The sequence below is a fragment of the Roseomonas sp. TF40 genome (genome assembly GCF_057219975.1).
On the sequence record NZ_JBXVVR010000008.1, the window covers coordinates 222,660 to 263,798 of the forward strand.

The window sequence follows — 41,139 nt, forward strand, 5'->3', positions numbered from 1 at the left end:
ACCGCGCCACTCACCCCGGCTGTCCGGCAGCGAGAAGCCGACCGTGCTGGGAGAGACGCCGCAGAGCAGGAAGCCGCGCGCGCGAATCGCTGCCACCGTGTCGGTGGTCGGCTGCGCCATGGCGGGCAGCGCGGAGGCCATGAGTGTGGCCGCGCCAAGCACGGCGCCGAGAAGAGAAGATCGCATTTCCGTATTGGTCCCCCAGACAGGATAACGGGGCCAGATTGGCCGGCCCGCGCGCGAAAGTGTCGCGGGAGGGCTTCTGACGGACAAGTGACAGTGCATTCATCTTTCACCCAGCCGTGATGGCAGCGAAGCGCCTGTTCCGCCGCTATGCTCGCCGCGCAACCGAGGGGGTATTCGCATGCGTGAACGCCTGGTGCACTTCGCCACCAACCGGATCTTCGACGGGCAGAAGGCCGAGTTCGGCTTCACCCCCTGCGATCCGCCGGCCCGGCTGCTCGCCGGCAAGATCACCTGCAAGGTGGCGCTCGACCCGGCGATCGAGGGCATCGCGGGCAAGCCCGTGGTCGCGAAATCCGAGGCCCCGGATGAAGGGCTTGTGGATACGCTCGCCTCCTGGTTGCAGCTTGCCGAGCAGCAACACGGCATCGCGCTGCTCTTCACGCATGGCTTCAACTACAGTTTCACCGAGGCCGCGACGCGCACCGCCGCGCTGTGCGAATGGCTCGAGGCCGGGGGTGCGCCGCCCATCGTGCCGCTCAGCTTCACCTGGCCTTCGAACGGCATGGGCAGCATCGACGCCTATCTCGACGACCAGAAGGATGCCGAACGCTCAGGCGCCGCGCTCGCGCGGCTGATCTCGGCCATCGCGGCGCTCAAGCCGGCGCGCAAGCCGGTCTACCTCGCGCATTCCATGGGGGCGCGGGCGACGCGCTGCGGCATGCAGGCCATCACGCCGCAGCTGCCCTTCTTCACCGAGCCCGTCTTCGGCCAGGCCTTCATCATCGCCGGCGACGATGTATGGGATGTGCTGGATGCGCCCTGGCGCGGCCTCGCGCCCGGAGCCACCGCCGGGGCGTTGCGCCCGCTGGCCACGCTCGCGCGCCATGTGACGATCGGCGTGAACCGCGACGACGGCGTGGTCTGGGCGATCTCGGGCACGATCAACGACGGCAAGCGCCTGGGCACCGGCGGGCCGGCGCATGCGGCGGAACTGCCGGGCAATGTGAAGGTGGTGGACTATTCGATGGTCATCGGCGGCAAGGATGAGAAGCCCGTGCCGGCCAGCGAGACCGAGATGAACTGGATCGGCCACCAGTATCACCGCAACGACAAGCGCGTGCGCGCGGATCTGGTGGCCGCACTGAAGGCCGGCGGCCCGCCCGAAACGGTGCCGGGGCGGCGCTTCGGCAGGGTTGACCCGGCGGTCGCGATCCAGGAGATCGCAAGCCGCCTCTACCCCGCCTGAACGCCGAACAGCGCCGCGTAGCGATCAGGGGCGAAGCCGATCGTCAGCGCCCCGTCGCGCTCCAGCACGGGGCGCTTGATCATCGAGGGCTGCGCCAGCATGAGCGCCACGGCGCGCGCCGCATCCAGCCCCTCGCGCTCCGCCTCGGGCAGCTTGCGGAAGGTGGTGCCCGCGCGGTTCAGCAGCGCCTCCCACCCCACCTGCCCGACCCAGCGCGCGAGCGTCGCGCGCTCAATCCCCTCGGCCTTGTAGTCGTGGAAGCGATAGGCGATGCCCCGCGCCTCCAGCCAGGCGCGGGCCTTCTTCATGGTGTCGCAGTTCTTGATGCCGTGCAGGACGATCATGGGTCTCTCAGGCAAAGAGGGCGTCGTGCAGCGGGTCGAAGCTGCCGGTGACCAGGAAGGAATCGACGCCCGCCGCGCCCTGCACCTTCCATTGCGCGCCGGCGACGAAGCTCACCAGCGCCCCCGCGCCATAGCCTTCGAAGCGGATCACGTCGCCCGCCGCGGCGCCAAGCCCCGCGAAATCCAGGATGCGGTCGCCCTGCGCGTCGTCGAGGCGCAGCACGAAGACGTCGTTGCCGGTGCCGCCCGTCAGCCGGTCCGCCCCGGCACCGCCATCGAGCGTATCGGCGCCGTTGCCGCCATTGAGGAGATTGGCGCCGGCATTGCCGCGCAGCAGGTTGTTGCCGCCATTGCCGGTGCCGTTGATGGCGCTCGTGCCGGTCAGGACCAGCGCCTCGATGCCGGCGGCGAGGCTGTGGCTCTGGCCGCTCTCCACCGTATCCGCCCCGCCGGTATCGACGATCACGTCCAGGCTGTCGGCGCGGTAGAGATCATTGCCGAGCCCACCCTGCAGCAGGTCCCGGCCATGGCCGCCCACCAGCGTATCTGCACCCGTCCCGCCCTGGAGCGTGTCGTTGTCGGTGCCGCCGTAGAGCACCAGCCGCTCGATGCCGGTGAAATCCACCGACCGGCCCTGCCCGCCGATCCAGCCGCTGCCATCGCCGAACGCCTCCGCCTCCACCGCCAGCAGCAGCATGGAGAAATCGACCTCGAGCAGGTCATTGCCGCTGCCGCCATCGACCAGCGCGCTGCCGCCCTCGACGCGCAGCGAATCATCGCCCGCGCCGCCCTGCAGGACCGCCGTGCCGCTGGGGGCGACGAATTCCAGCCGGTCGTTGCCGGCGCCACCGTCGAGCACGCCATCCCCCACGCCGAGGCGCAGCGAATCATCGCCATCCTCGCCAAGCAGCAGCGCGTTCTCGGTGACGATGCCGCCCCCGGCGAGGATCGAATCATCGCCCGCGCCACCGGCGAGGATGTCGCCCACGCCGCCATAGCCGATCAACGTATCCGCGAGCGCCCCGCCCTGGAGGTCGTCGGCGCCGTCCGTGCCATCGACGTGCAGGCGCTCGAAGCCACTGGCGCGGAAAGCATGGGTCTCCACCGGCGCCCCGAAGGCCAGAGTGGCCCGCACCGCCCCGCCGGCATCGAAGGCCACGGCGAGGCTCGAGAGCCCGCCCACCCAGACAAGGCGCAGCGTGTCGAGCCCCGCCCCGCCATCGAACAGGCCGATCCCGTAGCCGCCGGGGGAGAGGCTCACCTGGACGAAGTCATCGCCCTCCCCGGCGAGCACCCGATCCTCCGCCGCGGCGAAGAGCGAGTCACGGCCCGCCCCGCCATCGAGCCAATCGGGCAGGTCGGCACTGGCGAGGGAATCCTCGTCGGCGATGAGCACGTCATCGCCCGCGCCGCCCTGCAGGCGGTCCCCGGCATGGCCGCCGATCAGCGTATCCGTCCCCTCGCCGCCCTGCAGCAGGTCCGCACCGGCCAAGCCGCGCAGCAGATCGTCGCCAGCCCCGCCATTCAACGTGTCCCGATCGCCGTTGAGGCTGAATTCGAGGTCACCGAGCAGCGTGTCGTTGCCCGCCCCACCCAGCAGCCGGTCCGCCTGGTCGCCGCCCTGCAGGCTGTCCGCCCCCGCGCCGCCGATCAGCGTGTCGTTGCCGGTCTCGCCCAGCAGCGTGTCGTTGCCGCCCCAGCCTTCGATCCGGTCGCGCCCGGCACCACCGGCGAGGCTGTCGGCGCCGGTATCGGCCGCAGCGGCCTCCCGCGCATGGCCGTGCAGCGTGTCGTCCAGCTGGCCGCCCGCGATGATGTCGGCCCCGGCCGTGCCGTAGATGTCGCGCGGCAGGTCCATGCGGGTGACATGCGCCATGTAGGCGCCGGTCGCGCTGGCCGAGGCGGCCTGGATGCCAAACCGCCACAGCCCCGGCGAGGTCGCCACGAAGGTGCCGAAGGGATCGGCGAGACTCGTGGAACCGGGGTCGAGCCCCAGCCCCTGCGTCACGGTGGCGACCAGCGCGCCGGCCGGGTTGTAGAGGAAGAGCGTCAGGTCGGGGATGCCGGCCAGACCATCGATATCGACGATCCAGACCTCACCCGAGAGGAGATCGACCGCGAAATAATCCTGGTCCCCCACCACCCCGATGCTGGCCTCGACCGTAACGGTGGCGGCGAGCGGAAACACGTTGCCCGCCCCCTGCTCGAGCTCGACGGTGAACTCGGCCTCCTGCAGCAGGAGGGCTGCGTTGAGGCCGGGGGTGCCGGTCAGCCCGTTCTCGGGGTCGATACGAATGCCCATGGCGCCTGCCCTCCGGATCGGGTGCAGGCTAGCGGCGGCCTCCCGCGGAAGAAAGCCCGCGCCAGCCGCGCGCCAGGGGGATCAGCGCCACCACCAGGCCCATGAGCAGCACGATCTGCGCCGGGCGCAGCCCCGCCGCGAGGTCGAGATTGGCGGCGAGGATGCGGCCTGCCGGAAGGTTGGTGGCGCTGGCATACCAGGCAAATTCGAGCCCCGCGGCACCAATCGCCGCCACCGGTGCCAGCAACGCCAGCGCCCGGGCCTCCGCCCGCCAGCGCCCCGGCAATTGCCGCCAGAGCATCAGCCAGACGAACAGCCCCGCCATCAACACCGCGTCATCCGCGCGCGCCTTGGATTGCAGGAAGGCATGCAGCACGGCGAAGGCCACCAGGGGATAGACGATCCGGTGCAGCTTCTTCCATCCCCGCCCGAGCCGCGCCTGCCAGGCATCGGTCGAGGTCCAGCCCAGCACGCCGAGCCCGAGCAGCACGGCGAAGCCGATGGTGAGGTAGAGGCGCGTCGCGATCTCCACAGCCACCGCCGGCAGGTTCCAGGCGAGATGCCCGCTGTAGAGCACCAGATGCAGCACCGCGTAGCCCAGCGCCGTGAGCCCCACCATGCGCCGGTAGGTGGCGATGCGGGGTGCCTCGGCGATCCAGCGCAGCGGCGTGACGGCGAGGCTCAGCAGCAATGCCCAGAGCGCCCAGGACCCGGCCTCGCGCATCGCCGCCTTCCAGGGCTCGGCGCCGAGCGCGCCATCGGCCAGCATCGCCAGCAGCACGAGGCCCGGGGCGATCAGGCTGATGAGCACCAGCAGCCGCGGCCAGGAGAAGCGCCGGCGATGGTCCAGCCAGGGCCAGGCGATGGCGAAGGGGCGCGGGGCGGGCAGCGTCGTGCTCATGCCCGGCGCTTCGCCGCCACCACGCCGGAGGTTCCGCTCAGCCCGCAAGCAGGCCTCGCGCGGCGATCTCGGCGGCGATGCGGCCGACCTCGTCCAAGGGTGCCCGGGCGAATGGGGCGGGCGCGTCGCGCAGCGGGCGCGCCTGGCCGGCGGCGTAGAGGCTCTCATGCAGGGCCAAATGGCGTCTCCCTTCCCCGCCGAGGGGGGCGATGAACAGCGGCGCGGGCGTGACCAGCGCCTCGCTCAACATGGAGACGGAATCGCCGCTGACCACCAGCAGGTCGGCCCAGGCCATGATGCCCAGCAGCGGGTTGGGCCCGGCATCGCCCCAGCGATGGAGGATGTGCGGCAGGGGGGCCAGGGCGGCGGCCAGCGCCTCGGTCGCCGGGCCGCCGGTGCGCCGGCTGGCGGTGGCCAGCACGCTGCCCCCGAAGCCCGCGACCTGCGCGCCGAGGCTGGCCGCGAGCGCCGGCGCCAATCCCTCGGCCCGCACCGGCCCGCCCAGCAGCAGGCCGATGCGCGGCCGCGCCAGGGCCTCGAAGGCGGCCCAGTGCTGCCGCGCCTCGGCCAGACGCGCGGGGGAGATGCGGTGCGCCGCCCCCAGGATGGTCAGGACATTGGGCCGGGCCGGCGGGTCGTCATGCCGGCCGAGGATGTTCAGCGCGAAGCGACCTGCCAGGGGGCTGCGCATGCAATGGACCACCCGTGCCCCGCGCGCCTGCAGCCAAGCCGCCACCGGCGCGCTGCGCCGCCCCGCCGAGATCACCAGGCGCGGCCAGGGGGGCGCAAGGCCGGCGCGGGCCGGCCCCGCCAGCCCGGCCAGGGTGCCGAAGGGCCAGGGCAGGCGCGCCAGCCCCCCCCAGGCCAGGGGGACCAGCCGAAAGGGCCGGTCGAGCCGCTCGGCGATGCCCTGCGCCTGGGCAGCGGTGCCGGCGCGGGGGTCGGCCAGGACCCAAATGGGCTCGGCCGTCATGGACGCTGGCGCCCGGCAGGGTTACGAACAGGGATCACGCCCACCCTTTTCCTCCGCACAGGGACCTGCCCATGGCCATCGCCCACGCCTCCGACTGGGACCGCGACGCCGCGCTCACCACGGCGCGCATCCTGCTCGAGATCAAGGCCGTGAACTTCCGGCCCGAGGAGCCCTACACCTTCACGAGCGGCTGGAAGAGCCCCGTCTACATCGATTGCCGGCGCATCATCTCCTTCCCCCGCGCCCGGATGCGCATCTGCGACCTGGGTTTCGAGAAGATCGCCCGGCATATCGGCTTCGAATCCATCGACGTGGTGGTGGGCGGCGAGACGGCCGGCATCCCCTTCGGCGCCTGGATCGCGGACCGGATGATGGCGCCCATGGCCTATGTGCGGAAGAAGCCCAAGGGCTTCGGCCGCAACGCGCTGATCGAGGGCGAGGTGCCGATCGGCCAGAAGGCGCTGCTGGTGGAGGATCTGACCACCGATGGCGGCTCCAAGATCCGCTTCGCGCAGTCGCTGCGTGACGCGGGGGCGATCTGCGACCACACCTTCGTGGTGTTCTACTACGGCGTCTTCCCCGGCAGCTTCGAGAAGATGAAGGAGATGGGCCTGCACCTGCACCACCTCTGCACCTGGTGGGATGTGCTGGAAGTCTGCCGCGAGCGGCCCTATTTCTCGGAGAGCGCGCTGAAGGAAGTGCGCAAGTTCCTCGAGGATCCGGTCGGCTGGTCGAAGGCGCATGGCGGCATCGGCTCGGTCGCGGAAGCCAAGCTGAAGGACAGCGCGGAATAGGCAGGAAGGGGCGGCGGCGATGGTGCGGATCAGCGTGGACTTGCCCGATGAGGTGGCCGAGGCGCTGACCCGCGCGGCGGCGGAGCGCCAGTCCACGCGCGAGGCCGTGCTGGTCGAGGCCGCCCGCGCCTTTCTCGGCCCCGATGACGGTTTCGATGCCTTCGTCGCCGACAAGGCGGCCTTCTCGGCCTGGATCGCGGAGGGCGAGGCGGATGCCGCTGCGGGTCGCCTCGTGGATCATGCGGTGGTGATGGCGGAGCTGGACGCCTGGGTGGAAGAGGTTGAAGCCAAGGCCCGGACCCGCGGGTGAGGATCCGCTGGTCGATCATTGCGCGGGCCGACCTTGCCGACATCCGTCGTTACCTGGCTGAAGAGAACCCCGCCGCGGCGCGCCATGCCGCGAGGCAAATCCGTCGCACGGCCAGACGGCTTGAGACCTTCCCGCTCTCGGCCATGATGCTGCCAGGACAGGATGTCCGCGCCGCGGCGGTCCGGCATACGCCCTATCGCCTCATCTACGCCATCGCAGCCGATGAGGTCCTCATTCTCCGCGTCTGGCATGGAGCCCGCCAATGGCCGCCCTCCGCCTGAGCCTCGCCTTGCTGCTGATGGCCCTGCCCGCGCTGGCACAGGCGCAGACGCCACCGCGCGAGAGCCTCACCATCGGCATCACGCAATACCCCGCCACCTTCCACCCCAACATCGAGAGCATGGCGGCGAAATCCTACGTGCTCGGCTTCACGCGCCGGCCACTGACGGTGCGCGATCCGGACTGGAACCTCGCCTGCCTGGGCTGCGATGTCGTGCCCAGCCTCGAGAACGGCATGGCGGTGCGCGAGAGCACGCCCGATGGCCGGCCGGGCATCCGCGTCACCTGGCGCATCCGCGAGGGGTCGCGCTGGGGCGATGGCACGCCGGTGACGGCGGAGGACCTGCTCTTCGCCTGGGAGGCAGGGCGCGACTTTTCCACGGGCTTCGGCGGCGCCGAATTCTACCGCAGCGCCTATGAGGCGATCGTGGAGGGTCCGCGCAGCGTCACGCTGCGCTTCGACCGCGTCACCTTCGAATACGCCTCGGCCGGCGATTGGCAGCCTTTGCCCGCGCATATCGAGCGCGCGCGCTGGGCGCAGGAACCGCGCAGCTATCGCAGCCGCAGCGCCTATGAGACCGAACCCACCAATCCCGGCCTGTGGAACGGCCCCTACCGCATCAGCGCGGTGACCCCGGGCAGCGGCGTGGTGCTGGAGCGCAACGCCCATTGGGCCGGCGCCGCACCTGCCTTCCGCCGCATCGCCATCCGCACCGTGGAGAACACCGCGGCGCTGGAAGCGCAGCTTCTCGCCGGGCAGCTCGACATGATCGCGGGCGAGCTCGGCCTGCCGCTCGACCAGGCGGCGGCGCTGGAGCGGCGCGTGCCGAACCGCTTCCGCTTCGCCTACAAGCCCGGCCTGATCTACGAGCATCTCGACCTCAACCTCGACACGCCCGCCTTGGCCGATCGGCGCGTGCGCCAGGCGCTGATCCAGGCCATCGACCGCGCGCAGATCGTCGCCCGGCTCTTCGAGGGGCGGCAGAGCGTGGCGCATACCACGGTGAATCCGCTGGATGGCATGCATGACGACAATGTCCGGCAATGGCCCTTCAACCTTGCCGCCGCCCGCGCCTTGCTTGACGACGCCGGCTGGCGTCCCGGTCCCGACGGCATCCGCCGCAACGCGGCCGGGGAGCGCCTGACCCTCGAGCTGATGACCACCGCCGGCAACCGCTCGCGCGAGGCGGTGCAGCAGGTGATCCAGGGCATGTGGCGCCAGGCGGGCATCGAGACGCGCATCCGCAACGAACCGCCGCGCGTCTTCTTCGGCGAGACGTTGAGCCGCCGCCGCTTCACCGGGGCGGCGATGTTCGCCTGGATCTCGAGCCCCGAGAACGTGCCGCGCACCACCTTGCACAGCGATGAGATCCCGCGCGCCGAGCGCAACTTCTCCGGCCAGAACTACACCGGCTTCCGCAATGCCGAGATGGATGCGCTGCTTGAGGCGCTGCCCATCGAGCTCGACCGCGAGCGTCGCCGCGCGCTGTGGCATCGCCTGCAGGCGATCTATGCCGAGGAATTGCCGGCCATCCCGCTCTGGTTCCGCTCGGACGCGCATGTCTGGCCCCTGTGGCTTGAGGGGGTGCGCCCGACGGGGCATCTCAACGCCTCCTCGCTCTGGGCAGAGGAGTGGCGCGTCCGGTGATCCGGCTGCTCGTCACAAGGCTGGGGCAGATCGCGATCACCCTCGTGCTGCTCTCGGCGGCGATGTTCCTGCTGATCGGGCTGATGCCGGGCGATCCCATCGACCTCGCCATCGCGGGCGATCCACGCCTGACGGCCGAGGATGCGGCGCGGCTGCGCGCCCTGCATGGGCTGGATCAGCCGCTGATGGCGCGCTACGCGGCCTGGGCGCAGGCCTTGCTGGCGGGCGAGTTCGGCTATTCGCGCCTCTTCGCGCAGCCCGTGGCGCAGGTGATCTGGCCCGCCTTGCTTTCCTCCCTCGCGCTGCTTGGCGCCGCACTTGCGCTGGCGGCGGGCCTTGGCCTGGCACTCGGCGCGCTGGCGGCGGCGCGGCCGCGCCTGGCGGGCGTCGTCGATGCCATCGCCATCCTCGGCCAATCGGCGCCGAGCTTCTGGGCGGGCATCCTGCTGATCATCCTCTTCGCCGTGACGCTGGGCTGGCTGCCGGCGGGCGGCGTGCCGGAGGAAGGGCAATCCGCCTGGCGCTTCCTGCTGCTGCCGGTGGTGACCTTGGCACTCGCCAACCTCGCCGCCTATGCGCGGCACAGCGCCGCCGCGCTTTCGGCCACGCTGCGCGAGCCCTGGGTGGTGGCCGCCCGCGCGCGCGGCAATGGCGAGGCACGGGTGCTGTTCCGCCACGCCTTCCCCAACGCCGCCGTGCCGATCCTGCAGGTGGCGGCGTTGGATGCCGGTTCGCTGGTCGGCGGCGCGCTGATCACCGAGACGCTCTTCGCCCGGCCCGGCATGGGCAAGCTGATCTATGACGCGGTGATGGGCAACGACACCAACCTCGCCCTGGTGGCGCTACTGCTGGTGGCGCTGGTGACCATGCTGGCCACGCTGGCGGCGGATGTCGCGCAGCGGGCGCTGGATCCGCGGCTCGCATGAGGCTGTCGCTCGGCCTGCTGATGCTCGCGCCGCTTGTGCTCGGCGCGCTGTTCGCGGGCACGCTCGAGGCCGCCATGGGGCACGATGCCTTCACGCCCGACCTGTTCAACCGCTTCGCGCCGGCCTCGGCCACGCATCCGCTCGGCACGGATGACCTCGGCCGTGACCTCCTGCTGCGGCTGCTGCATGGCGCGCGGGTCTCGCTGGCGGTGGGGCTTGCCACGGCCATCGCGGCGACGCTGATCGGCACGGCGATCGGCCTGCTCGCGGCCTGGCGTGGCGGGATCACGGATGCGGTGCTGATGCGCCTTGCGGATGGGATGCTCGCTTTGCCCGCCCTGCCGGTGCTGGTGGTGCTGGCGGCGGCCGATACCGGGCGCATCGGCCTGCCGCGCGGCGAGGCGCTGTCCGACATTCTCCGCATCGTTGCCATCCTGGCGCTGTTCGGCTGGGTGGGCGTGGCGCGCCTCGCCCGTGCGGCGGCGCTTTCCGTCCTGGCGCGCGACTATGTGCGCGCCGCGCGCGGCCTCGGCGCCTCCGAGGCGCGGATCCTGCTGCGCCATGTCGCGCCCAACATCACGGGGCCGATCCTGGTCGCCACGGCGCTCGCCGTCGCGGGCGCGATCCTGGCGGAAAGCGCGCTGAGCTTCCTCGGCCTGGGCATCGCCCCGCCCGCGGCAAGCTGGGGCAACATGCTGGCGAATGCGCAGGATCTCGTGTTCTCCGCCCCCCTCGCCGCGGTCTGGCCGGGTGCGATGATTCTGCTGGCGGTGGCCGGCTGCACCCTGGTCGCGGACGCCCTGCGGCGCTAACGCTCTTCCGAAAGGGAGAGAACCGGCGATGCCGCGCATCCTGACCACGCATACCGGCAGCCTGCCCCGCCCGCGTGCCCTGACCCGCCTGCACGCCCGGCGCGCGCGCGGCGAGGCGGTGGATGCGGCGGAACTCGCCGCCGCCGCCGAGGCCGCGGTGCGCGCCATCGTGCCGCAGCAGCGCGCGGCGGGCATCGACATCCCCAACAATGGCGAGCAGGGGCGCGAATCCTTCGTGCTCTACCTGCGCGACCGCCTGACCGGCCTTGGCGGCGCCAGCGCGCGCGGCGGCTTCCAGGACATCGACGCCTATCCGGAATTCAAGGCCGAGTTCACCGCCGGCATGGCGACGAAGGAGGCCGCGAGCGTGACCTCCAACCTCCCGGCCGCCATCGCCCCAATCGCTTATGTGGGGGAGGAAGCGATGCAGGCGGAATGCGCCGAGTTCCGCGCCGCCCTGGCGCCGGAGGCCGCGCATTTCGCCGGCGCCTTTCTCGCCGCGCCCTCGCCCGGGATCGTCGCGGCGGTGGTGCAGAACCAGCACTACGACACCGAGGACGCCTACCTCGCCGCGCTGGGGGCGGCGCTGCGGGTGGAGTACAAGGCGATCCTCGATGCCGGGCTGACGCTGCAGATCGATTGCCCGGACCTGGCGCTGGAGCGCCAAGCCTCCTACCAGGATCGCCCGCTGGCCGACTTCCTGGGCTTCTGCGAGCGGGTGGTCGGCGCCATCAACACCGCCATCGCGGGCCTGCCGCGGGAACGCATCCGCCTGCATGTCTGCTGGGGCAATTACGAGGCGCCGCATGATTCGGACGTGCCCTTCGCCGAGATCTGGCCGCTGATCCGCCAGCTGCGTGTCGGCGGCTTCGTGCTGCCCTTCGCCAATCCGCGCCACGCCCATGAGCATCGCGTCTTCCGCGCCGCGCCGCTCGCGCCGGACCAGATCCTGGTCGCGGGCGTGATCGATACCCTGACCAACTTCGTCGAGCATCCCGAAGTGGTGGCCGAGCGGCTGGAGCGCATCGCACACAGCCTGGGCGACCCGGCGCGGCTGATGGCCGGCACGGATTGCGGCTTCGACACCTCGGCCGGGCGCGGGCGCGTGGCGCGCGATGTGGTCTGGGCCAAGCTGCGCGCCCTGGCGGAGGGCGCGCGCCTCGCCTCCGCGCGGCTCGCCTGAGCATGTGCTGGCTGTGCACGCTGCGCCGCCCGCCGGCGCGACCGAAGCCCCAACCAGCAGAACCGGTGACCAGAAATGAGCCGGCGGCGCCGGCCAGGACCAGGCGAGCCGGCGGAACCGGCACCGACCAAGGGAGAGAAACCATGATCCGTCGCATCCTGCTCGGCGCCGCCGCGGCGCTGCTGGCCCTCGCCCCCCGCCTCGCCGAGGCGCAGCCCAACGCCGTCTGGCCCGGCACGCGGCAGGTGCGGATCGTCATCACCTATCCGCCCGGCGGCACCACGGATTTCGTCGCCCGCTTCCTCGCCCAGCGCCTGAGCGAGCAGACCGGGGGCAGCTTCGTGGTGGAGAACCGCTCGGGCGGCGGCGGCGTGGTGGGCTGGACCCACCTGGTGCGCAGCGCCCCGGACGGCACGACGCTGCTGCTCACCGACAATTCGCTGGCCACCGCGCCGCCGCTGCAGCCAAATCTCGGCTTCGACATCCGCACCGACATGACGCCGATCTCGGCACTGGTGGACTACCCCACCGTCTTCGTCGTGCCCGGCAACGCCCCGGCGCGCACGCTGCGCGAATTCATCGACGCCCAGCGCGGCCGGCCCGCCGACAGCCTGTTCTATGGCTCCATGGGGGCGGGGTCCTCGCCGCACCTCTACACCGAATACCTGCAGGACCTGTCGGGCATCGCCATGACGCATGTGCCCTATCGCGGCATGGGCCCGGCCTTCACGGACCTGCTCGCCGGGCGCGTCGCGCTGCTGATCGCCGCCCCGCCCACCGTGCTCGGCGCGGTGCGCGACGGCCGGGCACGGGCGATCGCCATCGGCACCACCGGCGGGCGGATCCCGGCCCTGCCGGACGTGGCCACGGCGCGGGAACAGGGCGTCGATTTCACCTATTCCTTCTGGTACGGCCTGCTCGGCCCGCGCGGCCTGGAGCCCGCGGTGGTGGCGCGCATCCAGGAGGAGGTGCGCCGCTTCCAGGCCACGCCCGAAGTGCGGGAGCGCTTCGCCCAGCAGGGGGCCACCGTGATGTCCGGCGGCGCCGAGGAACTCTCCCGCGTCATCGAGAGCGACCTCGCCCGCTGGAGCGAGGTGATCCGTACGAAGGGCATCACGCTGCAGAACTGAGCCCTGCGAATGGGGGGAAAGTGCCGCGCGCAACACCATGTAACGCCGTGCCCTTCCCTTCCCCCGCGCCCGCCGCCATGATGCTCACGAACGGGAGAGCTTCACTTGGCAGAAATCTGGGAACAGTGGGGCGCGCTTGCCTATGCGGGGGTCTTTCTCTGGGCGTTCCTGGAAGGTGAAACCTTCGTCATCGCCGCGGCCGCCGTGGGGGCGGCCACCGGGCTGATCGATCCCTGGATCCTGTTCTTCGCCGCCTGGTCGGGATCCTTCTGCGGCGACCAGTGCTGGTTCCTGCTGGGTCGGCGCTTCGGGCCGCGGCTGCTGGCGCGCATGCCGCGCGCCAAGAACCAGTTCGACAAGGCCGCCGTGCTGCTGCACCGCTATGGCGCCGCCTTCATCCTGAGCTTCCGCTTCCTCTACGGCGTGCGCAACGTGGCCGCCGCCGCCTGCGGCATGGCCGGCATCCCCTATGCCCGCTTCGCCTTCTTCAACTTCTTCGGCGCGGGCATCTGGGCCGCGAGCTTCGTGCTGGCGGGCTGGTATCTCGGCGCCCTGCTCGGGCCGGAGAACCTGTTCTACGCCATCGGCGCCGTGGCGTTCACGGTGCTCGGCGTCATCCTCATCCGCTGGCAGCTTCGCCGCCGGCGCGCCCGCCTGGCGGCGGCGCAGCAGCCGGCAGGGTGAGGTTCAGCACGCCTCCGCGCGGAACACCCGGCTCGGCGTGACGAATTCCTCCTGCGCCGCGACCGAGAGGATCTCCCGCGACCCCGCCTCCGCCGTGCGGCGCAGCAGGCCATGGATGCTCGAGGCCGCGGCGGAGAGCGCGGTGCGCGCCTCACCGGCGCGCAGCCGGTGGAACAGGAACAGGGCGGCGATGGCATCGCCCGCGCCGTTCACGCTCACCGGCAGCAGCGGCGTGCGCAGGCGCCAGAAGGCGCCCTCCTCCCCCGCCAGCAGATCCATCGCATCCGCGGGCGTGTCCTCGGTGCGCAGCGAGGTCACCAGCACGCAGCGCGGCCCGCGGGCCTGCAGCTGCGCCACCGCGCGCTTGGCCTCCGCCAGCGTGGTGACGGTGGCGCCGGTCAGCCATTCCAGCTCGAACTGGTTGGGGGTGAGGATGTCGGCCACCGGCACGGCCCGGTCACGCATGAATTCCGGGATCCCCGGGCGGACGAAGACGCCCCGCCCGACATCGCCGATCACCGGGTCGCAGCAATACATCGCCGCGCCATTGGCCTGCTTCACGCGCGTGGCGGCGGCGAGGATGGTCTCGCCGATCTCGGCCGCGCCCATGTAGCCCGAGAGCACGGCATCGCAGTCCGGCAGCACGCCGCGCTCGGCGATGCCCTCGATCAGCTCCTGGATCAGCTCCCGCCCGAAGACCTGGCCGCGCCAGGCGCCATAGCCGGTGTGGTTGGAGAACTGCACCGTGTTCACCGCCCAGACCTCCGCCCCCAGGCGCTGCAGCGGAAACACCGCCGAGGCGTTGCCCACATGGCCATAGGAGACCCAGGACTGGATGCTGAGGATATTGAGCGGCCGCGCCGGATCGGTGGGCGAACGCGCGGGACTCATGCGCCGCCCGTGGCGATGATCGAGCCGGCCCTGCCCCGCATATCCGCGATCCTTCCTTGCATCGGGCCGGACGCTAAGTCCGGCGCCGGAGCCGGGCAAGACGCGCGCCCGGTTGCACGGGCGGAAATCCTCGCCTATACGCGCCGCTCCCGTGCCTGCCGGTCACCGTCGGCGGGCCCATGATCCGTGAGCGCCCCGATGAAGTCCGACATCCACCCCGACTACCACACCATCAACATCATCATGACCGATGGCACCACCTTCACCACGCGCTCCTGCTACGGGAAGGAAGGCGACACCATCCGCCTCGACATCGACCCGAAGTCGCACCCGGCCTGGACCGGCCAGCAGCGCGTGATGGACACGGGCGGGCAGATCGCCAAGTTCAACAAGAAGTTCGCCGGCATCGGCGTGCGCAAGTCGAGCTGAGGCCAAGGCACCGCCCCCCGGGCGGCGTAACGGTGGCCGCCGTGCCGGAGGAGGCCAGCCTGGCCTCCTGCCCCGGGGACCCACGGTTTCTCTTCGTGTGCGGCTGCCCGCGTTCGGGCACGACCGCACTGGGGCGGCTGCTGAACCAGCACCCCGCCGTGGCGTTGGGGCTGGAACGCTACAAATACGTCTTCGGTCGGCGTCTGGCGGAGTTCCAGCCGGCCTTGTTCGCACCGGCCCGCTTCCTCGACATCCGGCCCGAGGACAGCAACAACCCGAACACCCATCTCGCCGGCAAATTCGCCGCCGACGCGACGATCCGCGTGGTGGGCGACAAGATCCCCTATCTCTATCGCCGCTTCCCGCATGTCCTGCAGGCCTTCCCGGCCGTGCAGGTGCTGGCGATCTTCCGCGACCCCGTCGATGTCGCCCGATCCTGGCAGCAGCGCGCCGACAACCCGGCCGACACCTGGCGCGCCGAGGCCGGGGCCGCGGCTGCGCTCCTGGAGTGGAAGGCCAGCGTCGCCCGCGTGCGCGCCAACCTGCCCCGCTGGGGCGCGCGCATGACCGTCCTGGCCTATGAGCCTTTCTTCCGGGTCGCCGACTCGGCGCTGCTGGCGGCGAACTTCGAACGTCTCCTGGCGGTGCTGGGGCTTCGGATGCCACCCGCCGCGCTGGCCGAGGCGGCAGCGGCGATCTTCACGCCGCCCCGCCCAACCCCGCCCACCGCCCTGCCGAGGGACATCGCCGCCGAGGCCGAGGCGCTGCGCGAGGATCCGGCCTATCGCGCCCTGCTCGCCCGCGCGCTCTGAGGCGCGGTTCGACCCAGCCGGGGCGGGGTCTTGAACCGGTTCAGCACCCTACCCACCTCCCCACTGCCGGCGGTGCCCGATCGGGGCTGACGGTGCCATCCGCTCCAGGTCGCCCGCATGGGGGCCACGGCACGGGTGGAAAGCGCAACGACCTTGCTTCCCGAAGGGGGTCCCCATGACGAATTTCGATTTCGCGCCCTTGTTCCGCACCGCCATCGGCTTCGACCGCATGGCACGTCTCGCGGAATCCGCCCGCTCCGCCGCGGAAGGGGCGAGCTACCCGCCCTACAACATCGAGAAGACCGCCGAGGACAGCTATGTCCTGACGATGGCCGTGGCCGGCTTCGGCCCCGAGGACATCGAGGTGACGGCGCATGAGAACACCCTCGCCATCGCCGGCAAGGCGCCCGCGACGCCCCCGGCCGAGCCGGGCCGCGTGCTCTATCGCGGCATCGCCGGGCGCGCCTTCGAGCGTCGATTCGTCCTCGCCGACCACATCGTGGTCGAGGGCGCGCAGCTCGAGCACGGGCTGCTGCATGTGGCGCTGAAGCGCGTGGTGCCCGAGGCGCTGAAGCCCCGGCGCATCGCCATCACCCAGGGCGCGCCCCGCCCGGCCCTGGCCTCGCTCTCCGAGGCTGCCTGAGACGGGCGGTGGCGGGCAGCGCCCGCCGCCGCGATATGAAATCTGATACGGCTCTCGCGGCCCGGTCATCGCCGGGCCGCTTTTTTGTTTTGTGCCCCCGGCTTGCGCTCGATCAAGGAGCCGGTCCAGTCTGCGTGCATAAGCTGAGGCGAAATCACGGGTCGAAGCGCGATGAGTCTCTCTGGCCGGGCTGCACCTTCCAGACGTGCCTTCCTTGCCGCGACGGCGGCATTCGCCCTTCCGGGCCTCGCAAATGCCGAGACCGCCGGAAACCGCCTCTCCCAGGCCGTGGCCCGCGGCACGTTGCGCTGCGCCGTGCTGGCTGCCCTGGTCCCGCCCACCCCGTCCGACCCTCGCCCCGCCGCCTTCCAGCTCGACGCCTTCACCCAGGCCATCGCCGAGCTGATCGCCGCGGGCATCGACCTTCAGCTGGAAATCCTGCCCAGCCCCGCCGGCGGGGTGCTCGGTGACGTCATCTCCGGCCGCGCCGATATCGGGCTGATGCCGCTGGTCGTGCCGTGGACGCTGCGGCAGACGATGTTCGCCACGCCGATCACCACCGTGGATGTGCCGGTGCTGGGCATCGGCCCGCGCCGCCGCAACTGGCTGCAGATGGGCGGGCGCCGCCTCGGCGCCACCGTGCCCTATGCCGCCGCACTGACGGAAATGGGCTTCCCGCTCGACAGCGTCGAGGTGATCCCGGTGAACGGGCTCCTGCAACTGGAGGCGATGCTCCGTGCGCGCGAGATCGACGATGTCATGGTCAATCGCTGGCATCTGCGAAACCTGCGCGAACGCAACCCCGACCTCGCGCTGACCCAGCATTTCGTGGCCATGGCGCTGCCGCATGGCATCGCGATCGCGCATGGCCAGCATGACCTGCTGCGCACCATCAACACCGTGCTGGCCCTCGCGCGCCATTCCGGGCGGCTGGCGCAGTTGCACCGGCAGCACTTCGGGCTGCCAGCACCGGACCTGGAACTTCTTTGAGCGGAGAGCTGCCCGAATGAACGTGCCCCCCGCCCTGAACCTACCCTCAACCGGTCGCCGCGCCCTGCTCGGCACCACCGCCACCTTCGCCCTGCCTGGACTGGCACGGGCGCAAGCCCGACGCAGCGTCACCTTCCTGAGCTGGACCGCGGCGCTGGACACGCTGCGCGAACATATTTCAGGCTTCACCGAGGCCACGGGCCTGCGCGTGATGCACCAGCACGTGCCCTGGTCCACCTATCGCGCCACGGCACTGAACCGCCTGGCCTCCGGCACGCAGCCCGACGTGCTCTGGGTGGCCGACACCAACCTCGCGGAATTCGCCGCCGCCGGGCTGATCGCCCCGATCGACGACCTGCCGGAGCTGACCCGCTTCAACGCCGAGGCCCTGCCCTTCTGCACCCAGACCATGACCCTGCAGGGCCGGCAATACGGTCTGGCCTACTACACCGACCACATCGCGCTGATCTACAACCGCGCGCTGCTGGACCGCGCCGGAATCGCCCGGCCGCCGGCAAGCTGGGACGAGCTGGTCCACCAGAGCCAGTCGCTGCAGTCGCGCGGGCTGTGCGAGGAGCCGCTGCTCATCCCGCTGGCCGCCGACCCCTGGCTGATCGAGATCATCATCGCCCTGCTGGCGAGCTTCGGCGGCATGGCCCCCGTGCCAGCCAATCTGCAGGGGCCGGGCGCGTCCGACCGGCCGATGCGCGAGGCCCTCACCTTCCTGCATGACGCCATCCACCACCAGCGGATCATGCCGTCGCAGGCGATGGAGATGAGCGAGGAGGAGGTGTTCCGCGACTTCGCCGAGGGCGACCACGCCTTCACCCTGCTGCCCAGCTACCGGCTGATGCGGCTGAACGACCGCGACAACTCGCCGGCGGCCGGCGCCTTCCGTGCCGCGCTGATGCCCAATGGCGGCGGCGCCACCGGGCATTACAGCCAGGGCTGGCTGCGCTTCTACGCGATGAGCGCGGCGGCCAAATCGGTCCCTGCGCGACGCGCGGCGGCCAGCGCCTTCATGGCCGCCTTCGGTGGCCGGGACTGGACCGGCGCCTACCGCCTGCAGAAGACCATGCTGCTCGACCTCGGCCTGCCTTCCTGCGCCCTGCCGCTGGCGGACGACCCGGCGGTGCGCCGCTTCAATGCCAATGCGGCGGGTTCTGCCGACATCCTGCAGGAGCAGCGCCTGCGGCTGCGCGCCAAGAGCGTCTGGGCGCCCTGGTATGCCAGTTGGCAGGCGGCGATGAACGAGATCTGGCGGGAAGCCATCGCCGGGCGCCTGACTCCTGCCGACGCCGTGGGCCTCTCGCGCCTCACCTGGAGCCGGCTGGAAAACACCGCGCGGACGGGCGGCCGATGAGCCTCCTGCAGGCCAGAAGCGGCGCGACCCGGCGCGGGCTGCTCGGGCTGCTTGGCGCCGCGGCCGCCATGCCGGCCCTGGCGAGCGACCACTCGCTGGACCTGCTTCGGGCCGCGGGGCGGCTGCGCGCGGGAATCGATTTCGACGACACGCCCATGGCCTTCCGCACGGCGTCGGGCGCGCCGGATGGCCTGGCCCCGGCCATCGCCCGGCTGGTGACCGAGAGCCTGGGCCTGGAACTGGAGATCGTGCCCGTCACCAAGATCGACGGCGACGTGGCCCTGCTCGCCGGGCGCATCGACCTGCTGGTCAGCGCGCCGCCGGCCAGCATCACCCTGGCGCGGGAGGTGATGCTGGCCGACCCCTTCGCCAGCTTCCACCACGTGCTGATCTCCCGCCGCAGCCTGTCGATCCAACGGCCGGAGGATCTGACGGGCTTCACCATCGCCACCCTGCCGCAGCGCTGGAGCGCAGCGCTGGACGGCACCACCCGTCGCTTGCGCGCGCAATTCTTGCCGGTGGCCAGCGCGCCAGCCGCCGAACGGGCGCTGATCGCCGGCCAGGCGGACGCCGCCATCCTGCCTGACTACATGGCGCGGCAGGTGCTGGAACGGCGCAGCGGGCTGGAGGTGAAGCTCGATCTCGGCCAGGCCTGGATCGGGCCTGCCCTGCCCTATGGCAATCACACGCTGCTGCGGGTTATCAACGCCTTGTTCTACCTTGCCCGCCGCGACGGGCGACTCGCCGTGCTGCATCGCGACTTCCTCGATCGCCCCCTGGTGATGGTGCCCTTCTTTTGAGCCCGCCGCGCCCCACCCCCTGCCCCGTGCCGCGCCTGGGCCGCCGCCAGATGTTGGCGGGCCTCGGCCTGGCCCTGCCCGCCGCCGCGCGCGCCCACATGTCGGGCGACCTGCTGGCGATCCGGGGGGGCAACCTCGTGCGGATCGGGGTCTTCCTGCAATTGCCGCCCTGGGGCGGCTATGGCGACATGGGCGCGCCGGACGGGTCGGAGGTGGCGCTGGCGCGGCTGCTCGCGGCGGATCTGGGCGTGAACCTGCGCCTGATCCCGCTGCAGGTGGATGACCGCGTGCCCGCCCTGGTCAGCGGGCGGGTGGATGTGCTGGTCGCCGGCCTGCCCATCACGCCCGCGACCCTGCGGCGGGTGGCCTTCGCGTCCTCCCACGGCTCGATCACGGCGAGCCTCGCGACGCGCCGAGGCGGGGATATCCGCACGCTCCGGGATTTGGTCGGCCGGCGCATCGGCGTGCCGATCGGCACGATCGCCGCGGAGATCGTGCAGGAGCGCTTCGGCAGCAGTTCACAGGTGGTCCTGTTCCCCGATACCGCCGCGGGGCTGGAGGCACTGTTCGCCGGCACCGTGGATGCGGCGCTGAGCTATGACTGGGAGTTGCGCTCGATCCTGATGAGCCAGCCCGGCGGCGAACTGGAGCGCGCGCTGGATCTCGTGACCTTGCGGCACGGCATCGCCGTGCGGCAGGGTGAGCACGACCTGCTGCGCTTCATCAACACCTTCCTGTTCCTGCGCAGCGCCGATGGCAGCCTCGGCGACATCCACCAGCGCTATTTCGGCGCGCCGCTACCCTCACCGGTCCTGTTCCGGTGAAGGTCCCGGCCTCCCGCTCAGCGCTGCGGGCGCAGCCGGCGGCGCACGGCCGCGAAGGCGCCCTCGGTCTCGGTATCGGCCAGGATGAAGCCCACGCCGATCGCCGGTGCGTTGGGGTCCGACAGGCCAAGCCCCGGCCGGGTGGGCGCTTCCTGCGTCACGACCACCTCGGTCAGCGGGCCTTCCGTCAGTTCCTCGCGCCAGCGCTGCCGCCAGACCACCACGGCGCCGCCGCGCACCTGCTCGGGCCACATCTCGGTCTGGAGCGGGGGGCCGAGGCTGGCGGCCACGCGCTCGAACACGCCCGCGACGGAAAGCCCGGAGTCGAGCGGCTGGAAGGATTCGATTCGCGTCACGCGATGCCCGCGCTGCGGATCGTTCAGCAGGAAGACGCGGATCGCGGGGCAGACGAAGGGCGCGCCGCGCGGGATGCAATCATTGTCCTCGGGCACGGCGAGCAGCATGCGCGTCAGCCCATCCGGCGGCAGGTCCACCGCCATGTCGATGGCGAAGCCCTGCGCGACCATGGAGTCCACGACCTCGCCGGCGGACATGTCCAGTTCCAGTTGCCGGGCCGCGCTCAGCACGGGCATCGGGTTGGCGGCCGATGGTGATCCGGCATCCTGAGCCCGCGGTGCGGCCGCCATCGCCGTGGCAAGCAAACAGGCCAGGGACAGGGCAAGGAAGCTGTGTCGCATCGGGCGACCCTCCGGGTTCCACGCGGGCGAGTATAGCACATCGGCACGCCCGCGCTTTGATACAGGTCATATGGGCCTTCGGCGGCATCGCCGGAAGGGCGGCCGTGCCCCCATGACAGGCATGTCACGCGCCCTGGCCTCTCCTGCGCTGGGCCGCCGGGCCCTGGCGGGCGCCGCCCTGCTCGCCGCCTCGACCGCCGCCCCGGCCCCGGCACAGAGCCCGCTCGGCACGCCGGGTGAGGATTGGAACGATTTCCGCCGCCGCTTCCTCGCCCCCGAGGGGCGCATCGTCGATACCGGCAACCGCAACGTTTCCCACACCGAGGGGCAGGGCTATGCGATGCTCGCCTCGGTGCAGGCCGACGACCAGGGCAGCTTCGCGCGGATGCTCAACTGGACGATGGGCAACCTCAAGCGGCGCGGTGACGAGCTGTGCTCCTGGCGTTACCAGCCCGACGCGCAGACCCCGGTGACGGACCCGAACAACGCCAAGGATGGCGATCTTTTCATCGCCTGGTCCCTGATCGAGGCCGGGCGGCGCTGGCGCAATGCCGATTACCGGCGCCGGGGGATCGCGATCGGGCGGGACATCCTGCGGCTGTGCACGGCGCGAGTCGGCTCCGCCCTGCTGCTGCTGCCCGGCGCCTATGGCTTCCAGGCGCGCGGCAAGACGGTGGTCAACCCTTCCTACTATGTCCTGCCCGCGATGCAGGTGCTGATGGAGGAAACCAGCGACCCCGCCTGGGACCGGCTGCTGAAGGATGGGCTGGAGATGCTGCGGCAGGCGCGCTTCGGCCGCTGGTCGCTGCCGCCCGACTGGCTCGAGATCCGCCACGAGGACATGTACCTGATCCCGGCGCCGAACTGGCCCGCGCGCTTTTCCTTCGACGCCATCCGCGTGCCGCTGAACCTGGTGTGGGGCGGGGAGGCACAGCACCCCACCGTCGCCTCCTGCCTGGGCTTCTGGACCTCGCCGGACCACCGGGCGATCCCGGCCTGGACGGATTTGCGCACGGCCCAGTTGGCACCCTATCCGGCCTCCTCCGGCGTGATCGCCATCGCGCGGCTCTGCGCCGCGGCGCTGGGCACGCGCGGCCAGGCGGCGGCCATGCCGCGCATCGGCAATGCGCCGGACTACTACGCGGCGGCGCTGGTGCTGCAGGCGCGCCTCGCCTGGCGGCGGCTCGAGCTGAGCTGAGCCGGGCCGTGCCGGTGAACCGCCCGCCGCAGCCCCGCCGCGCCCTGCTGCTCGCCCTGCCCGCGCTGGCCGGCTGCGCCACGGGCGGTCCCGGCGGGCTGGCGCGCGGCGGGGGGGAGGCCAGCCTGCCGCGCCTCGCCGCGCTTGCCGGCCACGACCCGATCCCGGGCGAACCGGATGTGGTGCTGCGCTGGAACAGCCTGCCGCGCGGCGCCACCGATCTGCGCGTGGTGGTGCATTATCACGGCTTCGCCGGGCCGGAGGGGCTGCGCCTCGCCTCCCGCCTGCATGGCAGCGGCCTGGTGCTGGGGGGCGCCCCGCCCACCGTCGCGATGATGATCCGCGGCCGGCCCGTGCGCCGTCCGGGCGCCTTCGACTGGCCGGCCACCGCCACGCCCGGCGGGCTGGAGGCGGTGGTGAGCGAGGCGCTCTCCGCCTTCGGCCCGGGCCTGCCACCGGTGACGCGCCTGGTGCTCACCGCCCATTCGGGCGGTGGCGGCGGCCTGCAGGCCGCACTCGCCGGCAGCGCGGCGCGGATCGACGAGGCGCATTTCCATGACGCGCTCTATGGCGACCCTGTCGCCGCCCTGCGCTGGATCACGGCGCGCAGCGCCGCCGAGGCCCGCGGGGCGCCGCCCGCCGCGCTGGTCGCCATCGCCGCGCAGGCCAACCAGGGCGCGGCGCGGCGCCTCGCCGCCGGGCTGGCGCGGCAGGGGCTGGCCGGGCCGCGGCGGCGGGTGGTGATCACGGGGGCCGCGCATAACGACATCCCCCGCCTCTACGGTCCCGCCCTGCTGGCCGATGCCGCCACGCCGCTGCCGGGCACCATCGCGGCCTGAACCGCGCGTGCCGCACGCAGGTCGCTGGCCAAGCGGGGGGTTTCTTGGCTATGTCGGCAGCAAGCACAACAATCCGAGAGGCTGATCATGATTGCGCGTCGTCGCTCAACCCTTGGCCTTGCCCTGGCCGGCCTGTTCGGCGCTGCCGGGCGGACGCAGGCGCAGGCGCGCAACGTCGTCGCCTACACCGCCTTCTCGGAAGGTGTCACCGCGCTGGCGCCGGGCTTCCGCGCCGCGACAGGCAGCGAGGTGCAGGTCGTCGCCGCCGGCTCGGGTGAACTCGTGCGCCGCATCCTGGCCGAGCGCGCACGCCCGCTGGCCGATGTCGTGATCTCGGTGGGCGGCGAATCGGTGGACGCCAACCCGGCTGTCTTCACGCGCTACACGCCGCGCGAGGACGCGGCGATCCTGCCGGCGCTGAAGGTCAGCCCGAACTACATCCCCTTCTCGGTCACCATTCCCACCGTGCTCGCGGTGAACACCCGCCTGGTGCCGGAAGCGGAGATCCCGCACACCTGGGCCGCGCTGGCCGACCCGAAGTGGAAGGGCAGGATCGCCTTCGCCGGCGCCGACCGCTCGGGCTCCGCGCTGCAGCAGATGATGCAGGTGGTCTACAATTTCGGCGATGACGAGGGCTGGCGCCTGTTCGAGCGCATGGTCGAGAACTTCGTCATCACCGGCTCCTCCGGCGCCGTGCCGCGCGGCGTGGCGCAGGGCGAATACGCCATCGGCCTCACGCTCGAGGATTTCGCGCAGCGCTTCATCGATGGCGGTGCGCCGGTGCGCATCACCTACCCGCGGGAGGGCATCACCTTCGCCGCCGATGCGATGGCGCTCGTCGCCGGCGGCCCGAACCCGGATGGCGGGCGCGCGCTGATCGACTACGTCGCCTCCGCCGAGGGGCAGCGGCTGATCGTGGAGCGCTTCAGCCGCCGGCCGATCCGCACCGACGTCGCCCCGCCCGCCGGGGCGCTGGCGCCCGCGCAACTGCCGATCAAGAACATCCCGGTCGAGTGGTCGAATGCCCGCCAGCGCGACCTGCTGAACCGCTATCTCCGCCTTGTCCGCCGCTGAGGGCGTGGCCGGCCCCGCGCATCTCGAGGTCGCGGGGCTGGTCAAGCGCTTCGGCGCCTTCACCGCGCTCGATCATGTCTCCCTCGCCGCCGCGCGGGGCGAGCTGCTGACGCTGCTCGGCCCCTCGGGCTGCGGCAAGACGACGCTGCTGCGCATCATCGCGGGCTTCCTGCGGCAGGAGGCCGGCACGCTGCGCCTGGGCGGGCGCGCGCTCGACGACATGCCGCCCGAGGCGCGCAATTTCGGCATGGTGTTCCAGAGCTACGCCGTGTTCCCGCACCTCAGCGTGCGCGACAACGTGGCCTATGGCCTGCGCGCGCGCGGCGTGGGGCGCGAGGCCTCGGCACAGCGCGTGGCGGCGGCCCTCGCGCGCGTGCGGCTCGATGCGCTGTCGGAACGCTATCCGGACGCGCTCTCGGGCGGGCAGAAGCAGCGCGTGGGGCTCGCCCGCGCGATGGTGATCGAGCCCGACCTGCTGCTGATGGATGAGCCGCTCTCCAACCTGGACGCCAAGCTGCGCATCGAGATGCGTGACGAGATCCGCCACATGCAGCGCGAGATGGGCATCACCACCATCTACGTCACGCATGACCAGGAAGAGGCACTGGCGATCTCCGACCGCATCGCGGTGATGGAGCGCGGGCGGCTGCTGCAACTCGGCACGCCGCGCGCGATCTTCGAAGCACCCGCCCATGCCTTCGTCGCGGAGTTCGTGGGCGGCTGCAACTGGCTCGCCGGGCGGCTGCGGCGCGAGGGGGCGGCGATGGCCGTGTGCATCGGCGATGCCGCGCCCTGCCCTTTGCCCGCGCTCGGCCCGCAGGCCGAAGGCGCGGCGCGCGCGGCGCTGCGCAACGAGGATCTGCGCCTCGCGGTCGAGGCCGATGCGCCGGGCGCCTGCCTCGCCGCGCGCGTGGTCAGCCGCGCCTATCTCGGCCCGCGCACGCGCGTGAAATGCGCCCTGACGGATGGCGCCGTGGTCGAGGCCGACCTGCCGAGCGGGCTCGACCTGCCGCCGGAAGGGGCGGAGATCCGCCTCGCCTTCGATCCGGCGCGGCTGCTGCTCTTCGGCGAGGCGGATGGCGCCAGGCTGACATGACCGGCGGGCTGTTGGCGCGCTTCCGGCGCGATCCGTGGAGCGCCATCGCGCTCGCCACCGTGGCCTTCATGCTGGTCTTCGTCGCCTGGCCGCTGGCCGAACTCGGGCGGCAGAGCCTGATCGGCCAGGAGAGCGGCGAATTCGGGCTGGAGAATTTCCAGACCTTCTTCGGCTCCTCCTATTTCCGCCGGGCCCTGACCAACAGCCTGCTGGTGGGCGCGATGGGCACGGTGCTGGCGCTGCTGATCGGCGTGCCGCTCGCGCTCGCCTTCGCGCGCTATGATTTCGCGGGCAAGGCGTGGATCGAGGTGGCGATCCTGCTGTCCATGCTCTCACCGCCCTTCGTGGGCGCCTATGCCTGGATCATGCTGTTCGGCCGCTCGGGCCTGGTGACGGAGGCCGCGCGCGAGATCGGCATCAACCTGCCGCCGATCTACGGCGCCTTCGGCATTTCGCTCGCCAGCGCCTTCGCGCTGTATCCGGTGGTGTTCCTGGTGGTGCGCGGCGGACTCGCGCGCGTGAACCGCACGCTCGAGGATGCGGCGGCCAGCCTCGGGCGCGGGCGGTTCGGCGTGATCCGCACGGTGACGCTGCCGCTGATCCTGCCCTCGCTGCTCACCGCGGCGCTGCTGGTGTTCCTGGGCATCATCTCGGATTTCGGCACGCCCTCCATCCTGGGCGAGGGCGAGCGCTTCCCGGTGCTCGCCACCCTCGCCTTCTCGCTCTACCTCTCCGAGATCGGCGCCGAGCCGGGCATGGCGGCGACGACCTGCGCGGTGCTGGTGGTGATCGCGATGGCGCTGGTGGTGGCGCTGCGGCTGTTCTCCGGCCGGCGGAACGTGGCCGATGACGGGGGTGGCGGCGGCGCGCCGACGCGGCTCGGCGGCGGGGCGAGCCTGCTGATGGGGCTGGGCACCACGGCGCTGGTGGCCCTCGCCAGCACGCCGCAGATCGTGGTGACGCTGTGTTCCTTCCTCGAGGTGCGCGGCGTGGTCTTCCAGCCGGTCCTGACGCTGGAGAACTACCGGCGCGCCATCGGGGCGATGGGCGATGCGCTGTGGAACAGCCTGGTCTTCGCCGGGCTCGCGCTGCTGCTGATCGTCCTTGTCGGTGCCGCGATCGGCTATGTCATCGCGCGGCGCTCGGGGCCGATGACGCGGCTGCTCGATTCGCTGATCATGATCCCCTATGTCGTGCCGGGCACGGTGCTGGGCATCGGCTACGCCACCGTGTTCAACGAGCCGCCGCTGCTGCTGACCGGCACGGCGACGATCATCGTCACGGTCTATTTCGTGCGCCGCCTGCCCTACATGACGCGCGCCTCGGCGGGCATCGTCTACCAGATCGATGCGGGGCTGGAGGATGCCTCGCGCTCCCTGGGCGAGCCACCCTTGCGCGGCTTCCGCCGCGTCATGGCGCCGCTGATGCGCCCGGGCATCCTGGCGGGTGCGGCGATCGCCTGGGTCGAGGTCTTCTCGGAGCTTTCGGCCTCGATCGTGCTCTATACCGGCACCACGCGCACCCTGCCGATCGCCGCCTACCAGCAATCGCTCTCCGGCGATGTCGGCATGGCGGCGGCCTATGCCACCATGCTGGTCGGCGTCGCGGCGGCGGGGCTCGTGATCTTCGTCCTCGCGCGCGGCTCGCAGCGGGAGAAGAGCCTGGGCTGGCTTTAGAGCACGCTGCGTTCAGATGGACTCATCTGAACGCATCTCTTGCTCTAGCTTCGATGATTTCTGGAGCACGAGCTGCGTTCATGAGAACGCAGCGTGCTCCAGGGCCACCCCCCCCTCCGCCGGCCTTCAGCTGTCGAGCGTGATGCCGAGCTCGCGGATCAGCGGGCCCCAGATGGCGGTCTCGCTCGCGATCAGGTCGCGCATCTGGGCACTCGAGCCCGGGAAGGGCTCAAGGCTGACGGAGCGCAGGCGCTGCGCGATCTCGGGCGTACGCAGCGTGCGCTCCAGCTCCGCCTGCAGCCGCACCACGATGGCGTCCGGCGTGCCGGCCGGCACCACCACGCCCTGCCAGGAGTACACATCGGCGCCAGTGATGCCCTGCTCGGCAAGCGTCGGCACGTCGGGCAGCAGGTCGAGCCGCTGCGCCGCCGGTACGCCCACCGCGCGCACCCGCCCGCCCTGGATCGCCGGGGCGGCGGAGGCGTAGTCGCTGACCGAGGCCTGCACCACGCCGGCAACCAGATCCGTCACCGCCGGCGCGCCGCCGCGATAGGAGACCTGCGTCACCTGGATACCTGTCGCCCGGATCAGCCGCTCGGTACCCAGATGGTTGGGCGTGCCTGTGCCGGCATGGGCGAAGTTGAGCGTGTTGGGCCGTGCCCGGGCGAGCGCGATGAGTTCCGCGGCGCTGCGCGCCGGCACGTCGGGGTGCACCAGCAGCACATAGGGAAAGCGCGCGATCGGCGCGACGGGGCGGAAATCGCGGATCGGATCATAGGGCAGGCGCCGCGCCATGGCGGGGGTGATGACCAGCGCGGTGAGGTCGGCGGAGAGCAGCGTATAGCCATCCGGCGCGGCGCGCGCGGCCATCTCGGTGGCCGGGATCGTCGCCCCGCCGCCGCGATTTTCCACCGCGATGGTCTGGCCGATGGCGTTGCCCACCGCCGCCGCCAGCGTCCGGGCCAGGAAGTCGGACCCGCCGCCGGCGGCATAGGGCACGATCCAGCGCAGCGAACGGTTGGGCCAGGGCGCCTGGGCCAAGGCCGAGGCAGGCAGCAGCGCGCCGGCTGCAAGGCCGCCGAGCAGGCGTCGGGTGATCTGGGTCATGGTGTCCTCCCTGGTTCGGATGGGGCCGCGTGGTCAGGTCGCGGCGGGGTGTGGCAGGCTGCCCGGGGCAGTCGCGGGGGCGAAGGGTGCGGCGATTCGACGGGCACGTGGTGCTGGTGACGGGAGCGGGCGGGGCCATCGGCCAGGCGATCTGCACGCGCCTGGCGACCGAGGGCGCCGAGGTGCTGGGCTGCGACCGGGTCGCGACGGGCGCGCTGCTGGCTCTGGATGTGACGCAGGAGGCCGCCTGGGCGGCGCTGGCCGCGCGGATAGCGGCACATCCCGGACGGCTGGATGCGCTCGTGAACTGCGCCGGCGTGCTCGCCACCGGCAGCGTCGAGCAGACCGACCCTGCAACCTGGCAGCGCCTGATCGACGTGAACCTCACCGGCGCCTTCCTCGGCTGCCGGGCCATGTTGCCGCTGCTGCGCCAGGGGAAGGGGCGCGCTGTGGTGAACATCGCCTCGGTCGTCGGGCTGCGCGGCAATGCGGACATGGCCGCCTATGCGGCCAGCAAGGGCGGCGTCGTCGCGCTGAGCCATGCCATGGCGCTCGACCACGCGGCGGAGGGTATCCGCGTGAACGCGATCTGCCCCGGCACCATCGAGGGACCCATGGCCGATGGATTCCTGGCGGGGCATCCCGAAGCAACGCGGCTGCGTGCGGCCTCGATCGCGCGCCACCCCATGGGCCGCTACGGCAGGCCGGAGGAGGTTGCGGCAGCGGTCGCCTTCCTGGCCAGCGAGGATGCCTCCTTCATCACCGGCGTGGCGCTGCCGGTGGATGGGGGACGCAGCACGCGCTGAAGCGGCACTCATCCGCCCGCCGGCAGCACGCGCAACAGCCGGCGCTCGACATCATCCATGTGGTCCAGCACGAGGCGCTGGGCAGCCGGGGCATCGCCGGAGCGATAGGCGGCAAGGATGCCGCCATGCGCACCGCTGCGGATGTAGTTGGCTTCCTTCACCGCCAGCATCGCGCAGTAGCGGATGACGTTGGCCCAGAGCGCACGAATGAAATCGAGCAGCCGCGGCTGCCCTGCCCCGGCATAGAGCGCGGCGTGGAAATCCCAGTTGAGGCGCATCCAGGCCAGGTGGTCCTCGGCCCGGGCAAGGGCGCGCAGCGCGGCCTCGGCTTCGGCGAAACCGGTCGGGGTCACCCGGCCGACCGAGGCGGCGATGGCCAGGGGCTCGAGCGTGCGGCGCAGGCCCCAGATCTCCCGCGCATCGGCGATCGAGACGGGGGCGACGAAATAGCCGCGCCGGGCCGCCAGCACGACAAAGCCCTCGCTCTCCAGCGTCTTCAGCGCCTCTCGCACCGGGATGTGGCTGACGCCCAGTTCATCGGCCAGGTGCTGCTGCTTGATCTGCGTCCCGGCCGGGTAGTGACCGGCCAGGATGGCGTCGCGCAGAAGCCGGCCGACCTCTGCCACCGCGCTGCCGAAGGTGGCGGGGGCGGCGGCCTGGGCGGAGCGGATCGGCTGGATGTCCATGCGGCCTCTGCGGCTGGTTGCCCCAAAATCCTATAAGATATAGCCTGAGTCAAACACCAGGAGGACCGCCCGCATGGATCACGCCCAGCGCCGCGCCATCGAAGCCGAGTGTGCCCGCCTGCCCACCGCCTATGCGGTGTTCATCGATTTCCGCCGCTTCGACGAACTGTGCGATCTCTTCACCGAGGACGCGGTGCTGAACCTCGATGGCTGGCCCCTGGCGGGGCGGGAGGCGATCCGCGGCTACATGCACAGCCGGCCGAAGACCCGCACAACACGCCATGCCGTCTCGAACATTCTCATCGAAGTGCAGGATCCGACGCACGCCATCGGCACCACCTACGTCACCAGCTACCGCTTCGACGCGGCGGATGAGAAGCCGCGCACGCGCATCCCCTTCGACGGCCCCTTCTTCATGGGAAACTACCACGACGAATATGTCTGCCAGGACGGCGTCTGGCGCTTCGCCGGGCGGAAGATCGATGCGATCTTCATGCGCCCGGCCGCCTATGACGTCTGGAACGAGATCCTGCGCTGAACACGGCTGCCTCGCCCCTGCCTGAGGCCTGCGACGTGCTCGTGGTGGGTGCGGGCGCGGGCGGCATGGCGGCCGCCTTCGCCGCCGCGCGGGCTGGGCTGGATGTCGTGCTGATCGAGAAGGCGGCGGTGGTGGGCGGCTCCACCGCGCTGTCTGGCGGCGTGATCTGGGCGCCTGGCAACGCCATCTTCGGCGGCCCGCCTGAGGCAGACCCGGTCAGCGCCGCCCTCGCCTATCTGCGTGCCGAGGCCGGCAACCGCCTGGAGGAAGGCTTGGCCCGCCGCTTCCTCGAAGCCGCGCCGCGGGTCATCGACTGGCTGGTGGCGGAAGCCGGGCTGCGCCTGGTGGCGCCCATCTACCCGGACTACCACCCTGCCCTGCCCGGCTGGTCCGCTGGCGGGCGCGCGGTCAGGCCCGCGCCCTTCGATGGCCGGCGCCTCGGTGCCGATCTCGCCCTGTTGCGGCCCCCCTTGCCGGGGCTGACCTTGCTCGGCGGCATGATGGTCAGCGCGGAGGATATCGCGCCACTGTCCCAAGCGCTGAGCAGGCCCCGGGCGGCGCTGACGGCCGCCCGGCTGATCGGCCGCTATGCCGCCGACCGGGTCATGCATGGCCGCGCCACACGGCTGACGAACGGCAATGCGCTGGCCGGGGCGCTGCTGCATGCCCTGCTCAGCCGCGGCATCCGTCCGCGCACCGGCGTTGCGCTGGCAGGGCTGCTGCTGGAGGGCGGCCGCGCCAGGGGGGCGGTTGTGGCCTTTGGCGGCGCAGAGCATCGCCTGCTAGCGCGACGCGGTGTGGTGCTGGCGACCGGCGGCGTGCCGCATGACACGGCGCTGCGGGCAGAACTCGGCCTTGCGGGCATCGGTCCTTCCCTGGCGCCGCCGGACTCCACCGGCGATGGCGTGCGCGCGGCACGCGCGGCGGGGGGCGCGCTGCGCCGCGACATCGCCTCGCCCATCGCCTGGGTGCCGGTCTCGGACGTGCCGCGGCCGGGCGGCGGCACCAGCCCCTTTCCGCACTTCTTCGACCGCAGCAAGCCAGGCTTCCTCATCCTGGACCGCACCGGCGCGCGCTTCGCGAATGAGGCGCTGTCCTACCACGACCTCGGCCCGCTGATCGCGGCCCGGCCGGGGGGCGAGGCCTTCCTGATCTGCGATGCCCGGGCATTCCGCCGGCACGGCATCGGGGCCGCCCGCCCCTTTCCGGCGCGCAACGGCGCCCTGAAGCGCGCAGGCTACCTCGTCTCCGACGGCACGCCCGAGGGGCTGGCCCGCCGGCTAGGCCTTCCGTCCGACCGCGTTGCGGAGAGCCTCGCGCGATGGAACGTGTCGGCGGCGCGTGGCGAGGATCCGGATTTCGGCAAGGGCGGGGACGCCTATCAACGCCATATCGGAGAGGCCGGGCACACGCCCAACCCGTGCATCGCCCCCCTGGCAACGCCCCCGTTCTACGCCGTGCGGCTACGTTCGGGCGACATCGGCAGCTTCGCCGGCCTGCGGGTGGATGAGGATGCGCGGGTCCTGCGCAGCGATGGCACGGCGATCGCAGGGCTGCACGCGGTTGGCAACGACATGGCGAGTGTGATGGGTGGCACTTATCCCGGGCCGGGCATCACACTGGGCCCGGCTCTGGTTTACGGCGTTCTGGCTGCCGAGTGTCTCGCGCGTGACCCTGCCCCATGATTGCGATCGGTGATGAGGAGAGCCTTCTCTCCATTTTGACCTGCCACCCATCCTTGGGCCGCCCAACGATGTCGCCGGCCGCGGCGCATACGGCGCCGCGCCCGGCGACACCGTGGGTCGATGAACGCTGGAAAGAGCGGGCCGCTTGCACGCCGACAGGGGCGCCTTCCTGGGCGCCGAATGACAAATGGGCGCCTGCGCTAGAGCACGAGCTGCGTTCTCATGAACGCAGCTCGTGCTCTAGAAACCATTGAATCCAGAGCAAGAAATGCGTTCAGCGTCACGGCAGCGCCGCGCCCCATCTGAACGCATATTGCTCTAGAGCACGCTGCGTTCTCATGAACGCAGCTCGTGCTCTAGAAACCATTGAATCCAGAGCAAGAAATGCGTTCAGCGTCGCGGCAGCGCCGCGACCCATCTGAACGCATATTGCTCTGGCGTGGCCGAAGTGATCCTTACGAATCCACCGTGATGTTTGCGCGGCGGATCACCGTGCCCCAGCGCTCCAGCTCCTCGCGCTGGTAGCGCGCCAGAGCCTCCGGCCCACCGCCGATCGCCTCCACGCCGTTGCGCTCGAGCGTGGTGCGCGTCTCCGGCTCGGTGAGCGAGGCGGCCAGGATGCCGGACAGCCGCTGCGTGACCGGTGCGGGCAGGTTGGCCGGGCCGAACATCGCCCACCAGCCTTCCGCATTGATGGCCGACAGGCCCTGCTCCGCGAAGGTCGGCACGTTGGGCAGCAGCGGGCTGCGTTGCGCGCCCGTGATGCCGAGGCCGATGAGCTGCCCGGCCTCGATCTGCGCGCGCACGAACTGCGTATGGTAGAACATTGAATCGAGCGTCCCGTTCAGCGCATCGGTCATCGCGCGCGCGCCGTCACGGTAGGGCACATGGGTGGTGGTGGTGCCCGTCGCCTCGCTCATGACCGCGTGGTTGAGGTGCCCGGCCGTGCCGGTGCCCGATGTGCCGACGGAAAGCGGCCGTGCCCGCGCCATCGCCACGAATTCCGCCATGTTGCGCGGGCCGAGCTGCGGGCGCACGACGAGCAGCAGCGCCGTCTTGGAATGCAGGAAGAGCGGCGTGAAGTCGCGCACCGGGTTATAGGCAAGGTTCGGCATCAGGTTCGGGTTCACCGCATGGGTGCCGATGGTGCCGAGGAGGATCGTGTGTCCATCCGCAGGCGCCTGCGCCACGGCGAGCGAGCCGATGGTGCCGCCCGCGCCGGCGCGGTTGTCCACCACCACCGTGTGACCGTTCAGCCCGCGCGAGATCTGCCCCGCGATCATCCGCCCGATGATGTCGGTGCTGGTCCCCGCGGCAAAGGGCACGACAAGGCGGATCGGCCGGTCCGGCCAGGCCTGGGCGCGCAGGGTGCCTGGCGCGGCGATGGCGGGCAGAGCGAGGACGCTGGAAAGAAGGCTGCGGCGATTCATGTCTCGTGATCCTCCCGAGTGCAGTGGCGGGATCGCATGGCAGTCTGACCTCCCGCAAGCGGCGGCAGCACAGCATTGGCGGGCGGATGCTTCGTGCAGGTGTCGCCCGGCGCCGCCGGTCGCGCCGTGATGGCATCGAGCGCGCCGGTCGGCCTGCCACGTCGCATCGGCAGGCAGGCCTCCGGGAAGTCCTGCCGGAAACGCGCTCCCTCATCCGCGAGGCGGCCGAGGAACCGGTCGAGGTGACGCATCGCGCCCGTCGGCAGGTCATGCAGCACGAGCACGGGGCGCGCTTCACCGAGGCACTGCTGCAACGCGCGCGCGGGCCAGCCCTCCGGGTCGTACCAGTCGCCGGGCACGACCGACCACAGCACGACCGTATGCGCCCCGGCGGACAGGTGCGCGCGCGCCTCGGGGCTGAGCAGGTGCGGGCCGATCCGCCCGCCGCCGCCGAAGGGCCGGAAGAGCCGGTCCGGATGCCGGAGCGTCTCGAGCAGTGTCTCGGTGCGGCCGATCTCCGCCTCGGCATGGCCCGCTTCGCCGGCGCAATCGCCCAGCGGACGGGTGTGGGAGAAGGTGTGGTTGCCGATCCAATGCCCCTCCCCGTGGGCGCGCCGGGCCAGGGCATGGCGCGCCGGTTCTGCCATCTTGTGGCCGAGCACGAAGAAGGTGGTGAGGATGCGGTGGCGGCGCAGCACGTCGAGCACTTGCGGCGTCACCTCGGGCTCCGGGCCATTGTCGAAGCTCAGCGTCACCTCGGGCAGGCTCATCGGGCGTCCCTCTCCCGGGCGTGACCCGGATCTTTCCCGATAAAATGCCATCGTCAACCCAGTTTGTCGTTTACCTGTTGCCTTTCGCCGCGAGGCTGCGGCATCGTGCCGAGCCGTGCACGTGCAGATTCCCGAACCCACGACCGCCGCCGCCTCGCCTGAAACCCTGGCGACCGCCGTCTTCCGGCGGTTGCGTGCGGAGATCCTCGACGGCCGGCATGTTCCTGGTGCACGGCTCAAGGTGCAGGAACTGGCCGCAAGCTACGGTGTCGGCGCCGCGCCGCTGCGCGAGGCGCTGGCCCAACTGGCCGCCGAAGGGCTGGCGCGGCGGATCGAGCAGCGCGGCTTCCGCGTGGCCGAGGCCGACCCGGTGTACCTTGCCGGCCTGATCCGCACGCGCTGCCTGGTGGAGCCGCTCGCGTTGCGCGAATCGGTCGCACGCGGCGATGCCGCCTGGGAGGATGCCCTGGCTGGTGCCGAGCGGCGCCTCGCGCGGCTGCCCCGGTCGCTCGATGCGGCGCGCTACGTGCGGAACCCGGACTGGGAAGCGGCGCACATCGCCTTCCACCGCGCCCTGATCGCCGCCTGCGATGCGCCACCGCTGCTCGGCTTCTGCGAGCGCCTGCGCGAGGAGGCGGACCGCTACCGCGTGCTGGCGGGCGCGATCGCCTATCCGACGCGCGACGTGGCCGCCGAGCACGCTGCGATCGCCGCCGCCGCGCTGGACCGCGACGCCGCGCGCGCGGCGGAACTTCTCGCGCGGCATCTGGCCGCCACAGGCGATTTCGTTCAGCGCGGCCTGGTCGAAGGCCGCCCGGGCAAGCCGGCGCGGCAAGGCCGCCGCGCAGCCACCGCCCGCAGCGACGACAAGACAGGGAGATGACGCCATGACCGCCGAAACAAGGCTGCTGCCGACCACCGTGGTCGGCAGCTATCCGCAGCCGGACTGGCTGGTGGACCGCGCGGTGCTGGCCAAGAACCTGGTGCCCCGCGTCCGCATGAAGCAGATCTGGCGCGTGGCGGAGGACACGCTGGAGCAGGCGCAGGACGACGCGACGCTCGTCGCCATCCGCGACATGGAACGCGCGGGGATCGACATCATCACCGATGGCGAGATCCGGCGTGAGAGCTACTCCAACCGCTTCGCCGTGGCACTCGACGGCGTGGACGTGGACACGCCGGCGGAGGTGATCGGGCGCACCGGCAAGGTCACGCTGGTGCCGCGCGTGGTGGGCAAGCTCCGTCGCCGCACCCCTGTCGAGCTGCGCGACATGCAGTTCCTGCGCGCCAACACCGATCGCGGGGCCAAGATCACCCTGCCCGGTCCATTTACCCTCTCGATGCAGGCGCATGACGAGTACTACGGCGACGAGGAAGCGCTCGCCATGGCCTATGCCGAGGTGGTGGCCGAGGAAGCGCGCGACCTGAAGGCGGCCGGCGCCGATGTGATCCAGCTCGACGAACCCTGGCTGCAGGCAAGGCCCGAGCAGGCGAAGCGCTACGGCGTGAAGGCGATCAACCGCGCGCTGGAAGGCGTGGCGGGGATGACGGTGGTGCATCTGTGCTTCGGCTACGCGGCGATCGTCAGCGACAAGCCCTCGGGCTATTCCTTCCTGCCGCAATTGGCCGACAGCACGGCCGCGCAGATCTCGATCGAGGCGGCGCAGCCGAAGCTCGACCTCGGCATCCTCAAGGACCTGTCCAACAAGATGATCATGCTCGGCGTGCTCGACCTCGGCACGCCGGAGGTGGAGACGGCGGAGACCGTGGCGGCGCGGATCCGCGCGGGGCTGAAGCACGTGGCGGCGGAGCGGCTGGTGGCGGCGCCCGATTGCGGCATGAAGTATATCCCGCGCGAGCGCGCCTTCGGCAAGCTGAAGGCACTGGCCGAGGGTGCTGCGATCGTGCGCCGCGAGCTGGCCGGCTGAGGCGGTGCGGCTTCTCGGCCTCTGCGGCAGCACGCGCACCGGATCCTTCAACCGCGCCCTGCTCGCCGCCGCGGCCGAGCTTTCGCCGGCGAATGTGGCGATCGAGCCTTGGGATCTCCGGCGGCTGCCGATGTACGATGACGACATCCGCCTCTCGGGCTTCCCGGCCGAGGTCGTAGCCTTCCGCGAGGCGGTGCGCCTGGCGGATGGGCTGGTCTTCGCGACGCCGGAGTACAACCGCTCGCTGCCGACGATCCTGAAGAATGCGATCGACTGGGCGTCGCGCGCGCCGGACCAGCCCTTCAACGGCAAGCGCGCGGCCGTTCTGACGGCGTCGAATGGCGCGCTCGGCGGCGCCTTCGCCAACCACCACCTGCGGCAGGTGATGGTCTATCTCAACGTCGCGGTGATGCCCGGGCCGGAGGTGATGGTCGGCCTCTCGCCCACGAAGTTCGCGGAGGGGCGCCTGGTGGACGAGCCGACGCGGGAGGTGGTGCGGCGGCACATGGCCGCCTTCGCCACCTTCGCGAAGGGATAGAGCAATATGCGTTCAGATGGAATCATCTGAACGCATTTCTTGCTCTAGATTCAACGATTTGCAGAGCACGAGCTGCGTTCATCAGAACGCAGCGTGCTCTAGCGCCCTATCCCTTCTTCGCCCGCGCCGCGAGATACTGTTCGAGGCTGATGCGGCCGGGTACGACCATGCCCGGCTTCGGCTCCACCCCGCTGAAGGGCGAGGCGTCGTCGTACCAGCATTGCGGCGCAGGATAGCCCCAATCCATCGTCGCCTTGCGCTTCGCCTCGTCCCAGCGCTGCGGCTCCAATTCGAGGTCGAGCATCTGCTTCGGCGATTCCGGGATGATCTCCACCCGGTGGCCGTCGGGATCGCGGAGATAGGTGTATTGGACATGGCCCTGGTTGTGCCGCCCCGGGCCACGTTCCACGAGCTGGCCGAAGCCGTGGATGCCGGCCGCGTCGCAGGCGCGCATCATCTCCTGCACGCCGCCGATGCAATAGGCGAAGTGGTGCAGCCGCGGACCCGGCCCCGGCATGAAGACGATGTCCCAGGGAATGTCCTTGCGGTGCATGAACACGCCGATCAGCGTGTCGTCCGGCCCGCCCACCACGAAGTCCGATATGCGGAAGCCGAGCGTCGTCCAGAAGGCGCAGGCGCCAGGAATGTCGGCGCTGTGCACCTGCAGGTGGTCGAAGCGCAGCGCCGCGGCGCCGGGGAAGTGGTCCGTCTCGATCGTGCGCCGCGGCATCGGCGTCATGCGCGCGACGAACTCGACCGGCATGCCGAAGGGGTCGCGCACCTCGAGCGTGCGGTCCTGCCAGGGCCGGTCCACCCAGGCCGCGTGCAGGCCCAGGCTCTTGAAGTGATCATGCGCGCGGTCGAGTTCGAGCTCGGTCAGCACGCGGAAGCCGATGCGCTCGCACACCGGATCGTCGGCCGTCTCGCGCAGGATCAGGCTGTGGTGGCCGACCTCCTCGATGCCGCGCAGATAGGCGACGTTGCCCTCGCGCGCGCTGACGACCAGCCCGAGCACGCGCGTGTAGAAGCGGAGGCTCCGCTCCAGGTCGCGCACCGTCATCGCGGCGTAGCCGACGCGGGTGATGTTGAAGGGCGGGTAGAAGACGGGTGGCGGGATGGTTGCCATGCGACGTGTCTCCGATGCGAGGGGCGCGTTGACGTTGTTTTCGCGACGCATTGTCCGGGTCGCCAGGCGAGGCCGCCTGGCTTGAGGATGCTCAGGCCCGCTTGAACCAGGGCTCGAGCGCGACCTTGAGCGGGCCATTGATGCGCGCGACCGCGTTGTACCAGGCGACCGCCATCACGAGGTCCATCGCCTCGCGCAGCGGGAAGGCGGCACTCAGCGCGTTCCAGGTCGCGTCCGAGACCTCGATCCGCGCCGTCGCCTCCGCCGCATAGGCGAGCACGGCGCGTTCCTTCGCGTCGAAAAGCGGCGAGGCCAGCAGCGCCTCGACCGAATCGCTGGCCTCGATCGCCTCGAGCTGCTCGCGCCGCGCGCCGGCCTTCAGCGCGTGGTTCCAGTGCTTGTTGAACTCATAGGTCGAACGCGCGACGTGGGCGGTCATCACCACGCCCATCTCGCGGTAGCGCGCCTCCATCGCCGCGCCGTGCCGCATGGCGCCGGTGAAGTCGAGCAGCGGCTGCAGCAGCGTGGGCATGTTGCACAGCGCGAGGAAGACATGCGGCGCCGGATCGCCGCGCTCCTTCAGCATGCGGTCATAGACGTGGCGGAGTTCCTCGGGGAACTCCTCACGGGTCGGCAGGGGCACGCGCGCCATGTGGTTCGGCTCCGGGTCTCGATGCGGCGTCGGGTCAGGCGGCGATGTTGCGGTCGCGGATCACCTTGCCCCACATGTCCCACTCATGCTCGACCTTGGCACGGAACTGCGCCTGGCTGAGCGTGGGCGCGAGCATCGAGGCATCGGCGACGCGCCGGCGGTTGTCCTCGGACGCCATGATCGCGGTGCATTCGGCGTGCAGCCGGTCGACGATCGCCTGGTCGGTCCCGGCCGGCGCGAAGAGGCCGAGCCAGAAGTCGGAATTCACGGCGGGCGCCACGGTTTCCGACACCAGCGGCACGTCAGGGAAGTTCGGCGAGCGCCGTTCCCCTACCTGCGCCAGCGCGCGGCCATAGCCATTGCGGACCAGCGGCGCACCGTTCAGCACATCGAACAGCGCGACATGGACCTGGCCCGACATGACGCCCTGCGCCAGCAGCGCGCCGCCGTTGAACGGGACATGCACCATCTCGGTCCCGGTCTCGGCCATGAACATCTCCATCGAGACGTGGCTGAAGGCGCCGATGCCGTGGCTGCCGAGGTTGAACTTGCCCGGGTTCGCGCGCAGCTCCGTGACCAGCTCCTGGATGGTGTTCGCGCGGATCTCCCGCCCGACAACGATGATGGAGGGGCCGGCCAGCGTCTGGACGATCGGCACCAGGTCGCGCGGTGTCACATAGGGCACGGGGCGGCGCAGATGCGGCCCCACGACCATCGGGCTCGATGAGGCGAAGAGCAGCGTGTGGCCATCGGGTGTCGCGCGGATCACGTGCTGCGTGCCGACGATGCCGCCCGCGCCGGCGCGCAGCTCCACCGCGAAGGGCCGGCCGAGGCGGCGCTGCAGCGGTTCGGCCAGCACACGGGCGAAGATGTCCGGGCTGCCGCCGGGACCGGTTGGCGCCACGATGGTGACCGGCCGGTTCGGATAGGCGCCCTGGCCCCGTGCCGGCCGCCCCGCCGCCAGCATTCCCGCGCCTGCAATCAGGGCGCCGCGCCTCGTGATATCCATCTCGTCCCTCCCGTTCTGTTGTTGTCAGCCGGCGGGGCGGCATTCGGCGCTGCGGCGCATCACGAGCGATGCGGAGGGTGCGATCATGTTGTCGCAGCCCGGGCCGGGTGCCGGGGCTGCGACGGTCGTCTCCTCCACACGCCCGGCATGCGGGCAGGCGCCGTTGTTCCGCCGGCGCTGTTTTCCGTTCAGTCCCTCTCCGGCTTCCGCCGGGTCATCAGACGCTGCCGCTCAGGCTTCGTCCGCGACAGTGTTGCGCAGCAGGCCGACGCGGTCGATCTCCACTTCCACCACATCGCCCGGCTTCAGCCAGAGCGGCGGGGTCCGGCGCGAGCCCACGCCGCCCGGCGTGCCCGTCACGATCACGTCGCCCGGCTCCAGCCGCGTGAAGGTCGAGCAGTATTCGATCTGGCGGGGGATATCGAAGATCATCTCACCGAGCGTCGTATCCTGCACGACCTGCCCGTTCACGCGCGTCTGCAGGCGCTGCGGGCCGATCGGGCCCACCTCGTCGGGCGTCACCATCCAGGGGCCGAAGGGCCCGGTGCCGAAGAAGTTCTTGCCCGGCGTGAACTGCGGCGTGTGGCGCTGCCAGTCACGCACGCTGCCATCGTTGTAGCAGGCATAGCCCGCGATCTGGGCGAAGGCGTCGCCGCGCGGCACATGCCGGCAGGAAGTGCCGATGATCGCCGCGAGCTCGCCCTCATAGTCGAAGTCGGTCGAGACCTTCGGGCGCACGAGCGGGGCCAGGTGGCCGATCTGGCTGTTGGCGAAGCGCGTGAAGATGGTGGGGTGCGCGACCTCGGCCCGCCCGGTCTCCTGGCGGTGCATTTCGTAGTTCAGGCCGATGCAGATGATCTTGTCCGGGTTGGGGATCACCGGCAGCCACTCGATCGCCGCGAGCGGGATCCGCGGGGCGTCCGGCGCCGCGCGGCGGGCGTCATCGAGCGCCTGATGCGCGATCGCCGAGCGCAGATCGGGGAGTTGCCGGAGCACGGCGCCGACATCGTGCATCACGCCGTCGCCGACGACACCCCAGCTGCTGATCCCGTCATGGCGAAAGCTGGCAAGCCTCATCGGTGGCCCCTGGCATTCCTCGGTGGGCGCGGTACCCGCCGACATCGCCGTCATTCAAGTATCGGTAATCTGAGAAGGCAAGTTGTTTTTGTCGGTAATCCATACGGGGTATGGGTCACCTTTCGGCGCCTGCGCGTCACGCGGCCTGCCTCCCCGTGCCCAGTGGCGGAGACACGGACGCCGTTCGGCGCCGTGCGCCGAACCCTCCCATCTCAAGCCGGACGCCACGGATGCATCTTGGCTGCCCTGGTCCGAATGGTGCACGACATCGGCGGGCTTTTCGTCGTCACCGCCATGTCGGGCGCGTCGGCCGTGCCCGCGACCTGCAGTTCGGCGTGCAGCCGCTAGTCACGCCTTCGCCCTTGCGAGCTTTGCCGTCGCATCAGGCCTGGCGGACCCGGTTCCAGATCGGCTGCGTCGTCGGCCCGAACTCCCGCACAGGCTCCTCTGGCGTTCGCCCTGATCGGACCAACTCCACCACCTGCCGCCGGAACTCCGGCGGGTACGGCACCCCGGATTTCGGCATCTCGGACAGCTCCGTCCCAAGCCTCGATGTGTCTACGAAACGGGGTCAACTCAAGCCAGGGCCAGCCCCGGCAGGATCAGCGGCGCACCAGACAGGCCGCGATGCCCGGTCATCGGCTGGACCCCGCACAACGCACCAGGGATGCGCGACCGGCCAGCGTATGCGCGGCGAGTTCCGCGCGCGTGCCGGTCCAGACATCGGGCGTGGCGC

The 41,139-nt window shown here is 71.2% G+C and carries 43 protein-coding genes (1 of these 43 cut by a window edge); 28 read left to right on the forward strand and 15 right to left on the reverse strand.

What is annotated here, in order from left to right; genetic code table 11:
• Positions 1-141, reverse strand: partial view of an amino acid ABC transporter substrate-binding protein gene (locus AC2D9U_RS20765; protein WP_484752491.1) — the 5' portion only. Its footprint begins 840 nt before the window's first position; only the first 141 of its 981 coding nucleotides appear in the window; it begins with the start codon at positions 139-141; its stop codon lies off the left edge, out of view.
• A 223-nt stretch (positions 142-364) separates the two neighbouring features.
• Between AC2D9U_RS20765 and AC2D9U_RS20770 the strand changes: the two genes are divergently transcribed.
• Positions 365-1,432, forward strand: a complete 1,068-nt coding sequence (locus AC2D9U_RS20770) for an alpha/beta hydrolase (protein ID WP_484752494.1) — start codon at positions 365-367, stop codon at positions 1,430-1,432.
• Here AC2D9U_RS20770 and AC2D9U_RS20775 read toward each other — a convergent pair.
• Genes AC2D9U_RS20775 through AC2D9U_RS20790 form a run of 4 tightly spaced genes read right to left on the reverse strand, consistent with a single transcriptional unit; the run spans position 1,420 to position 5,952 of the window.
• Positions 1,420-1,776, reverse strand: a complete 357-nt coding sequence (locus AC2D9U_RS20775; RefSeq protein ID WP_484752496.1) for an ArsC family reductase — start codon at positions 1,774-1,776, stop codon at positions 1,420-1,422. The two genes, AC2D9U_RS20770 and AC2D9U_RS20775, sit on opposite strands and share 13 nt — an antisense overlap.
• A gap of 7 nt (positions 1,777-1,783) precedes the next feature.
• Positions 1,784-4,078, reverse strand: coding sequence for a calcium-binding protein (locus tag AC2D9U_RS20780; RefSeq protein ID WP_484752498.1), 2,295 nt, complete (start codon positions 4,076-4,078; stop codon positions 1,784-1,786).
• A gap of 28 nt (positions 4,079-4,106) precedes the next feature.
• Positions 4,107-4,979, reverse strand: coding sequence for a protein-methionine-sulfoxide reductase heme-binding subunit MsrQ (locus tag AC2D9U_RS20785; RefSeq protein WP_484752501.1), 873 nt, complete (start codon positions 4,977-4,979; stop codon positions 4,107-4,109).
• Positions 4,980-5,016: 37 nt separating this feature from the next.
• Positions 5,017-5,952, reverse strand: a complete 936-nt coding sequence (locus AC2D9U_RS20790; RefSeq protein ID WP_484752503.1) for a mitochondrial fission ELM1 family protein — start codon at positions 5,950-5,952, stop codon at positions 5,017-5,019.
• 71 nt (positions 5,953-6,023) lie between these two features.
• Here AC2D9U_RS20790 and AC2D9U_RS20795 point away from each other — a divergent pair, with 71 nt between their 5' ends.
• From AC2D9U_RS20795 to AC2D9U_RS20835, 9 genes are all read left to right on the forward strand, one after another.
• A complete protein-coding gene (locus tag AC2D9U_RS20795; RefSeq protein WP_484752505.1) occupies positions 6,024-6,746 on the forward strand; it encodes an orotate phosphoribosyltransferase in 723 nt (240 codons plus the stop codon).
• 19 nt (positions 6,747-6,765) lie between these two features.
• The gene (locus tag AC2D9U_RS20800) at positions 6,766-7,056 is read left to right on the forward strand and encodes a ribbon-helix-helix protein, CopG family (RefSeq protein WP_484752508.1); all 291 of its coding nucleotides are present in this window, start codon (positions 6,766-6,768) and stop codon (positions 7,054-7,056) included.
• Positions 7,053-7,337 (forward strand): type II toxin-antitoxin system RelE/ParE family toxin, encoded by a 285-nt coding sequence (locus AC2D9U_RS20805; protein WP_484752510.1) that lies wholly within the window; start codon positions 7,053-7,055, stop codon positions 7,335-7,337. The genes AC2D9U_RS20800 and AC2D9U_RS20805 overlap by 4 nt, the downstream gene beginning before the upstream one ends.
• Positions 7,319-8,983 carry a peptide ABC transporter substrate-binding protein gene (locus AC2D9U_RS20810; RefSeq protein WP_484752512.1) on the forward strand — a complete coding sequence of 555 codons (1,665 nt, stop codon included), beginning with the start codon at positions 7,319-7,321 and terminating at the stop codon, positions 8,981-8,983. Before AC2D9U_RS20805 ends, AC2D9U_RS20810 begins: the two co-directional genes overlap by 19 nt.
• Positions 8,980-9,909, forward strand: coding sequence for an ABC transporter permease (locus AC2D9U_RS20815; RefSeq protein ID WP_484752514.1), 930 nt, complete (start codon positions 8,980-8,982; stop codon positions 9,907-9,909). The genes AC2D9U_RS20810 and AC2D9U_RS20815 overlap by 4 nt, the downstream gene beginning before the upstream one ends.
• Positions 9,906-10,721 (forward strand): ABC transporter permease, encoded by an 816-nt coding sequence (locus AC2D9U_RS20820; RefSeq protein WP_484752516.1) that lies wholly within the window; start codon positions 9,906-9,908, stop codon positions 10,719-10,721. Before AC2D9U_RS20815 ends, AC2D9U_RS20820 begins: the two co-directional genes overlap by 4 nt.
• 28 nt (positions 10,722-10,749) lie before the next feature.
• Positions 10,750-11,904: a uroporphyrinogen decarboxylase/cobalamine-independent methonine synthase family protein gene (locus tag AC2D9U_RS20825; protein ID WP_484752518.1), complete on the forward strand. Its 1,155-nt coding sequence runs from the start codon at positions 10,750-10,752 to the stop codon at positions 11,902-11,904.
• Between the two features lie 143 nt (positions 11,905-12,047).
• Positions 12,048-13,034: a Bug family tripartite tricarboxylate transporter substrate binding protein gene (locus AC2D9U_RS20830; protein WP_484752520.1), complete on the forward strand. Its 987-nt coding sequence runs from the start codon at positions 12,048-12,050 to the stop codon at positions 13,032-13,034.
• Positions 13,035-13,139: 105 nt separating this feature from the next.
• Positions 13,140-13,718 (forward strand): DedA family protein, encoded by a 579-nt coding sequence (locus AC2D9U_RS20835; RefSeq protein WP_484752522.1) that lies wholly within the window; start codon positions 13,140-13,142, stop codon positions 13,716-13,718.
• Positions 13,719-13,721: 3 nt separating this feature from the next.
• Here the strand turns inward: AC2D9U_RS20835 and pdxY are convergent, their stop codons facing one another.
• Positions 13,722-14,609, reverse strand: coding sequence for a pyridoxal kinase PdxY (gene pdxY / locus AC2D9U_RS20840; protein ID WP_484752524.1), 888 nt, complete (start codon positions 14,607-14,609; stop codon positions 13,722-13,724).
• Between the two features lie 198 nt (positions 14,610-14,807).
• On the opposite strand from pdxY, the gene rpmE reads away from it, so the two are divergent.
• From rpmE to AC2D9U_RS20875, 7 genes are all read left to right on the forward strand, one after another.
• Positions 14,808-15,038, forward strand: a complete 231-nt coding sequence (gene rpmE / locus AC2D9U_RS20845) for a 50S ribosomal protein L31 (RefSeq protein ID WP_484752526.1) — start codon at positions 14,808-14,810, stop codon at positions 15,036-15,038.
• Between the two features lie 32 nt (positions 15,039-15,070).
• Complete coding sequence (locus AC2D9U_RS20850) at positions 15,071-15,850, forward strand: sulfotransferase family protein (protein ID WP_484752528.1); 780 nt, start codon at positions 15,071-15,073, stop codon at positions 15,848-15,850.
• A 175-nt stretch (positions 15,851-16,025) separates the two neighbouring features.
• The gene (locus tag AC2D9U_RS20855) at positions 16,026-16,493 is read left to right on the forward strand and encodes an Hsp20 family protein (RefSeq protein WP_484752530.1); all 468 of its coding nucleotides are present in this window, start codon (positions 16,026-16,028) and stop codon (positions 16,491-16,493) included.
• A 288-nt stretch (positions 16,494-16,781) separates the two neighbouring features.
• The gene (locus AC2D9U_RS20860) at positions 16,782-17,483 is read left to right on the forward strand and encodes a substrate-binding periplasmic protein (RefSeq protein WP_484752532.1); all 702 of its coding nucleotides are present in this window, start codon (positions 16,782-16,784) and stop codon (positions 17,481-17,483) included.
• Positions 17,484-17,499: 16 nt separating this feature from the next.
• Positions 17,500-18,846 (forward strand): ABC transporter substrate-binding protein, encoded by a 1,347-nt coding sequence (locus AC2D9U_RS20865; protein ID WP_484752534.1) that lies wholly within the window; start codon positions 17,500-17,502, stop codon positions 18,844-18,846.
• Positions 18,843-19,646, forward strand: coding sequence for a transporter substrate-binding domain-containing protein (locus AC2D9U_RS20870; RefSeq protein WP_484752536.1), 804 nt, complete (start codon positions 18,843-18,845; stop codon positions 19,644-19,646). The genes AC2D9U_RS20865 and AC2D9U_RS20870 overlap by 4 nt, the downstream gene beginning before the upstream one ends.
• 26 nt (positions 19,647-19,672) lie before the next feature.
• Entirely contained in the window at positions 19,673-20,470 is a 798-nt protein-coding gene (locus tag AC2D9U_RS20875; RefSeq protein ID WP_484752538.1) for a transporter substrate-binding domain-containing protein, read from the forward strand.
• A gap of 17 nt (positions 20,471-20,487) precedes the next feature.
• Here the strand turns inward: AC2D9U_RS20875 and AC2D9U_RS20880 are convergent, their stop codons facing one another.
• Positions 20,488-21,063, reverse strand: a complete 576-nt coding sequence (locus AC2D9U_RS20880) for a hypothetical protein (RefSeq protein WP_484752540.1) — start codon at positions 21,061-21,063, stop codon at positions 20,488-20,490.
• A gap of 226 nt (positions 21,064-21,289) precedes the next feature.
• Between AC2D9U_RS20880 and AC2D9U_RS20885 the strand changes: the two genes are divergently transcribed.
• The 5 genes from AC2D9U_RS20885 (at position 21,290) to AC2D9U_RS20905 (ending at position 27,051) form a co-directional block, all read left to right on the forward strand.
• Positions 21,290-22,366 carry a family 8 glycosyl hydrolase gene (locus AC2D9U_RS20885; protein WP_484752542.1) on the forward strand — a complete coding sequence of 359 codons (1,077 nt, stop codon included), beginning with the start codon at positions 21,290-21,292 and terminating at the stop codon, positions 22,364-22,366.
• Positions 22,367-22,374: 8 nt separating this feature from the next.
• Positions 22,375-23,205 (forward strand): hypothetical protein, encoded by an 831-nt coding sequence (locus AC2D9U_RS20890; RefSeq protein ID WP_484752544.1) that lies wholly within the window; start codon positions 22,375-22,377, stop codon positions 23,203-23,205.
• 87 nt (positions 23,206-23,292) lie between these two features.
• Positions 23,293-24,279, forward strand: coding sequence for an extracellular solute-binding protein (locus AC2D9U_RS20895; RefSeq protein WP_484752546.1), 987 nt, complete (start codon positions 23,293-23,295; stop codon positions 24,277-24,279).
• On the forward strand, positions 24,266-25,375 hold the full coding sequence (locus AC2D9U_RS20900; protein ID WP_484752548.1) for an ABC transporter ATP-binding protein: 1,110 nt from the start codon (positions 24,266-24,268) through the stop codon (positions 25,373-25,375). The genes AC2D9U_RS20895 and AC2D9U_RS20900 overlap by 14 nt, the downstream gene beginning before the upstream one ends.
• The gene (locus AC2D9U_RS20905; RefSeq protein WP_484752550.1) at positions 25,372-27,051 is read left to right on the forward strand and encodes an ABC transporter permease; all 1,680 of its coding nucleotides are present in this window, start codon (positions 25,372-25,374) and stop codon (positions 27,049-27,051) included. The genes AC2D9U_RS20900 and AC2D9U_RS20905 overlap by 4 nt, the downstream gene beginning before the upstream one ends.
• Before the next feature lie 126 nt (positions 27,052-27,177).
• Here the strand turns inward: AC2D9U_RS20905 and AC2D9U_RS20910 are convergent, their stop codons facing one another.
• Entirely contained in the window at positions 27,178-28,158 is a 981-nt protein-coding gene (locus tag AC2D9U_RS20910) for a Bug family tripartite tricarboxylate transporter substrate binding protein (RefSeq protein WP_484752552.1), read from the reverse strand.
• Between the two features lie 86 nt (positions 28,159-28,244).
• Between AC2D9U_RS20910 and AC2D9U_RS20915 the strand changes: the two genes are divergently transcribed.
• The gene (locus tag AC2D9U_RS20915) at positions 28,245-28,964 is read left to right on the forward strand and encodes an SDR family NAD(P)-dependent oxidoreductase (RefSeq protein WP_484752554.1); all 720 of its coding nucleotides are present in this window, start codon (positions 28,245-28,247) and stop codon (positions 28,962-28,964) included.
• 8 nt (positions 28,965-28,972) lie between these two features.
• Here AC2D9U_RS20915 and AC2D9U_RS20920 read toward each other — a convergent pair whose 3' ends face one another.
• The gene (locus AC2D9U_RS20920; RefSeq protein WP_484752556.1) at positions 28,973-29,650 is read right to left on the reverse strand and encodes a GntR family transcriptional regulator; all 678 of its coding nucleotides are present in this window, start codon (positions 29,648-29,650) and stop codon (positions 28,973-28,975) included.
• A 73-nt stretch (positions 29,651-29,723) separates the two neighbouring features.
• Between AC2D9U_RS20920 and AC2D9U_RS20925 the strand changes: the two genes are divergently transcribed.
• Both AC2D9U_RS20925 and AC2D9U_RS20930 read left to right on the forward strand, forming a co-directional pair.
• On the forward strand, positions 29,724-30,188 hold the full coding sequence (locus AC2D9U_RS20925) for a nuclear transport factor 2 family protein (protein ID WP_484752558.1): 465 nt from the start codon (positions 29,724-29,726) through the stop codon (positions 30,186-30,188).
• A gap of 35 nt (positions 30,189-30,223) precedes the next feature.
• On the forward strand, positions 30,224-31,873 hold the full coding sequence (locus AC2D9U_RS20930; protein WP_484752560.1) for an FAD-binding protein: 1,650 nt from the start codon (positions 30,224-30,226) through the stop codon (positions 31,871-31,873).
• Between the two features lie 455 nt (positions 31,874-32,328).
• Here the strand turns inward: AC2D9U_RS20930 and AC2D9U_RS20935 are convergent, their stop codons facing one another.
• Together AC2D9U_RS20935 and AC2D9U_RS20940 are read right to left on the reverse strand one after the other, a co-directional pair.
• On the reverse strand, positions 32,329-33,303 hold the full coding sequence (locus tag AC2D9U_RS20935) for a Bug family tripartite tricarboxylate transporter substrate binding protein (protein WP_484752562.1): 975 nt from the start codon (positions 33,301-33,303) through the stop codon (positions 32,329-32,331).
• On the reverse strand, positions 33,300-34,073 hold the full coding sequence (locus tag AC2D9U_RS20940) for a polysaccharide deacetylase family protein (protein WP_484752564.1): 774 nt from the start codon (positions 34,071-34,073) through the stop codon (positions 33,300-33,302). The genes AC2D9U_RS20935 and AC2D9U_RS20940 overlap by 4 nt, the downstream gene beginning before the upstream one ends.
• Positions 34,074-34,188: 115 nt before the next feature.
• Between AC2D9U_RS20940 and AC2D9U_RS20945 the strand changes: the two genes are divergently transcribed.
• Genes AC2D9U_RS20945 through AC2D9U_RS20955 form a run of 3 tightly spaced genes read left to right on the forward strand, consistent with a single transcriptional unit; the run spans position 34,189 to position 36,539 of the window.
• A complete protein-coding gene (locus tag AC2D9U_RS20945) occupies positions 34,189-34,956 on the forward strand; it encodes a GntR family transcriptional regulator (protein WP_484752566.1) in 768 nt (255 codons plus the stop codon).
• A gap of 4 nt (positions 34,957-34,960) precedes the next feature.
• A complete protein-coding gene (locus AC2D9U_RS20950) occupies positions 34,961-36,001 on the forward strand; it encodes a 5-methyltetrahydropteroyltriglutamate--homocysteine methyltransferase (RefSeq protein WP_484752568.1) in 1,041 nt (346 codons plus the stop codon).
• Positions 36,002-36,005: 4 nt separating this feature from the next.
• Positions 36,006-36,539 (forward strand): NADPH-dependent FMN reductase, encoded by a 534-nt coding sequence (locus AC2D9U_RS20955; protein WP_484752570.1) that lies wholly within the window; start codon positions 36,006-36,008, stop codon positions 36,537-36,539.
• A 106-nt stretch (positions 36,540-36,645) separates the two neighbouring features.
• Here AC2D9U_RS20955 and AC2D9U_RS20960 read toward each other — a convergent pair whose 3' ends face one another.
• The 4 genes from AC2D9U_RS20960 to AC2D9U_RS20975 all read right to left on the reverse strand — a co-directional run bounded on the left by AC2D9U_RS20960 (position 36,646) and on the right by AC2D9U_RS20975 (position 40,403).
• The gene (locus tag AC2D9U_RS20960) at positions 36,646-37,665 is read right to left on the reverse strand and encodes a VOC family protein (protein WP_484752572.1); all 1,020 of its coding nucleotides are present in this window, start codon (positions 37,663-37,665) and stop codon (positions 36,646-36,648) included.
• Positions 37,666-37,756: 91 nt separating this feature from the next.
• Entirely contained in the window at positions 37,757-38,317 is a 561-nt protein-coding gene (locus tag AC2D9U_RS20965) for a carboxymuconolactone decarboxylase family protein (RefSeq protein WP_484752574.1), read from the reverse strand.
• A gap of 34 nt (positions 38,318-38,351) precedes the next feature.
• The gene (locus tag AC2D9U_RS20970) at positions 38,352-39,326 is read right to left on the reverse strand and encodes a Bug family tripartite tricarboxylate transporter substrate binding protein (protein WP_484752576.1); all 975 of its coding nucleotides are present in this window, start codon (positions 39,324-39,326) and stop codon (positions 38,352-38,354) included.
• Between the two features lie 231 nt (positions 39,327-39,557).
• Positions 39,558-40,403: a fumarylacetoacetate hydrolase family protein gene (locus AC2D9U_RS20975; RefSeq protein ID WP_484752578.1), complete on the reverse strand. Its 846-nt coding sequence runs from the start codon at positions 40,401-40,403 to the stop codon at positions 39,558-39,560.
• Positions 40,404-41,139 lie beyond the last annotated feature (736 nt).

Bases quoted from the DNA above. Each gene is read 5' to 3' on its own strand.
- AC2D9U_RS20895 (WP_484752546.1), top strand. From the start codon at position 23,293: ATGATTGCGCGTCGTCGCTCAACCCTTGGCCTTGCCCTGGCCGGCCTG.
- AC2D9U_RS20795 (WP_484752505.1), top strand. From the start codon at position 6,024: ATGGCCATCGCCCACGCCTCCGACTGGGACCGCGACGCCGCGCTCACC.
- AC2D9U_RS20825 (WP_484752518.1), top strand. From the start codon at position 10,750: ATGCCGCGCATCCTGACCACGCATACCGGCAGCCTGCCCCGCCCGCGT.
- AC2D9U_RS20970 (WP_484752576.1), bottom strand. From the start codon at position 39,326: ATGGATATCACGAGGCGCGGCGCCCTGATTGCAGGCGCGGGAATGCTG.
- AC2D9U_RS20950 (WP_484752568.1), top strand. From the start codon at position 34,961: ATGACCGCCGAAACAAGGCTGCTGCCGACCACCGTGGTCGGCAGCTAT.
- AC2D9U_RS20810 (WP_484752512.1), top strand. From the start codon at position 7,319: ATGGCCGCCCTCCGCCTGAGCCTCGCCTTGCTGCTGATGGCCCTGCCC.
- pdxY (WP_484752524.1), bottom strand. From the start codon at position 14,609: ATGAGTCCCGCGCGTTCGCCCACCGATCCGGCGCGGCCGCTCAATATC.
- AC2D9U_RS20905 (WP_484752550.1), top strand. From the start codon at position 25,372: ATGACCGGCGGGCTGTTGGCGCGCTTCCGGCGCGATCCGTGGAGCGCC.
- AC2D9U_RS20820 (WP_484752516.1), top strand. From the start codon at position 9,906: ATGAGGCTGTCGCTCGGCCTGCTGATGCTCGCGCCGCTTGTGCTCGGC.
- AC2D9U_RS20780 (WP_484752498.1), bottom strand. From the start codon at position 4,078: ATGGGCATTCGTATCGACCCCGAGAACGGGCTGACCGGCACCCCCGGC.
- AC2D9U_RS20855 (WP_484752530.1), top strand. From the start codon at position 16,026: ATGACGAATTTCGATTTCGCGCCCTTGTTCCGCACCGCCATCGGCTTC.
- AC2D9U_RS20960 (WP_484752572.1), bottom strand. From the start codon at position 37,665: ATGGCAACCATCCCGCCACCCGTCTTCTACCCGCCCTTCAACATCACC.
- AC2D9U_RS20800 (WP_484752508.1), top strand. From the start codon at position 6,766: ATGGTGCGGATCAGCGTGGACTTGCCCGATGAGGTGGCCGAGGCGCTG.
- AC2D9U_RS20885 (WP_484752542.1), top strand. From the start codon at position 21,290: ATGTCACGCGCCCTGGCCTCTCCTGCGCTGGGCCGCCGGGCCCTGGCG.
- AC2D9U_RS20975 (WP_484752578.1), bottom strand. From the start codon at position 40,403: ATGAGGCTTGCCAGCTTTCGCCATGACGGGATCAGCAGCTGGGGTGTC.
- AC2D9U_RS20880 (WP_484752540.1), bottom strand. From the start codon at position 21,063: ATGCCCGTGCTGAGCGCGGCCCGGCAACTGGAACTGGACATGTCCGCC.
- AC2D9U_RS20785 (WP_484752501.1), bottom strand. From the start codon at position 4,979: ATGAGCACGACGCTGCCCGCCCCGCGCCCCTTCGCCATCGCCTGGCCC.
- AC2D9U_RS20940 (WP_484752564.1), bottom strand. From the start codon at position 34,073: ATGAGCCTGCCCGAGGTGACGCTGAGCTTCGACAATGGCCCGGAGCCC.
- AC2D9U_RS20830 (WP_484752520.1), top strand. From the start codon at position 12,048: ATGATCCGTCGCATCCTGCTCGGCGCCGCCGCGGCGCTGCTGGCCCTC.
- AC2D9U_RS20935 (WP_484752562.1), bottom strand. From the start codon at position 33,303: ATGAATCGCCGCAGCCTTCTTTCCAGCGTCCTCGCTCTGCCCGCCATC.
- AC2D9U_RS20925 (WP_484752558.1), top strand. From the start codon at position 29,724: ATGGATCACGCCCAGCGCCGCGCCATCGAAGCCGAGTGTGCCCGCCTG.
- AC2D9U_RS20870 (WP_484752536.1), top strand. From the start codon at position 18,843: ATGAGCCTCCTGCAGGCCAGAAGCGGCGCGACCCGGCGCGGGCTGCTC.
- AC2D9U_RS20910 (WP_484752552.1), bottom strand. From the start codon at position 28,158: ATGACCCAGATCACCCGACGCCTGCTCGGCGGCCTTGCAGCCGGCGCG.
- AC2D9U_RS20865 (WP_484752534.1), top strand. From the start codon at position 17,500: ATGAACGTGCCCCCCGCCCTGAACCTACCCTCAACCGGTCGCCGCGCC.
- rpmE (WP_484752526.1), top strand. From the start codon at position 14,808: ATGAAGTCCGACATCCACCCCGACTACCACACCATCAACATCATCATG.
- AC2D9U_RS20920 (WP_484752556.1), bottom strand. From the start codon at position 29,650: ATGGACATCCAGCCGATCCGCTCCGCCCAGGCCGCCGCCCCCGCCACC.
- AC2D9U_RS20775 (WP_484752496.1), bottom strand. From the start codon at position 1,776: ATGATCGTCCTGCACGGCATCAAGAACTGCGACACCATGAAGAAGGCC.
- AC2D9U_RS20770 (WP_484752494.1), top strand. From the start codon at position 365: ATGCGTGAACGCCTGGTGCACTTCGCCACCAACCGGATCTTCGACGGG.
- AC2D9U_RS20790 (WP_484752503.1), bottom strand. From the start codon at position 5,952: ATGACGGCCGAGCCCATTTGGGTCCTGGCCGACCCCCGCGCCGGCACC.
- AC2D9U_RS20965 (WP_484752574.1), bottom strand. From the start codon at position 38,317: ATGGCGCGCGTGCCCCTGCCGACCCGTGAGGAGTTCCCCGAGGAACTC.